The organism is Acutalibacter sp., from assembly GCF_056800975.1.
This window is the reverse complement of sequence record NZ_JBQISV010000004.1, coordinates 1-57,138: the sequence shown is the minus strand read 5'-3', so window position 1 is coordinate 57,138 and position 57,138 is coordinate 1. Positions and strand designations below refer to the sequence as shown.

The window sequence follows — 57,138 nt, the reverse complement described above, 5'->3', positions numbered from 1 at the left end:
GATGTCGGTGGGGAGCTCTCTCTGGAGAGATGCCCCAGCCTTTCCTGTAATTTTTACCTTAATCATTTGATGCACCTTCTTTCAGAAAATAAAAAAGCCGACCGCTTGTTTTGGAGATTGCGCCCCAGCGACCGGCTATGTAAAAAATGCAAAAAGCCAGCAGAATTTCTCCCGCTGGCCAGCTTGTATTGAAATCAATTGTTCATTATATTTTCTTATCATCTGTCGCAGGATTATCGATCAGCGCCCCATCCTCGCTAAATCGAGACCCGTGGCAAGGGCAGTCCCAGCTATGCTCAGCGGCGTTGTACTTCAGCGCACAGCCCATATGGGGGCAGCGGGGGACAGTAGGGGTCAGCAGGCTGATCACAGATTCCCACGCATTGACCGCCAGCTGTGGGCGGAGAATCCTCCGGGAGGGTTGAAATACAGGAGCGTATGTGCTTTTCCTGCCTAACACCAGGTCTGTCAACAGAATGGCGGAAACCATGGAAGAGGTCATGCCCCATTTGTTGAAACCGGTGGCAACATAGAGGCCGGGCGTGCCTTTGGCATACTGCCCAATATAGGGCATACCGTCCAGGCTCATACAGTCCTGAGTGGCCCACTTAGCCGCAATTCGAGTCTGAGGATAATTTTTCCGGGCAAATTTCTCTAAACCTTTCCAACCTCCGGGCTTGCCGGTACGATGGTTGCCGCCGCCCAACAGCAGAAGCCCCTGATAGTTCCGGAAAGACAGGCCCCCCTCCTGCTCGTCCACATACATCCCGCCTGCATCCGGCGCGCCCTCCAGGGCCAGCACATAGGAGCGCTGCTGGTACAGCTTCATAAAATATCCGCCGTGCTTATTGAGAATGGGGAAATGGGTGGCTATGATGATCTTCTTTGCGGAGATGACCCCACCCGTGGTGACCGCCTTGCCGGGCAGAATTTCCAAAACTTTGGTATGCTCAAAAATCCGCAGGCTCTGGGCGGTTGCGCCCAGAAATTTCAGAGGGTGGAACTGTGCCTGACGGGGGAAACGTACTGCACCTGCTATCGGGAAAGGGAGGGGCAGTTCTGTTTCAACCGTGGCCGGGAATCCCAGGCGTTCCAGTGCGGCGGCCTCCCGCTCTATCTTACGCCGGTCGTTCCGGGAATAGACAAAGGAATCCTTTTCCTCAAAATCACAGTCGATCTCCCGGCAGAGCTCCCGGAACCGCTCCACCGCCTCCAGGTTCGCCTGCAGGTAGAGCTTGGCAGTTTCGGCGTCAAATTCACGGATTAGTTTGTCATAGATCAAACCGTGCTGGGAGGTTATCTTCGCCGTAGTGTTTTTTGTGATGCCGCCGCCAATGCGGTCGGCTTCCACCAAAGCGTAATCTATCCCGGCCCGGGCCAGCCCATGGGCGCACAGCACGCCCGCCATCCCTCCGCCGATAATAAGCACATCGGTATGCAGGTCTCTGTCCAAAGGGGCAAACCGGGGCAGCTCTGTTGTTTTTGTCCAGATGGAATCCATCTCATCACCTCGATGGATTTAGGATGGGCAGTCCCATAAAAATTATGTGCTTATTCCTATGGGGCAATCTTATTTTGTGCGCACACAGAGCTTGTCTGCCAAGCTTGACGGTAAATCTTTACCTTGCGCTTTGAGCGAATATCTCTCATGTGAGAGTTCACTTCCTGCCGGAAAGCCAAAAGGCCAAATTTTCATCCGCGTTTTCGCACTTTCGAAATCCAGCCTTTTGAGATGCAAAAAACCGCGTGGTTACGCGGTTTTTTGCCCAAATATTTTTTTGGTTTTATTAGGATGGCACCCCCTGGGGGAATCGAACCCTCAACCCGCCCTTAGGAGGGGCGTATTATATCCATTTAACTAAGGAGGCATAATAAAAATTTTCAGTTGTAAATAGGGCTAAAAAGGGATAACATGAAGTTCTCTTAGGAGGGGCGTATTATATCCATTTAACTAAGGAGGCATAAAATATTGGGTTGTCTTTAGACAGGGAAAGAATTTGCAGCAAAAGAAAACAGACTAGGCCGGTCACACGGCCCTGTCTGTTTATTTTATACCAATCCGGCTGTTTTGTCAATCGTTTTCTGCAATGGCTTTATAGATTTGCTCTACCGTCTGGTCCAGGCTCTGCTCCTGGGTCAGAATGGTCTCGGCAATCATGGGCAGGTAGTCCTTTTCCTGCCACCAGCGGCGCATTTCTGTCTCGCTGAAGTCGTTTCGGTTGGGCTTGGTGCTGTGGCGGCGCAGGGTCTCCTCAAAGGGCAGGTCGTAGTAATAGGCGAATATGTTGGGGCCGTACTCATCTACCGCGGTGTGGAACAGAGGCGCGTAATCTTTTGCCGGCAGGATGCCTTCCAGGATAGAGACCGTTGAATGCCGCCGTCCATATTTCAGCAGCTCGATCATCAGCGGAAGGGATTTCTCCACTCCCTCCCGGCTCCACACATGGAGCACCTGCAGCCGGATCATGTCGTGGGAGATGAGCATGGTGTTGGGCCCGAATTTTTTCTGTAGGGCAATTCCCGCAGAGGTCTTTCCGCTGCCAGAATTGCCCCGGAGAATGATCAGCTTTGGCATGGCGTCTTCCTTTCTCGACTGGGCGGTACCTTTTTCTCCCGGGTCAGTCCTCGGCCCAGCCCCGGCAGCGTTGGACTGCCTTGTGCCAGCGGGCCATGTCCTGGGCGCGGCGTTCCTCCGGGTACTGGGGGGCAAACACCTGGTCCTCCCGCCACAGGGCGGTGAGAGCCTGGGGGCTATCCCACAGGCCCACAGTGAGCCCGGCCATCATGGCGGACCCCAAAGCAGTGGTTTCCAGGCACTGGGGGCGCAGCACCGGCGTACCCAGAATATCCGCCTGATATTGCATGAGAAACCGGCTGCGGGAGGCTCCGCCGTCTACCCGCAGCTCCTTTACTGGTACGCCGGAACCGGCCTCCATGGCCTTTACCAGGTCGCAGCTCTCCAAGGCAATGCTTTCCAGCACAGCCCGGCACAGGTGGGCCCGTTTGGCCCCCCGGGTTACCCCCAGCAGGGCCCCTCGGGCGTACATGTCCCAATAGGGGGCTCCCAGGCCCGTAAAGGCGGGTACAAAGCTGACACCGCCGGCGTCCTCCACAGTTTCGGCCAGCTGGTCGGCCTCCTGGGGGGTCTTGATCAGCTCCAGCTCGTCCCGCAGCCACTGAATGGCTGAGCCCGCGTTAAAGGCGCTGCCCTCCAGGGCGTAGACAGTGCGGCCTTGGAGCTTCCAGGCAACCGTAGTCAGCAGATTGGGGGAGTTTACCGGCTCGCCGCCAGTGTTCATCAGCACAAAGCAACCGGTGCCATAGGTGTTTTTGGCCATGCCCTTGTCAAAGCAGCACTGGCCGAACAGGGCGGCGTGCTGGTCTCCGGCCATGCCCGCAATGGGAATCTCCCTGCCCAGCACATCCGCGCCGCAGCAGCCCACCACCTGGCCGCATTCCACCACCTCCGGCAGGGCGCTGCGGGGGACGCCCAGCTCCTGGAGAAGTCTCTCGTCCCAGCACTGGCGGCGGATGTCGAACAGCATAGTGCGGGAGGCGTTGGACACGTCGGTGACAAAGGCACGGCCCTGGGTGAGGGAGTAGCAGAGCCAGCAGTCAATGGTGCCAAAGCGCAGGCGGCCCTTTGCGGCCAGCTCTCTGGCGGCGGGGACATGCTCCATGATCCACTGCATTTTGGTGCCGGAGAAATAGGGGTCGATGAGCAGGCCGGTGGTCTCCTTTATGTAGCCGCTTAGGCCCGCTGCATGCAGACGCTCGCACTGGGGAGCGGTGCGGCGGCACTGCCAGACAATAGCGTTGCAGATGGGGATGCCCGTGTCCCCGTCCCAGGCCACAGTGGTCTCCCGCTGGTTGGTAATGCTGATGGCCGCAATGTCCGCTGCCGTTACCCCGGCGTTGGCCACTGCCTGGCGCATGGCGTAGAGGGTGGTCTGTAAAATCTGCACTGCGTCGTGCTCTACATAGCCGGGCTGAGGGTAAATCTGCCGGAATTCCTTCTGCCCCATGCCTGCCACGCCCCCCAGGGCGTCAAACAGCACAGCCCGGGAGCTGGTGGTGCCCTGGTCAATGGAGAGGATGTATTTGCCGATTGTCATGGTATCACCGCCTTAATCTTTCTAGTGCGCAGGCCTTTTCAAAGGCCTGGCTCAGGAATTCCTTTATGGTGAGATGTTCATAGCCCCAGTTCATAGGCTCCAGCGACGTGGGGCCGGCGTAGCCTGTGGCGGCAATTTTTTCCATTACCGCCGGCCAGTCAATATGCCCGTCAAAGGGGAGCTGATGCTGGCCCCGGGCCCCGCCGTTGTCGTGAAGATGCAGGGCCATCAGCCTGCTTCCGTATTTTTCCAGCAGATCACCGGCGTGGGGGTCATTGGCATGGTGGCAGCTGTCGTAGCAGAAGCCCACTGTCTCACAGTCTGCCTCCTCTAAGACCCTTGCCAGGTTTTGGGTGTTGAAGATATTTTCCATGGCCACCCGCACCTGATGCTTCTCCGCCAGCTCCACAATGCTTTTTACCCGGTCCATACCCAGGCTGCCCAGCGGGTATGCGTCCCCAGGCAAATGCACCACCATAACAGGCACCTGATGGTGTGCGCAGTCCATGACGCAATTTCGGTAAAGCTCCGCCACCGCCTCGCCTGCCTGGCCGTCGCAGGACAGATCATTCTGCCACTGCACAGGGGTATGGATATTTTCTACCACAAGCCCCGCGTTCCGGGCCCGCCGCACATCCTGCTGGTAGCCGGGGCCCCGGCCAAAGCCGTCGCTCCACCAGAGCATCACCGAGTCAAAGCCCGCGGCTTTGATCAGGCGATAGCGTTGCTGCCAGTCCAGCGCATAGCCGAAAGCATTGTAGACGCCGGGCATTCGCTCACCCCCTCTTGAGACGCTCCATGGCCTCCGCCGTCTTCTCCGCGTCCCCAAAGGCAGAGAGCCGCATGCAGCCCGCGCCGTTTTTGCCAAAGCCCTCGCCGGGGGTGCCTACAATCTCCTTCTCGCCCAGCAGATAGTCGAAATACTCCCAGCTGCCCATGCCGTTGGGACACTGGAACCACACATAGGGGGAGTTTTCGCCCCCGGTGTACCACAGGCCCATGTCCTTCATGGCCTGGACCATTACCTGGGCGTTGCGCTTGTAGTAGGCAATGTTCTCCTGAATCTGCCGCTGGCCCTCAGGACTGAACACCGCCTCCGCCGCCCGCTGGGTGACATAGCTGACGCCGTTGAACTTGCTGCCCTGGCGGCGCTCCCACAGCTGGGCCGCCTGCACGCCGTCTACCTGCAGCTGGGGCTTGATCACCGTATAGCCGCAGCGCATGCCTGTAAAGCCCGCGGTTTTGGAGAGGGAGCCGAACTCAATGGCGCACTTCTCCGCCCCGGGGATGGAGAAGATGCTTCGGGGCAGGCCGGGGCTGACGAAGCACTCGTAGGCCGCGTCAAACAGAATGACCGCCTTCTGTTCCAGGGCATAGTCCACCCAGGCGGTGAGCTGCTCTTTGTTATATACCGCGCCGGTGGGGTTGTTGGGAGAGCACAGGTAGATGATGTCTACCGGATGGCCCTTCTGGGGCATGGGCAGAAAGCCGTTCTCCTTGTTGGCGTCAGCGTAGACAATTTTGCGGCCGGACATGATGTTGGTGTCCACATACACCGGGTACACCGGGTCTGGCACCAGAATGGTGTTGGCATTGTCAAAAATGTCCACAATATTGCCCACGTCGCTTTTGGCCCCGTCGCCCACATAGACCTCTTCGGGCTGCACGTCTACCCCAAAGCTGCCGTAATAGCCCGCAATGGCCTCCCGCAAAAAGGGGTAGCCGCTGCTGTCCGGGGAGTAGCCCCGGAAGGTCTCCTTTTTACCCATCTCGTCAGCGGCCCTGTGCATGGCCTCCACCACCACAGGGGCCAGGGGCAAGGTCACATCCCCAATGCCCATGCGGATGAGCTGGTTGTCCGGGTGGGCGGCAGTGTAGGCGTTTACCTTTTTGGCGATTGTGACGAACAGATAGCTCTGCTCCAAATTCTGAAAATTGGCGTTCAGTTTCATGGGGTCCATCTCCCTTACTGTTTTTCTGGTTTTTCTACCGTGACATACGGCGCAATGGCCGCAAACCTCTCCTGACTGATTCCCTTGACCTCCATCAGCTCCTTTGCCAGCACAAACCCGCCGTACCGCTCCCGGTAGCGGATGATCCGGTCTGCAATGGCCGGGCCTACTCCGGGCAGGGTGCGCAGCTCCTCCGCTGTGGCGGCGTTCAGGTCCAGCAGCCTGTCCGGCGGCTCAAAGGACGGCGCCGGGCTGGGGCCCTGGAGCACGGCCTTCCAGTCCACCGGGGAGGGGGGCTCCTGGTTGTGGTAAAATCCCTGCAGGGACAGGTAGGCGACAGGCTGGCCTGCCTGCTGCCCGAAAAGGAGAATGGAGAGAAGGATCAGGGCAAGCAGAGGGGGAAAGATGCTTTTTCTTACCGGCTTGTCCCCTCGGGAGGGGGACGTGTTTTCAGCCCTCGGCCTTTTCACCGGCATAGGCGGCGGCCGCGCCCACAAAGCCCTTGAACAGGGGGTGGGGCCGGTTGGGACGGGACTTGAACTCTGGGTGGAACTGCCCGGCCACAAAGAAACGCTTTTCGGGCAGCTCCACGGTCTCCACAATGCGCCCGTCCGGCGAGGCGCCGCTGATCTTCATGCCGTTCTCCTCCACCAGGCTCCGGTACTCGTTGTTGAACTCATACCGGTGCCGGTGGCGCTCATGGATAAGCTCCTGGCCGTAGCACTCCGCCATTCTGGTGCCGGGGACAATCTGGCAGGGGTAGCTGCCCAGGCGCAGGGTGCCGCCCTTGTTGATGTCTGCGTTCTGGTCGGGCATGAAGTCGATCACCTTGTGCAGGCCGTATTCGTCAAATTCTCCCGAGTTGGCATCGGCAATGCCGCAGACATTCCGGCAGAACTCAATGACCGCCACCTGCATGCCCAGGCAGATGCCCAGATAGGGGATGTCCCTCTCGCGGGCAAACCTTGCCGCCAGCACCATGCCCTCAATGCCCCGGCTGCCAAAGCCTCCGGGGATGATGACCCCGTGGCAGTCACCCAGCCGGGCCACGATGTTCTCCTCGTCCAGGGTCTCCGAGTCCACCCAGTCAATATCTACCCTGGCGCTGTGCTCATAGCCTGCGTGGGCCAGGGCCTCCATCACCGAGAGATAGGCGTCGTGAAGCTTGACATATTTGCCCACCAGGGCAATGCGCACGTTTTTCTTCCGGCCGCGGATCTTGTCCACCATGCGCAGCCACTCGGTCATATCCGGCTCAGGGGCGGAAAGATGCAGTTCCCGGCAGACAATGTCGGAGAATCTGGATTTTTCCAGCATGATGGGGGCCTCATACAGCACGGGAATGGTGAGGTTCTCAATAACGCAGTCGGGCCGCACATTGCAGAACAGGGCGATTTTGTGGAAGATGCTGGGGTCGTCAATGGCCACATCCGTGCGCAGCACAATAATGTCCGGCTTGATGCCCATGCTCTGCAGTTCCTTCACCGAGTGCTGGGTGGGCTTGGACTTGTGCTCGCCGGAGCTTTTCAGGTAGGGCACCAGAGTGACGTGGATGAACAGGGAATTGCCCGGCCCCACCTCCTGGCTCACCTGGCGGATGGCCTCTAAAAAGGGCTGGCTCTCAATGTCGCCGGCTGTGCCGCCAATCTCGGTGATGACAATGTCCGCGTTGTTCTTGCTGCCTACACTGTAGATAAAGCTTTTGATCTCTGTGGTGATGTGGGGGATGACCTGAATGGTCTCCCCCAGATATTCTCCCCGGCGTTCCTTGTTCAGCACATTCCAGTACACCTTGCCGGTGGTCAGGTTGGAGAACTTGTTCAGGTCCTCGTCAATAAAGCGCTCGTAATGGCCCAGGTCCAGGTCCGTCTCCAGGCCGTCCTCGGTGACATATACCTCGCCGTGCTGATAGGGGCTCATGGTGCCCGGGTCCACGTTGATGTAGGGGTCCAGCTTCTGAGCCGCCACCTTCAGCCCCCGGGACTTGAGCAGCCGGCCCAGAGAGGCCGCGGTGATGCCCTTGCCCAGGCCGGAGACCACGCCGCCGGTTACAAAAATATACTTAGCCATGTGAATCCTCTTCCTCCTCCAGAATGATCTCTCCGTCAAATACCCGCACAGCCCCGCCGGTCATGGTGATGCCCTGGGGGGTGTAATTGATGACCAGCTCGCCGCCCCGCAGCCTTACGGTCACATCCTCTCCCGGGGTGCAGAAGCCGTTGAGGCAGGCCGCGGTAACAGCGGCGCAGGCCCCGGTGCCGCAGGCCATGGTCTCGCCGCTGCCCCGCTCCCACACCCGCATGACCAGGCAGTTCCGGTCAATTACCTGGATGAACTCTGTATTCACCCGGTCCGGGAACAAGGGGTCGTTTTCAATCCGGGGCCCCAGCTGTTCCAGGTCCAGGTTCATGGGGTCGCCGCCAAAAATGACGCAGTGGGGGTTGCCCATGGACACGCAGGTGATGGTGAACTCGCTGCCCGCCATGTGGACCCTGCGGCCCACCACGCTCTCTCCCGGCAGGCGGACCGGAATGCTGCCAGGGCTCAGCTCGGCCCGGCCCATGTCCACAGCCACCCGCACCGCGCGGCCGTTTTTCTCAGTGACAGCGCAGGTCTTTATGCCGCTTTTGGTCTCAATATGCAGCAGGGGCTTGCGGGCAATGCCCTCGTCATACAGATACTTGGCCACGCAGCGGATGGCATTGCCGCACATGGCCCCCTCGCTGCCGTCGGCGTTGAACATGCGCATTTTCCCGTCGGCACTGTCTGAGGGGCAGATGAGGATAATGCCGTCGCCGCCCACCCCCTTGTGCCGGTCCGACAGCCGGACGGCCAGGGCCTCCGGGTTGGCAATGGGCTGCTTGAAGCAGTCCAGATAGATGTAATCGTTACCGCAGCCGTGCATTTTGGTAAACTTCAAAATCTCTGGCATAGCTTTCTTTTTCCTTTCCGTTCTATTCTTTCCCACTGCTGGCAAAGGGATGCTCCTCGGTCTCGATCTCCTGTCCATATTGGTCGTAGGCCTTGATCGTGATATCCCCCGGGTCAAAGCTCTCCGGGCCGGGCTCCTCTCCGGCGGAGCACAGGCTCCAGATGGTAATCCCCAGCAAGACCGCCGCCGTTGCCGTCAAAACCGCCCCGCTGACGCGGCCCAGCCGCAGGTACAGGTCCGAGGGCTCGTCCGCCCGGCAGGACTTCCAACGCTCGAAAATTTCCCAGGAAACCGACGGCTTTACCAGGTTTACCACGCCGAAAGCGCCCAGACCCAGGCACAGCAGAATCAGAACCCCTTCCTCCATTTTCACACCTCCTCATCTTCTATCCAGCCAGGCCTGTCCCCCGGCCTGTACGCAGGGGGGCGTCTCGCGCCACCCTTGGCGTCAGAGCTTTACGGTGTTTCGTGAAGGGGAAGCCAGGCTGTTCAAACCAAGGGTAAGGCAGGGAGAACGGAGACGCGAAGCCTCCCGGCCACCTTCCAACGCAAAAGTTTTTGCGGTATGTTGCGAAGTAAAATCACGTTTTTTCAAACAGAGAGCAAAAACTTGGCGAGTTAAAACGCCTTGCGTTTTAATCTCGCGAACATTTCTCCGCGTCAATGGCCAGCACCAGCATTAAGGCGTAAAGGGCGTCGTCGGGAAAGGCCACGTCAATGGTATAGGTGTCCGTCCAGTTCCAGACCTCCTTGGAGACCCTGGCAATCAGGTCCCCCTGGGGGCCCAGCACCTGATAGTCCCATTCCAGCCAGTCGCCCTCTACATGCCAGCCGTTGCACTCGATGTTGTAGCGGGGCTTGAAAAAGCTCAGCTCCTTGCTGATGCACCCAATGTACTGCCCGCCCACATAAAGCTCGAACTTGGGCAGCCAGGTGAGCACCCGCTCCTGCACCATGCCCAGCTCCTGGCCATAGGGGTCGAAAATCTTCAGGCAGTGGCCCCAGCTGAGCTGGCCCCGCACTGTGTAGGCGGTACTGCCGTCCTCATAGTAGATGTCGTAACTGTCCAGCCACGAGAAAAAACGCTGTTTGAATAAAAGCTTCATCCTTTACCCCCAAATCATAAATGAAAATGTTCCCAGGCCTTTATAGCACAGCCGGTAATGCCCCGGCTTTTCCAGCACCTTCGCCGGCATCGCAAACCCCGCGTCAGACAGTCCGGCCATGCGGCCATATACGACCATGCGATCGACTTTCCACAGGAACTGCTCCCGATATACGGTATACCATGACCCGCGGTAATAGTAATCTATCCACCAGCCGGGGGCGGACGGCAGCCATATATCCTCTTTCGTCAGCAGCTTCATGTGCAGAAGAGACAGCTCCACGCCCACAAAGTCACTGGCCAATCTTTTTAGGTCCAGCGCGTCCAGCTCAAAGGGCCTCACCTGCTGAAACCACATGGCGGCCGTCTCCCGGCAGGCAGGCGGCTCCTCCGGGTCCTCCCAAAGAGGGAACCAGGCCTCCGGGTCCCAGCTTTGAAGGGGGGCGCAGGCGCTGAGGGTCAGGAGAAAAAGCAGGGCGCAGGCAAGCAGCCTTTTCATGTCTTCCGCTCCTTCCTCAAACCACAGGCTTTCTTCGACCGCAGGCGGTACTTAGAGGCTTTGTTGCCTACCCCTTGATCTCAAACGGGAACGCCCCGAAATTTCCATAGCACAGCCGGTATTTCCCCGGCTGATCCAGCACCCGGGCGGGCATAAAAAAGTTCACGTCCTGCGTGCCCGCCTTCAGTCCTCTGGCAACGGCCTGCTCCTGGCAGGAGTTTTTCAATACCGCCTCCCGGTACACCGTATGCCATGCACCGTCACAGTAATAGTCGATATACCAGCCGGGTATTGCTGACGGCCGCAGGGAAGCTTCCTCCAGCCACAGCTCCATGCACAGGGCGGACCAGTCCTCCTCCGGCCGGTCTCCCAGCAGATTGTCCCCCCAAAGCCTTTCGTCAACAGGCTCTACCTTCTTGAACTCCATAGAAACGCCCTCCTGATTTTCCGGCGTCTCTCCCGTCTCCTCCCAAATGGGGAACCAGGCCTCCGGGTCCCAGCTTTGAAGGGGGGCGCAGGCGCTGAAGGTCAGGACAAAAAGCAGGGCGCAGGCAAGCAGTTTTTTCATGGTTCTCGCTCCTTTCTCAAGTGACAGGTTTCTTTTTTCAGCGGACAGGGGTCTTAGAACCTGTATTCACAGGCGTTGAACGCCGGAGGGACGGGTCTTTTGCCGTCCTGCTGCGTTAAAAAATCTTGAAATACGGCAAGTATTCCTGCGATTTTTTGCCTTGCAGGGCGACAAAATCCCTCGCCCCTCCGGCATCCTCCGCCTATGAATACAGGTTCTTAGTTCACGCTTCCCGCTGCTGACGCGGACCCTTCCCCGGCCGTCAGGTCCACCGGCACGAACCACTGGTCCTGATGCTCCCAGAAAATGTCCAGGGCGTAGGCAGGAATCTGCGCCCAGAAGCCGAAGCCTTCCTCATTCCGCCAGCGCAGGCGTACCTGCAGGGGCGCGCCGTCCGGTTTGGTGTGGACCACGGCCATCTCATAGCCCTCGCGGCCCTTCACCGGAGAGAACTGGGGCATCTCATACTCGCTGGTGGGCTGGGGGTTGTTGGGAGTCCAGCCCAGGTCCTCCACCATCTCCTCTGGGGTACGAGAGCCTCCGGGTGCAGTAACGAAAGCTTTTTTGATGTATTCCTCATAGGTCAGATTCTTAGGGGGAATCCAATGGTCCGGCGTGGGCCAGTCCCCGTTGATGGGCTGGATGGTCATACAGAATTCCCAATTTTGGGCCGTATATCCCGCGGGGTTCCAAGGCCAGCAGTCCGTGTGTCTTTCAAGCTCCTGGAGGCTCATACCAGTCAGTTCTATGATCTCCTCCTCGGATTTCACCGGGGTGAAGTCGAATTGGAAGGCCCCTTTTCTGTAGGTACAGCAAGCCCACATGTCTTCTCCGCTGACCTCATCTACCGCCTGGTCGTTAAGCCACCATATCTTTCCCAGTTCGCTGCTCTCTTTCTGGACACGCTCCAAAACCATCTGGACGTTGTTGGACGACCCATGCCGCCATGTGGGCGGGGCCGAGGGCTCCTGGTCAAAGTCCTTATACGGGTCATCCACCGGCAGCACCGGTTCCGGGTCCGGCTTTGAGGCGGAACCGCAGGCCCCCAGCAGAAGCGTCAGGGCCAGAAGCAGCGCGCAGGCGATCTGTTTTTTCATGGCGCGGCTCCTTCCTGCTGAGAGGGCTCTCCGGTGTCTACCCGAATGAACCACTGGTCGAAATACTGGTAGAAGCGGTCCACCGCCCAACCGGGGACCACAGCCCAGCACCCATAGCCGTCCTCTGTCTTCCACTGGAAGCGGACCTGCAGGGGCTGGTCTGAGGGGGTGCGGGCTACCACAGCCATCTCCACCCCCGCAAGGCCCTCTACCGGCCGGAACACCGGGGGCTGGTACTGGCTGGCAGGCTGGGCGTTTTTGGGGCCGTACTGGCCCGCGCGGTACATTTCCATCAAATCATATTCCGATTCTTCGTCAGAAAAGCGTTTGCTCTTGGAGATCGTGTCCTGCAGATCATCCTCATAGGTCTCGTAGGCCCCGCCCTCCGGGGTGGCCCACAGGCCAAAGCCTTCCCCAGTCATGGGCTGCAGGGTCACATAAAAATGCCATTCGCTGGTCAGATTGCACCAGTTTTCCCAGGGCCAGGGGTCCATCCAGGACCATTGCAGCTCTTCGCCGGTCAGGCCGTAAAGCGGGGCCAGAGCCTCCGGCTCTCGGGGGTCCTGGAACATAAACGAGCACACGCCATTGTGGCAGACCCCGTCGGCAAAGACCTTTTGGCCGTACATCTCAGTGACAGGCGCGTCGTTGAACCACCAGACCTCCCCAAAGCCCTTGACCTCCTCCCGCAGAAGCGCACCGTTCCAGGAGTAAGCCATGACAGAGCTGAATTGAGACTCGCCCCTTTCGCTGTTGCTGGAACGGTAGTCCTCAGGGTCGGCGGTAAGGCCGTCTTCCGGCTCGGGCATGGGGGCCACGGTGGGGACAGGAGAGGACAAGGGAACGGAGGGATCGGCGCTGGCCTTAACCCACAGGGACGGCCCGTTTTCCAGGAGGCTGTCCAGTATATGCCCGGGGACCTCCGCCAGGAACCAGAACCCTTCCTCCTGCCAGTGCACCCGGGCGGACAGAATGTCCCCGTTGGGCAGGGATTCTACCACGGCCATCTCCATGCCGGGATGCCCTTCCGCCGGCTCCCACTGAGGGGGCTGGTAGTCTTCCAAGGGCTCCGGCACATAGCCCTCCGGCACAGGGGCCGGGGTTGCGGTGCTGCCGCGCCAGCGGGGCGTTATTTCTATGCCGCTTATGGGGCTGCCCTCCTCCGGCTCCGGGGGATTCCATTCAGGCAAAGCAGGGGGCTCCTCCTGGGGCCGGAGGGTGACAGTCAGGGTAAAATGCAGCATCAGCTCCCGCCAGTCCGCCCAGGGCCAGCGGGTCATTAGCCCCAGCCTCAGCTCCTCCTCCGAGATGCCGTACAGCAAGGGCAGCTCCTCGTCCGCTACATCCTCCTCCAGGTAGCGGGAAAAGGTAACCAGCCCCTCCCGGCACTCGCCAAAGGTCCACATGGGGAATCTCGCCTGAGTCAGCTCCACCACCGCTTCCTCGTCAATCCAGAAGAATTCCTCGGGCAAATCCTGCTCTGTCTCCCGCACCATCTCCAGAAGATCGTCAGGATTATTTGCAGCCACTTTGGATTCGACCATGCCGTATTCCCCTGTTCCGAAGAAAGTTTCGGACTCGCTTGAGGCGGAAGCGGCGGGATTGCTGGGCTCGCTTGAAACGGAAGGGACGCTTTCTGCCGGGGGTTCGGCCTCCTTACAGGCGGCAAGGTTGAGCAGAAACGCTGCGGCAAGGCAAAAAGCCTGGACGCGGGGCTTTCTTCGGGGGTTTTTCATAGGGGACACTCCTTTCTGATGGCCGTTCTTTCTATATACATCGACAGTCAGCAGAAGGAAGTTAAGTTTTTTTGGCAGGTTTGATAAAAGTATGGGAAGGCCGGTCGGGGTGAGAACGGCATATTGCCAAAACAGCCGTTATGGGTCAATGGCGGCGGGCAGGGTTACACCTCAACCTGGCCGTCATACACCTTCACAGCCTCGCCGGTCATGAGCACACGCTCGTCGGTGTAGTTGATCATCAGCTCGCCGCCGTTCAGAATCACCCGCACGTCCTCGCCCTTGGGACAGTAGCCGTTGAGAGTGGCGGCCACCACGGCCGCGCAGGTGCCGGTGCCGCAGGCCATGGTCTCGCCGCTGCCCCGCTCCCAGATGCGGGCCTTGAGGGTGTGGCTGTCAATGACCTCTACGAAGCCAACATTTACTTTTTCGGGGAACAGAGGGTCGTTTTCCAGCCTGGGGCCCAGCTCCTCCACCGGAGCCTTGTCCGCCGAGGGCACGAACACAGTGGCATGGGGATTGCCCATGGAGCAGCAGGTGACGGCGTACCGGCCGCCGGCAAGGTTCAGCTCCCGGCCCACCACCGGCCCGCCGGGCAGGCTGACAGGCACCTTTTCGGGGGCCAGCTCCGCCTGGCCCATGTTGACGGCAACCTTGCTCACCAGGCCGTTTTTGGTGATGACAGTGCACTCCCGCACACCGCTTTTGGTCTCGATGCGCAGCACGCTGCGGCCCACCCCGGCGGGCTGGCCCTTGGCAATGCCGTTGTCGTAAAGATATTTGGCCACGCAGCGGATGCCGTTGCCGCACATCATGCCCTCGCTGCCGTCCCGGTTGAACATGGTCATTTTGCCGTCGGCTATTTTAGAGGGGCTCATGAGGATGACCCCGTCGCTGCCCACGCCGTTGTGCCGGTCCGACAGGCTCACTGCCAGAGACTCCGGCGAGGCCACCCGGTTCTGGGGGTCAAAGCAGTTGATATAGATATAGTCGTTGCAGCAGGCGGACATTTTGGTGAAGGGGATTTTCAGCTTCCGGGCCTTCAGGTCGTTGATGTCCACAATCTCCGTGTTTTCAGGGGTATAGCGGCTCATCAGGGAGTCTGCCAGCGCGTTGGCGGTGTCAATGGCCGTGAGGCAGGGAATGCCCAGAAGGCTTGCCTTGCGGCGGATTTTCACGCTGTCCCGGGCAGGGTTGCGGCCCTTGGCCGAGGTGGAGATCACATAGTTGATATGCCCGCTTTCCAGCAGGGTGATGGTGTTCTGGTGGGGGTTCTCGTGAATCTTGTCCACCACAGTGACATTGAGCCCAGCCTTGAACAGCAGCAGAGCCGTGCCGCCGGTGGCAAACAGCTGAAAGCCCAGCCGGTCAAACTTTTTGGCGATTTCGCTGATCTCCCGCTTGTCCTGGTCCCGCACGGTGATGAACACGCCGCCGCCCTTGTGCATTTTGTGGCCCGAGGCAACCAGTCCCTTGTAGAGGGCTTCCTCCAGGCTGTTGCCAATGCCCAGCACCTCGCCGGTGGACTTCATCTCAGGGCCCAGATGGGTGTCTACGTCGGCCAGCTTCTCAAAGGAGAACACCGGCACCTTTACCGCCACATAGGGGGAGGGCTTGTAAAGGCCTGTGCCAAAGCCCAGGTCCCGGAGCTTATAGCCAAGGCTGGCCTTGGTGGCCAGGTCGCACATGGGCACCCCGGTGACCTTGCTGATATAGGGCACGGTCCGGCTGGCCCGGGGGTTCACCTCGATGACATAGATCTCCCCGTCCATAATGATATATTGCAGGTTGATGAGGCCGATGCCGTGAAGCTCCCGGCAGAGAATCTCTGTGGTAGCCACGATTTTGGCGCTCATGCCGTCGTCAATGTCAGAGGCTGGGTACACGGCAATGCTGTCGCCGGAGTGGATGCCTGTGCGCTCCACATGCTCCATAATGCCGGGGATGAGGATATCCTCCCCGTCGCAGATGGCGTCCACCTCGATCTCCATGCCGGAGAGATACTTGTCGATCAGCACGGTGTTGTCCTGCTTGTTGCCCAGGATGATCTCCATGTACTCCTCAATGTCCTCCGGGCAGGTGGCAATGATCATGTTCTGCCCGCCCAGCACATAAGAGGGCCGCATGAGCACCGGGTAGCCCAGCCGCTCCGCGGCGTCCAGGGCCTCGGCGGCAGTAGCCACGGTAGAGCCCTTGGGCCGCTTGATGCCCGCCCGTTCCAGCAGCTCGTCAAAGCGCTCCCGGTCCTCGGCCATGTCAATGGTGTCGGCGGAGGAGCCCAGAATGGGGATGTTGTTCTGAGCCAGGGTTTTGGTGAGCTTGATGGCTGTCTGTCCTCCAAAGGCCACCACTACCCCAATGGGCTTTTCCAGCTTGATAATGTCCATTACGTCCTCAGGGGAGAGGGGTTCAAAGTAAAGCCGGTCGCCGGTGTCAAAGTCTGTGGAGACAGTCTCGGGGTTGTTGTTGATGATGACCACCTGATACCCCAGCTGCTGCAGGGACATAACACAGTGGACGCTGGCGTAGTCGAACTCAATGCCCTGGCCAATGCGGATGGGCCCGGAGCCCAGCACGATCACAGTGGGCTTGTCCCCCTTGCTCTGGATGAAATCCAGGGCCTCGTCCTCTCCGCCGCTCTCCGGGGTGTCGTAGGAGGCGTAGAAGTAGGGGGTGTGGGCGGCAAATTCTCCGGCGCAGGTGTCCACCATTTTAAAGGTGGTCTGCCGCTCCCACTCCACCTGACAGCCGGAGAGCCGCTCGATGGTCCGGTCCGGGTAGCCCAGCTGCTTGCCCTGGGTGTACAGCTCTTTGGTAAGGCGCCCCTTGGCAAGCTCCCGCTCATAGTCCAGCAGCACCAGCAGCTTGGAGAGGAACCACTCGTCAATCATGGTCAGCTCATGGAGCTCCTCCACGGTGCGGCCCCGCTTCAGGAGCTCATACACCGCGAAGATACGCTCGTCGGTGGCGTGCTCCGCTATGCGCAGCAAAACGCCGTCCTCCTCATGGGCAAACTTGGGCAGGTTCAGGGTGTCAATGGTCTTGCCGTCGGAGGAGAGCTCGGCCCCCCGCACAGCCTTCATCAGGGCCATTTCAAAGGTGTCGGCAATGCTCATCACCTCGCCGGTGGCCTTCATCTGGGTGCCCAGGTCCCGCTTGGCGTAGACAAATTTGTCAAAGGGCCACTTGGGGAACTTTACCGCCACATAGTCGATAGAGGGCTCGAAGGCAGCGTAGGTCACCCCTGTGACCGCGTTTTTGATCTCGTCCAGCCGGTAGCCGATGGCGATTTTGGTGGCCACCTTGGCAATGGGGTAGCCTGTGGCCTTGGAGGCCAGGGCCGAGGAACGGCTCACCCGGGGGTTCACCTCAATCACCGCGTACTCAAAGCTCTCCGGGTGCAGGGCGAACTGGCAGTTGCAGCCCCCCTCTACCCCCAGCTCGTTGACAATGTCCAAAGCAGCGGTGCGCAGCAGCTGATACTCCTTGTCCGACAGGGTGACCGTGGGGGCGATGACAATGGAGTCGCCGGTGTGCACCCCAACCGGGTCCAGGTTTTCCATGGAGCAGATGGTGATGGCGTTGCCCGCGCCGTCCCGCATGACTTCAAACTCGATCTCCTTCCACCCGGCAATGCTCTTTTCCACCAGCACCTGGGTGATGGGGGACAGGGCCAGGCCGTTGGCGGTGACCTCCCGCAGCTGGGCCCGGTCCTCTACAATGCCGCCGCCGGTGCCCCCCAGGGTAAAGGCCGGGCGGATGATGACCGGGTAGCCGATTTCAGCGGCAAAGGACTCCGCGTCCTCCACCGTGGTGACCACCTTGCTGGGCACGCAGGGCTGGCCGATGCGCTCCATAGCGTCCTTAAAAAGCTGGCGGTCCTCAGCCTTGTCAATGGTCTCGGGGCCAGCCCCCAGCAGGCGCACCCCGTGCTTGGCCAAAAAGCCCTCCTTGGCCAGCTGCATGGAGAGGGTCAGTCCTGTCTGCCCCCCAAAGCCGGAGAGGATGCTGTCAGGCCTCTCCTTCTCAATAATGCGCTTGACGGTGGTGAGGGTCAGCGGCTCGATGTAAATGCGGTCGGCCATGGCCTGGTCTGTCATAATGGTGGCCGGGTTGGAGTTTACCAGCACAATCTCGATGCCGTCCTCCCGCAGAGCCCGGCAGGCCTGGGTGCCGGCGTAGTCGAACTCCGCCGCCTGGCCGATGACAATGGGTCCCGAGCCGATGACCAATACCTTTTTGATGTCCTTATTCAGTGGCATAGTATCCTCCTCCGCTTCACAGCGTCTTTTCCCGTTTATTGCCTACATAGGGCCCGTCCACGCACTGTCCCTGGCACAGGCGGAAGCCCTTTTTCTCGTAATATTCGTTTAGAGAGGCATTGTTGGCGGCGCAGTCCAGCCGCAGGGCGGTAAGCCCCCGCTCTCTTGCCAATTTCTCCGCCCAGCCCAGCAGCCGGCCCCCGGCGCCCTTATCACTTAAAGACGAAACCAGGTTGTGCACATACAGGGCCCGGGCGGCGGCGCTGTCCTCCCACTGCCCGTCCTCTTGCCGGAGTACCGCCGCGCTGGCAATGGCCCCGTTCCGCCTAAGCAGGTACAGCCGGCCGGCCCTTGCCTCTTCCCGGTAGTATTCCTCCGGGTAGACCTCTGGGTAGCGGTTGACATTCCACTGGCGGATGCCCACCCGGTCCATCCAGGCGGTACGCTCTTTCACCAGGGCCATCACCCTGGCGGCGTCCTCGGGCTTGGCCTGAGTAAAGGCTTCGTCCATGAGCCTCTCTCCGCCAGAACCGCCCCAGGCGTACAGGTCCTCCCGCACAGCGCCCGAAGGGGTGTCATAGGGCATGGGCCCAAAGCCCTCTCTTGCCAGGGCGCAGCGGATCAGCGCTTTTGTAAGCCCGGGCACGTCCTCCCGGCCCAGGGCTTCCTCTGTGTCCATCCAGACCACCAGGTCGTTCTCGTCCTGGTCCGGCGCTGCCTCGCCACAGACGTATTCTGCCCCAAAGGCCGCGTACCAGTCCTTCTCTCCAAAGCGCACCGCCAGCAGCCGGCCCGGCTCTACGGTAACGCCGGTCTCCTCCAGCAGTTCCCGGCGCACCGCGTCCTGGGGGCTCTCGCCGTGCTCGATATAGCCGCCCGGCACAATCAGCAGCCCCTTGCCGCCCCCATAGGTGTGGCGGCAGAGCAGCACCTTGCCGTCTCTGATCACCACGCCTGTGACAGAGCGGCTCCAGTCTGTGTTTCCCCGCTCCATGGGCTAGTCCCCCAACAGGGCGAAAAACTCGTCGAACAGAAACTCTGTGTCCAGGGGCCCGCCGCAGGCCTCGGGATGGAACTGGGTGGTAAAGGCGGGCAGGCTGGTGTAGCGCAGGCCCTCGCAGGTGCCGTCGTTCACGTTGACATACCGCTCCTGGCCCACGGCGGGGTCCATACTGTCGCCCACCACTGCATAGCCGTGGTTCTGGGAGGTGATATACACCCGGCCGGTCTCCAAATCCTTGACCGGCTGGTTCTCCCCCCGGTGGCCATATTTCAGCTTTTGGGTTCTGGCCCCATGGGCCAGAGCCATCAACTGGTGCCCCAGGCAGATGCCGAACATGGGCTTTTTCAGCCCGGCAATCTCCTTCAGGTTGGCAATAAGCTCCGTGTTCTCCGCCGGGTCGCCGGGGCCGTTGGAGAGCATAACGCCGTCCACGTTCATGGCGGCGATCTCCTCTGCGGTAGTGGTGCAAGGGCACACGGTCACCTGGGCGCCCCGGTCTGTCAGCTCCCGCCAGATGTTCTTTTTCAGGCCGTAGTCCATAAGAGCCAGCCGCTTTTTGGGGTTCTCGGGGCCTACCACATATTTTTCTTTGGTGGACACAGCCCGCACCGCGCCCTGGGCCCTGTAGGCGGAAAGGGCCGCCAGGTCCACCGAGGCGGGGTCGTCGGTGATCACCCCGTTCATCACGCCCTTTTCCCGGATGATCTTGGTGACTGTGCGGGTGTCGATGCCCTCCAGGGCCACCAAGCCCCGGTCTTGAAAAAAGGCGTCAAGACTGCCTTCCGAACGGAAATTGGAAGGCGCTTGGCACCAATGCTTTACAATATAGCCCCCAGGGCCCACCATGTCGCTCTCAAAGTCAGCGGGGATCACGCCGTAATTGCCAATCAGCGGGAAGGTCTGCACCACGATCTGCCCCCAAAAGCTGGGGTCTGAGAGGGTCTCAAGATAGCCGCTCATGCCGGTGGTAAAAACCACCTCGGCCATCCGCTCGCCCCGGGCGCCAAAGCGCCGGCCCTGAAAGGTTCTGCCGTTTTCCAGCACCAGCCAGGCTGTGGCCGGGGTGTTTTCCTTGTGCTCCATGTGCCATCCATCCTTTCCATTCGTTGCGGGTTTGCCAGAACAGTCCTTAATCCTATATATTTTACTAGAAACCGGCTCTGAGTGCAAGAGAAAAATGAAATTAGGTGGGATTGCCCAAGGACTTTAGTTGACATGCCGGTGAATTTCGTGTATACTGAAAACACAGATATTTAATAGGAAGATGGCGGCGCGGCGTGTGGCTGCTTGCTGTCCTGCCTCTGAAACCGGTATCTTGGAAAGGAGCTGTCAACATGAAAAAAACTGTGAGCCGTCTGCTGGCCTTTGCTTTGGCCCTGTGCCTTGCCCTGGGCGGTCTTGGTCAGAACGCCTTGGCTCAGGAGGAATTCTACCCGCCCACCCAGGATATGCCTTTTACTGACATTCCCAACTGGTCCTGGTTCTATCCCTACCTGGAAGAGGCTTTGAAGCTGGGCGTCTTTTCCGGCACGTCGGCCACCACCTTTGGGGCACAGCGGGCGCTCACCCGGGCGGAGGCTGTGACGGCCCTGGCCCGGGTTCATGAGGCCATTACCGGCGAGCCGGTGGCCGCTACCCCCCAGACCCCCTTTGCCGACGTGCCGGCATCCAGCTGGTGCGCGGAATATGTGAGCTGGGCCTATGAGAGCGGCCTGGCCTCCGGTACAGGGGACGGGAGGTTTCTCCCTGGCCGGCCGGTCACCTATGCGGAGCTGGTGGTCATGTTCCACCGCTATCTCCAACTGATCGACCGGGAGAGCCTGTATGACCCGGTCCCCGCCCCGGGTGGCTCCGCGGACTGGTACTGGTTCCCCGGCTGGGCTATGCCCCATATGAACGCTATCTCCGGGTATGACATTTTCAGCTCTGTCTATGTGGAGGAGCCTATGGATCATATCCTCCGCTACGAGGCCACTAGGTGGTATGTCCGTCTGTACGAAAAGGCTGTCTTCCCAGTGGACAAGGAGACCCCCCGGCAGAAATTCCTGTACGACTACCATAAGCCGGGTGAGGACAACGGTTGGCCGGTCCTGGAAAATGAGGATCAGTACACGATTCTTACCAGCTATTCGGAGTACAGCCAGTACATGATGGACCGCCAGAACGGGGCGGAGGAGTTCCAGAAGGTGAAGCAGGCGGCTCCCTTGGAGATCGACCAGGCGTTGTTTGAGGACTACGACCTGCTGGCCGCAGACCTGCGCTGGTATGGCGCGGGAACGCTGGACTATGAGCTTGGCGGCGTTGACATGGAGGATGGAGAGGCAAAGCTTACGGCGGTAGAGAAGGCCTTCACAGCAAACGGGAGCTGCGGCAGGGCTGTGCTGTTCTTAACCCCGGCGCCCAAAGGCACGGTTCAGGCCAGCGTCACCTATCTCTGTTGGACAGAGGAGGTATACCCGGAGTGAGGCTTTCCTAGGGCGTGTTCAGCTTATGTGAACACGCCCTAGGCGGATCTCTGGTTGCAAATCTCTTTTGTTTGTGGTATGATATCTTTAAATTATTACCACATTTCGGGAGGGAATTATGAGAAAAACACAATTCAACTACGGTTGGACCATTCGCAGCGGCATGGAGGGCCCCTTTGACGCCATCTTTGCCCCCAGTAACGAGGCCCGGCCTGTCACCCTGCCCCACGACGCCATGATTGAGGAGGAACGGGACCCTGGCAGCCCCAGCGGCACCCAGTACGGCTTTTACCCCGCAAAATGCTATACCTATCTCAAGACCTTCCCGGCCCCTGCGGAATGGGAGCAGGAGACCGTCATGGTAGAATTTGAGGGCGTTATGCGCCGGGCGATGGTGTACCTCAACGGTCATTTCATCGGGGGGAACGCCTACGGCTACACCGGCTTTACGGTCTGCCTGGACCCTTACCTGCAATATGGGCGGGAGAACACCCTGAAGGTGCTGGCCCTTAACGACGAGCGTTCCTCCCGGTGGTATCCCGGGTCGGGCATTTACCGGGACGTGTGGCTGCTGCAAGGGGGCAAAACCTGGTTTGTGCCGGGGAAGCAGCGGGTCACTACAGTCTCTTTGGAGGAGGGCTATGCGGTGCTGCGCCTGGAGGGAAAGCTGGCCCACAACCGGCTTCAGCCCCAGCGTCTTACTCTGGAGGCCAAGCTCTTTGACCCGGACGGCAGGCTGGCGGCGGAGACGGTTTTGCAGACGGCTGTGGCCAGGGAGGGGGAGAACCGCTGGCACACCCAGCTCACCCTGGACGCCCCTGTCCTCTGGTCGCCGGAGGCCCCGGCCCTTTACACCTGCCGGCTGACCCTGCGGGACGGCAGCGCCATTGTGGACCAGTGGGAGGACCGCGCCGGCATCCGCACCCTGGCTCTGGACGCCCGGCAGGGGTTGCGGGTCAACGGAGTGGAGACCAAGCTGCGGGGGGCCTGCATCCACCACGACAACGGCGTGATCGGCGCGGCCAGCTTTCTGGACGCGGAACGCTTCCGCATGAGGAACCTGAAAGCGGCGGGCTTCAACGCCATCCGCAGCGCCCATCACCCGGCAGGGCCCGCATTGCTGAAGGCCTGCGACGAGGTGGGCATTCTGGTGATGGACGAGCTGTCGGACATGTGGAACGTGCCCATGAACACCGGCGACTTTGGGCTGGACTTTCAGAACAGCTGGGAGGCGGCGCTGGAACAGATGGTGGACAAGGACTACAACCACCCCTGTGTGGTAATGTACAGCACCGGCAATGAGATTCCTGAGATTGGCCGGGTCTCCGGCTGGGAGCTGAACCAGCGCATCGCGGAGGAGCTGCGCAGGCAGGACCCCACCCGGTACAGCACCTTTGGGCTCAACGGCCTTTTGGCTGTGGCGGACGTGCCGGACATTGGCGAGATGATGAAGCACGAGCCGCCGGCAGAGCCCCAGGCGGAGAGCGCCGGGGCCGAGGAGCTGAACCAGCTGATGGGCAGCGCGGGCCAGCAGGATATGGACGCCTTCTCGGTGATGGACATTCTGACAGACCGGGTGGAGCCCGCTGCCTCTGCTGTGGACGTGGTGGGGTACAATTATCTGACGGCCCGGCACGAGCTGGAGCATCAGAACCACCCGGATCGGGTGGTGGTGGGCAGCGAGACCTATCCGCCGGAAATCGCCCGGCTGTGGGAGATTGTGGAACGCTGCCACCATGTGATCGGCGACTTCACCTGGACCGGCTATGACTATCTGGGAGAGGCCGGTATCGGCATTCCCCATTATAACAGCGAGTTCACCAGGATTCAGGGGGGCTGGCCGGACCGGCTGGCCTACTGCGGAGACATTGACCTGAACGCCAGCCGCAGGCCCGTGAGCTTTTTGCGGGAGCTGGCCTTTGGCCTGGGCAAGGGGCCCTGTCTGGCAGTGGAGCGGGCGGACCGGCATGGCATGTCCTTTGACTATAACGGCTGGAAATACGCAGACTGTCTGGCCTCCTGGACCTTCCCGGGGTATGAGGGCAAGCCGGTGTGGGTGCGGGTGCTGGCCCGGTGCGGCGAGGTGGAGCTGCTTTTGAACGGGCAGTCTCTGGGCCGCAAAAAGGCCGGGGAGCTGGAACGCCTTACCACTCTGTTCCAGGTGGAATACCAGCCGGGCCAGCTCACTGCCATAGCCTATGAGAATGGCGTGGAGGTGGGCCGGGACACCCTGACCACCGCCGGCCCTGCCGCTGCCCTGCGGCTGACAGCGGACCGGGAGACGATTTCCGCCGGAGGGCAGGGCTTGGCGTTTATCACCGCCGACCTGACCGACGCTGCCGGAAACTGGAACCGCTGGGAGCAAAAGGAGGTCGCTGTGGAGGTAGAGGGGCCGGGGGTTCTGCTGGGCTTTGGCTCGGCCGCCCCCAGTACCGAGGGCAGCTATCAGTCCCCGGTCTGCTCCACCTGGGACGGCCGGGTCATGGCCGTGGTCCGCAGCCTGGACGTTACAGGGGAGGTTCGGGCCAGGTTCACCGCCCCGGGCTGCGAGAGCGCAGAGATAGTGATTACCACCGAGTGAGACGCGGGCACAAGTACATACAATAAGGGCCTGTGGACAGAAGCGTCGGCCTCTGCGCACAGGCCCGTAGGGTATGCCTGAACATTTGACTTTTGAAGCCTGTCGCCCAACTGCTGGGCGGCAGGCTTCTTCTATGAATGTTAGAAATCTGAGACTGGTGGGGAGCGGTTAGCTTTGCCCGCGACAGGTTTTGGGAGCGCCGAAAGAACAATTCTGGTTGAGTGAGAGGCAGGCATAAGTCCATGAAACAAGAGCCGTGGACAGAAGCGTCGGCCTCTGTACGCAGGCCTCATAGGGTATACCTATTTGAATGCAGAGGCCTGCCGTCCAGCAGTTGGACGGCAGGCCCTTTTTTTGCGTTGTCTGGAATGTCAGCGTTTGGCGGCGGTTGGACCGGACTCTGCTGTCATGCAGCTCAAAATTTCTTCCAGGGCCTTCAGGGGGGACTGGCCGTGGAGCCTGACGCTGAGATAGGGGCGGCTCCCGGCGCTGAGCATTACCCGGCCGTTCATGCGCTTTACCAGGGCCCCCACCTGCTCCGTGTCCAGCTCGGCCATATAGAGCAGCAGGCTGTCCCCCTGCTGCTTGACCTCGCTGACCCCCAGTTCGCCGGCAGTGTTGCGGAGAAGGGCAATGTCGATCAGCCCCCTGACCGCCTCCGGCGGTTCACCAAACCGGTCGATCAGCTCATCCATTACATCCAGAGCGTCGGCCTCGTCCTGTACCTGGGCAATGCGGCGGTATACCTCCAGGCGCAGGTTGACGCTGTCGATATAGCTCTCGGGAATGTGGGCCTCCACCTGCATATCCACCAGACAGCTCTCGTCGGCGGCCTTTTTCAAGGGCTCGCCCTTCATCAGGCTGACCGCCTCGTTGAGAAGCCTCACATACATGTCGTAGCCCACGGCCTCCATGTGGCCGTGCTGCTCGCCCCCCAGCACATTGCCCGCGCCCCTGATTTCCAGGTCCCGCATGGCGATTTTGAAGCCGGAGCCGAACTCGGTGAACTCCCGGATAGCGGAGAGCCGCTTCTGGGCAATCTCCTGCAGGGACTTGTTGGGGGTGTAGGTAAGGTAGGCGTAGGCCCGGCGGTTGCTGCGGCCCACCCGGCCTCGGAGCTGGTGCAGCTGGCTGAGGCCCATGCGGTCGGCGTTTTCGATAATCAGGGTGTTGGCGCTGGGCACGTCCACGCCGGTCTCGATGATGGTGGTGCACACCAAAATGTCGATCTCGTGGTCCAGCAGCTGCCGCCACACCTCGCTGAGCTCCTCCTCCTCCATTTTCCCATGCCCAAAGCCCACCCGGGCCTCGGGAATGTCGTGCTGCAGCTGGGCGGCGGTGCGGGAGATGGAGGCGGTGTCGTTGTGCAGGTAGTACACCTGCCCGCCCCGGCGCAGCTCCCGGCGGATGGCGTCATAGACGACCCCCTTGTCGTGCTCCATCACATAGGTCTGCACCGGGTGGCGGTCCTGGGGGGCCTCCTCAATTACAGACATGTCCCGGATGCCGGAGAGGGCCATGTTCAGGGTGCGGGGGATGGGGGTGGCGGAAAGGGTGAGCACGTCTGCCTTGCTGCACAGGGTTTTCAGCCGCTCTTTCTGGGCCACGCCAAAGCGCTGCTCCTCGTCGATGATCACCAGCCCCAGGTCCTTGAAGCGCACGTCCTTGGACACCAGACGGTGGGTGCCTACAATGATGTCCACGCCCCCCCGCTTCACCTTGCGGAGAATGGCCTCCTGCTGCTTGGGCGTACGGAAGCGGGACAGCAGCTCGATATCAATGGGGAAGCCCTCCATCCTTTTCATAATGGTTTGAAAATGCTGCCACGCCAGAATCGTGGTGGGCACCAGAATGGCGCACTGCTTGCCCCCTGTCACACACTTGAAGGCGGCCCGCAGGGCCACCTCAGTTTTGCCAAAGCCCACGTCTCCACACAGCAGCCGGTCCATGGGCACAGGACGCTCCATGTCGTCCTTGATCTCGCTGATGCAGCGCAGCTGGTCGTCGGTCTCGTCAAACTCAAACCGGGCCTCAAAGTCCCGCTGCCACTCCCCATCCTCCGGAAAGGGGTAGCCCTCCTGCTGCATCCGCTGGGCGTAGAGCTGGATGAGCTCCTTGGCAATGTCCTTTACCGCTGCCCGGACCTTCTGCTTTTTCTGCTGCCAGTCGGCCCCGCCCAGGCGGCTCAGGTGCACGCCGGAGTCCTCCCGGGGGCCGATGTATTTGGACACCAGGTCCAGCTGGGTGACAGGCACATACAGGGTGTCGTTTTTGGCGTAGCGCACCTTGATATAATCCTTTGTGACCCCGTTCATTTCCAGCTTGTGAATGCCGTCGAACACCCCGATGCCGTGGCTGATGTGCACCACATAGTCCCCGGGAGAGAGCTCGGACAGGCTGGAAATCTCCTTGGCGTTCTTGTCCTTTTTGGACTTGCGGGGCTTCTGCTGCACCAGCCGCCCCCGGGTGATGAGGGCAAAGCCCGCGCTGGGCCAGTCAAAGCCTGCGGACAGAGAGCCCTCTGTGACTGTAACCGTGCCCTTTTGAGCGGTGGAGGGGTCGGGCACATAGGCGGCGGGCAGACCGGCGCTTTTCAGGTCGTCGGCCAGGGGACGCCCCGCCCGCTCGGTGCCTGAGAGTACCACACAGGCCCGCCCCTGGTGCACCAGGGCGGAGAGGTCGTCCTCTAAAAGCTGCACCCCGCCCCCCCAGGCGGGAAATTGCCGGACAGTGAGATTCACCAGGGTTTTGGTGGGGACCTCATAGGTGCCCCGGGCGAACACGTCCATATAGACGCCGGGGACCCGCTCCGACTGGCTGAGGGCATACTCCCAGGTCTCGCTGTAGCAGTCCAGCCCCTTGCACAGCAGGCCCTCCTCCAGGTATGAGGCCAGGTCCTGGCTCCACTGGGCCAAAGCGGTGCGCACCCGCTCCTTCAGTTTGGCGCCCTCAGAGAACACCAGCAGCCCGTCCTCTGCCGGGAAATAGTCGAACAGGGTGGCGGGCTTTTCATAGACCAGGGGGATGAATTTGTCCATGGAGCCAATGTGCAGCCCGTCCTGGAGCTTCTGGGCCTCGGCGGCCAGCACCTCCCGGGCCTTAGGGGCCCGCTTGCCCCGCAGGGCCTTGCCCAGAGCCTCTATTTTCTTTACCAGCCCGGGGAGGTTCTCTGGAATGATCTCTACACAGGGGGCCAGGGTGACAGCGTCCAGAGGGTCGGTGCGCCGCTGGGTGGCCGGGTCGAAGCTGCTGATGGAGTCGATCTCGTCCCCCCAGAACTCCACCCGTACCGGCTGGGCGGCGCTGGGGGAGAAGAAGTCTACAATGCCTCCCCGGCGGCTGAACTGGCCAGGGCCCTCGATTTGGTCCTCCCGGGTGTAGCCGCAGCTGACCAACGCCCCCAGCAGACTGTCGATGGCCATAGCCTGCCCGGCCTCCAAGGTAAATAACCGGCGCTTCAGGTCCTGGGGGCCAATGGTGAACTGCAGGGCCGCGTCAATACAGGCAACAATGCAGTCGCACTGGCCCCCCAGCAGCTTGGTGAGGGCCTCCAGCCGCAGCCGCTCATACTCCCGGGAGGACACAGCCGCGTCCCGAAAGCTCAGGTCCCGCATGGGGTACTGGGCAGGGCGCAGGCCCAGCGCGGCCAGGTCCTCGCAGAAGCGTTGGCTCTCGGCCTCGTTGGCGGCGATGATCAGGGCCTTGCGGCCGGACTCTCTGGAAAGAGCGGCGGTGAGCACGCATTTGTGCACGCCAGAGACGCCGGCGACCACGGCAGGGGTCCCGGCGTTTTTCAGGGCTTGAGACAGCTCCCGGTACTCGGGGGAGCGGGAGAGGGCGGAGAAGATGGATTTCATGTTGACCTCACATAAACGGGATTACAGACGAAAGGCGTTCAAAATATGCGGGAAAGGGTAGATTTTGGGCTGAAATGGGGTAAAATCCAGCTGCTTGGTGCCGCGCCTGTCTGTTCGGTGGGAGCGGCCCTTGCTGGGGGCCTCGCTCTTTGCACACAGTTCGCCGGGGGGCCTTTTATAGCTTTTGCGATGGCGTACCGGCTTTCGCTTGTCGGACTGCAAGATGATAATAGTCTGATTGCCGGACTTCATCTGTGTGTCCTGACGCAAAATGAACTGCGCAGCACAGGCGCCATCTTTGTGTGGTGCTGCCTGAATGGTATGTGGCAGCGGTCGGTAGCACGAGCGGCTGATGGACGCGGGGAGGGCAAGTGAGCCAAAAAGTGGACCCCGGAGAGCAGCCGCCTCCGGAAGCTCGCTTAGAGATATCCATGAAGCCGGGCGGGTTTACAGGCACATGGCAGCACAAACGGCGGATCGCAAAGGCTATCCGCTTTTTTGACGGCGCGTCGGTCAATTATATTGGTTCATGGCCCGGTCAATGTCTCCGCGGACAATGAGCTCTGCGGCAGCGCAGGCATGGTCCAGGGCCTGGTCCAGCTCCTTTAAGTCCCCCTGGCTGAACCTGGACAGCACCCAGTCCGCCAGATCGTAGTCCGGGTGGGGCTTTTGGCCCACGCCCAGTTTGATACGGGGGAACTGGTCGGAGCCGGTGAGGTAGATGATGTTTTTCATCCCGTTGTGGCCTCCGTCGCTGCCCTTACGCCGCACCCGGAGGCGGCCGGGGGGGAGATTGATGTCGTCAAAGATGATCAGGGTCTTTTTCGGGGGCACCTTGTAAAAGGCCATGGCCTCCCGGACGGACTGGCCGCTCAGGTTCATAAAGGTGCCGGGCTTGAGCAGCAGCACAGAGCGGCCCCCCAGAGAGGCGGCGCCTGTGACCCCCTTGAACCGGACGCGGGCCACCTGGGCCCCCAGCCTATCGGCCAGCCGGTCCACGGCCAGAAAGCCTGCGTTGTGGCGGGTGCCCTCGTACTCGCGGCCAGGGTTGCCCAGCCCGGCGATGATGAATTCTACCGGACCGGGGGACGTTTGTTTTGAGAAGAACATGAGAGAGCTCCTTTCTGCGGGGACGGCAACAGAGCGGGAGGGAAGGACCCGCCCGCCTGGAATGGGATTTATTGTAGCATTTTTATGGGGAAAATGCAAGCCTGAAGTTTGTAAGAGGAGCGCCCCCCAATATTAAGCGTGTAAGCAAGGCTCTGGCGAGCGGTTTGAAAAGGTTCGTCCTCCTTTTCAAGGTGGCTAGGGGTAAAGCTCCTGAGCCGCCGGAGGCCGGTCCATTGTTACTTTGGTCACTTAAGGAGATCAGCGGGACTATGGGCGCGGGGCTGTAGGCGTCATAGAACAGAAAGGCGGCATGGACCTGGAGGGGAAGATCGGTCCCGGCCAGGCTGTGTTTTGCCGAAGGGAGTCTGCGCGGCAAAAGGGCTGGCTGCGGCGGGGGAGAGGCCGTGAAAGAGCACTCCCGCAAAAAAACGCAAAACAGGTAGACAAGCGGGCACTTTTGCGTTATAATAGAGAAGCGCGTTTTTCAGCCGCTAAAAAATATACCAATAATATGAAAGGCATGATGACCATGAAAAGCATGTTCAAGCGGGCTGCCGCCGGGGTTATGGCGCTGGCCATGTGCGCGGGGCTGGCCGGCTGCTACAGCGAGGACAAGACCTGGGCCGCTAAAATGGGGGATGATACCATGCCCATCGGCGGGTACATCTATTATCTCACCTCCGCCTACACCGACGGGGCTGCCAAGGTGGACAGCGGCAGCGAGGTGTTCAAGTCCCAGATTGACGGCCAGAGCGCCGAGAGCTGGGTGGAGGACCGGGCCCTGGACTATCTGCGCTCCTACTACTTTGTCACCCGGAAGTTTGACGAGCTGGGCCTCACCCTCTCTGAGGAGGACCAGGACGCCATCCAGTCCGCCACCAGCACCATGTGGAGCTACTACAAGACCCCCTTCGAGTCCATGGGCATAGCGGAGAGCTCTTTTGAGAAGGCCTACTCTGTCTACAACCAGAAGCTCTCCAAGCTGCTGTCTGCCATGTATGGCGAGGGCGGCGAGCTGGCGCTTGGCGAGGATGAGATGAAGCAGTATTATCTGGACGGCTACACCTACTATCAGTATTTCTCCATCCCCCTCACCAAAACTGACGATGAGGGCAACACAGTGGACATGGATGAGGACGAGAAGCTCACCGAAAAGCAGATGCTGGAGGACTGGGCCCAGGAGGTGACCAAGGGCAGCATTAGCTTTGACCAGGCCATGGACAATTATAAGAACTCCCACAACGGAGCCGAGCCCACCACCGGTGAGCCGCTGGCTGTGTCCAACGACTCTATGAGCGACCTGTTCAAGGATGCGATATTCCCCCTGAAGAACGATGGGGCCGCGGTGGTAGACGCCACCTCCCGGCTGTATCTGGTACAGAAGCTGGACATCAACGAGGACTTTAAGGCCTTGCTGGACGACGAGGACCGCACAAACACCCTGCTGCGCACCATGAAGGCCCAGGAGTTCCTGGACTACACCATGGAGCAGGGCAAGAGCCTGGGCGTGGAAGTGAACCAGAAGGCCATTGGCGCGGTGCGCACCACTGTGGTGGCCGACACCATGGGCTCCAACGGCACCTCCTCCACCAGCAGCGAGGACACGGACGCCAGCTCTCAGGAGAGCAGCCAGGAGGAGAGCCAGGACGAGAGCTCTGAGGCCGGCTCTGAAGAATAAACCCATACCGCTTCGCATAGAAATTACCGCTCCGGGCCTTTGGCCCCGGGCGGTTTTCTGTTATAGTGGGCAAGTCCTGGGGCAGGAGAAATTTCTGGAAAAAATGGAAATGGGAGCGGGGCCTTCTGGCGGGGAAGCGGCGGGGTATTCCGCAATAGAGACGGCGTTTCTGGGTTTTTGGCCGGGGCAGATATTTTTTCCTGTTTTCAGCTGATTTAGGTTTTGACTTTTAGTGCTAAAGGGGGTATAATATTCCTGTCGCAAGCTTGCAGGCTTGAGCCGGCTTTTGAGGACCGTCTTTGGCGGCCCCCTCATCCGGCCTGCCCATACAGCGGCGTCCGGCAGTTTTCTTATGCTACCCGTGCCGGGCAAGCATCATGGCTGGCTTAGACGGGGGCTTTCACTCGGCCCCTTTCAGGCTGGCTACAGGAGGTGAGAAAGTTTGGCGAAAGAGACCATGCAGGCCATCAGCGAGGCCGAGTCCAAGGCGCGTCAGGCAGTGCTGGACGCAAAGGCCGAGGCCCAGCGGCTGACTGAGGACGCCCAGGCTCAGGGCGAAAAGGCGATTCAGGCCGCCGTGAAGGAGGCCCGGAAAAAGGCCGACGTGCTGTGCGGCGTTGCCCGCGCCGACGCGGAAAAGCTGCGCAGCCAGGTCAGAGAGCAGACGCTCTCGCAGCAGGAAAGCCTGCGCCGCGGCGCCCAGGAAAACCGCGGCAAGGTCGTGGAAGAGATCCGCAGGATCGTTTTGGGTGAGACTACCTGACACAAGGAGGTTCGATGCAGATGGCGGTAGTGGAAATGAAGCGCATCCATGTGTACGCGCTGAAGAACAACCGCAAAAGGATTTTGGAAATGCTGCAGCGGAAAGCCGTTGTGGAGGTCAACACCCCGGAGGACGCGGGCCAGGAGGACGGCATGGGCCCCTTCTCCAAAACGGACACCGCTTCCGCGCGGCAGACGTTCGAGAAAAACGCACAGCTGATCACCAGCGCCGTGGAGGTGCTGGACAGCTACGCTCCCCCTCAGAAGTCCATGCTGGCTATGCTGGAGGGGCGCACGGGCATCAATGCCCATCAGTATGAGGAGACGGCGGCCGCCGCCCCCGAGCTGACCAAAACCGCCCAGCGCCTGAGCGCCCTGGGCAAACGCATTGCCGACCAGCAGGCGGAGATTGCCCGGCTGGAGGCCCAGATCGACGCCCTGAAGCCCTGGATGGGCCTGGATATCTCTATGCGCACCATTGGCACCCAGTCGTCCAGCGTGTTCATCGGCACCTTCCCTGAGGAGCTTACCGCAGGGGAGATCAAGACCCGCCTGGCCCAGGCCGCGCCTGAGGTGGAGGCTGTGGAGGTAGAGGTCGTCAGCACCCAGCCCCAGCAGACCTGCGCCTTTGTGGTTTGCCTGGCCCGGGTGGGCATCAAGCTGGAGGCCGCTCTGCGGGGCATGGGCTTTACCTACCCGGCAGCGCCCTCCAAAACCGCCCCCCCTGAGCGGGTGCAGGAGCTGAAGAACCGTATTCAGACCGCCCGGGAGGACATTGCCGCCAGCGAGAAGGAGATCGTTTCTTATGCCGGCAAGCGGCAGGCCCTGCTGTTCACCGCCGACTACTTCACCATGCGGGCGGACAAATATGAGGTGCTGGGAGAGCTTTGGCAGAGCCCTCATGTGTTCTGGCTGACCGGCTATGTGGAGGCCCGCCGGGCTCCGGCCCTTCAGCGGGAGTTGGAGGAAAAGTATAACGCCTTTGTAGAGGTTGAGACCCCCAGTGAGAAGGAAGACCTGCCCATCCGGCTGCAGAACGGCTTTTTCGGCGCGCCGGTGGAGGGGGTCATTGAGGGCTACAGTCTGCCCGGCAAGTGGGAGGTAGACCCCTCGAAGGTTATGTGCGTGTTCTACTATGTTCTGTTCGGCATGATGCTCTCTGATGCGGCCTATGGGTTTTTGATCGCCCTGGGCACGGGCATTGTGCTTTTGAAATTCAAAAACATAGAGGAAGGCCTGCGCAAAACCATGCGGATGTTCTTCTTCTGCGGACTGTCCACCATGTTCTGGGGTGTGCTGTTCGGCAGCTACTTCGGCGACGCGGTGGATGTGATTGCCCGCACCTTCTTTGGCTATGGGGCTGATATGCCCAGCCTGACCCCGCCCCTGTGGTTCGCGCCCCTTGAGGAGCCCATGCGGCTGATGCTGTTCAGCTTCCTTTTGGGCATCATCCATCTGTTCGCGGGGCTTGCCATGCAGATTTACCAGCTGTGCCGCCGGGGAAAATATCTGGACGCCCTGTATGACAGCGGCTTCTGGTATATGCTGGTAGGGGGGCTGATCATTGCTCTTATTTCCACCAGCATGTTCCAGGACATGATGAGCCTGCACCTGAGCATCCCCTCCATTGTCACCAACATTGCTCTGGCGCTGGCAGGCGTGGGCGCGGTGGGCATTATTGCCACCAGCGGCCGTGAGAGCCGGGGCGTCAAGCGCTTTTTGAAGGGCCTTTATGGGCTCTACGGCGTGTCCAGCTGGCTGTCGGACATTCTGTCCTACTCCCGGCTGCTGGCCTTGGGCCTTGCCACAGGCGTTATCGCCCAGGTGTTCAACATGCTGGGCACCATGGCCGGGGGCGGCCCTGTGGGCGTGGTGCTGTTTATTCTGGTGTTTGTCATCGGCCATGTTCTCAACCTGCTCATCAATTTGCTGGGCGCTTATGTACATACCAACCGTTTGCAGTATGTCGAGTTCTTCGGCAAATTTTATGAGGGCGGCGGGCGCAAATTTGAGCCCTTTGCCGCCAAAACAAAACATTTTAAGATTACGGAGGAATAAGAAATGTTTGATTGGACAACTATGGGCATCGTTTTCGCCCTGCTGGGCGCTGTGCTGGCCGCTCTTATGGGCGGCATTGGTTCCGCTATCGGCGTTGGCATGACCGGCCAGGCCGCTGCCGGCGTGGTCACCGAGGACCCCTCCAAGTTCGGTAAGGTTCTGATTCTGCAGCTGCTCCCCGGCACCCAGGGCATTTACGGCCTGCTCATCGGCTTCGTCACCCTCACCCAGATCGGCGTGCTGGGCGGCAGCTCTGACATCAGCCTCGCCAAGGGCCTGCTGTATCTGGCCGCCTGCCTGCCCATGGCTATTGTGGGCATGGTTTCTGCCAAGTGGCAGGCCAAGGCTGCGGTTTCTTCCATCAGCCTGGTTGCCAAAAAGCCCGACCAGTTCGGTAAGTCCATGATTTTCCCCGCCATGGTTGAGACCTACGCGGTTCTGGCCCTGCTCATCTCCATCCTCTCCATCACCAGCATTGGCAGCCTGTCCATTTAAAAAAAAGAGGGTCGTAAAAAACAGGAGAGGAGGCAAGACCCATGACCGGATTGGATTCCATTATCAGCCAGATCGCCGGCGACGGCCAGAAGGAGGCCGGTGAGATCCTTGCCCAGGCGCAGAAAAAGGCCGGCGACATTGCCGAAGCCGCCAAAACCCAGGGCGGCGAGAAGGTCCGCACGGTTTTGAAGGACGGCGAGCGCCGGGCCCAGGATATCCGCGACCGGGCCCAGTCTGCCGCGGAGCTGGAGCAGCGCAACCAGATGCTGCTTTTCAAGCAGGAGCTTATCCGCGAGGCTGTGGACGCGGCCCGGGAGTCTTTGGAGAACGCCCCGGACAAGGAGTATTTCGACGCCCTGCTCACCCTTTACAAGCGCCATGCCCAGGAGGGCCGGGGAGAGATGTTCCTGAATAAAAAGGATGTGGACCGCCTGCCCGACGACTTTTTGGCCCGTATGCGCAAGGCCGTGCCCGGGGCGGAGGTCACCATCTCCCCCAAGCCCCAGAATATTGAGAACGGCTTTCTGCTGGTCTATGGCGGTGTCGACATCAACTGCACCTTCCGGGCCATCTTCGAGGACGCTTCGGACCAGCTTCGGGACGCGGCCGGCAAGCTGCTGTTCCCGGTGGCCTGACCCCGCCCGGAGAAAGGAAGCATGCTGCTTATGACTGAAGAATACATCTACGCGGTGGCGCGGGTGCGCTCCCGGGAGCTGGGGCTTTTGAGCCGCCAGGACGTGGACCAGCTGATGGCCTGCCACAAGGTGGAGGAGTGCCTGCGGGTGCTCAGCGACAAGGGCTGGGCCGCGGCTGGAGACGTGACCCCCGAGGAGGTGCTGGCTGCGGAGGAGGAGAAGACCTGGGCCTTCATCCACGAGCTGACGGATGACCTGACCCCCTTCCAGGTGCTCCTTTTCCCCACCGATTATAACAATCTTAAGGCTGCCGTGAAAGCGGTGGTCACTGGCGTGGAGCCCCACCAGGTATTTCTGCCCGGGGGCGCCGTGGAGCCTGAGCTGATGCTGCGCTGTGTGCGGGAGGGTGATTTCTCCTCTCTGCCCGAGGCCATGGCCCAGGCGGCGGACAACGCCTATCATACCCTTTTGCAGACCGAGGACGGCCAGCTGTGCGATGTCATTCTGGACCGCGCCTGCTTGGAGGCTGTGCTGGCCTGCGGACGGGAAAGCAAGTCGGACATTCTGCGGGACTATGCGGAGCTCACCTGTGCGGTCAGCAACATTAAGGTGGCGGTGCGCGCCTGCAAAACCGGCAAGAACCGGGCCTTTTTGGAGGCCGCCCTGGCCCCCTGCGGCACCCTGGACGCGGACAGCCTGGCTGCCGCTGCCTGCAAAAGCCTGGAGGACCTGTACGCCTATCTGTCGGCGACCCCCTATGGGGAGGCGGCGGAGCGGCTGAAGGAGTCCTACTCGGCCTTTGAGAAGTGGTGCGACGACCGGGTGATGGACCTGGTGAAGGACCAGAAGATAAACCCCTTTACCGTTGGCCCCTTGTTCGCCTATGTCATCGCCCGGCGCAACGAGATCAGCACCGTGCGGATCATCCTCTCCGGCAAGCTCAACGAGCTGGACGACGGAATGGTCCGGGAAAGACTGAGGGAAATGTATGTATAAAATAGCCGTTTTGGGCGACCGTGACAGCATCTATGGCTTTGCGGCCCTGGGGCTGGAGGTCTTTCCGGTAAGCACCGGCGAGGAAGGCGCCAAAACCCTGCGCCGCCTCTCAGAGCAGGACTACGCGGTGATTTACATCACCGAGGCCCTGGCCGAAGAGATCCCTCAGGAGCTGGACCGCTGCCGGGAGAGCCTGCTGCCCGCCGTCATTACCATTCCAGGGGTCCACGGCAACACGGGCCTGGGCATCCGCATGGTCAAGCGTTCGGTAGAGCAGGCGGTGGGGTCCGACATTATTTTCAACGGCAACTGACGTTGGGGCGGTTGTTCTCCGTGTCGGGGAGGCTTCCGCAGGCTATGGAAGCTCGCCTTGGCAGTCCTGCCGTTATGGGCTGTAAAGCTTTTCCCTTGACATTTTCTGCTGGAAATGACCGCGATTCGACTATAAAACGTATCAAACGAGAAACGGGTGATTGGTAAACATGAGCAATGGTACCATCAAAAAAATAGCCGGACCTCTCGTTATCGCCAAGGGCATGCGCGACGCCAACATGTTCGACGTGGTGCGCGTCAGTGAGCGCCGCCTCATCGGCGAGATCATCGAGATTCACGGCGACGAAGCCTCCATTCAGGTCTACGAGGAGACCTCTGGCCTGGCGCCCGGCGAACCGGTGGAATCCACTGGCGCGCCCTTGAGCGTAGAGCTTGGGCCCGGCCTGATCCGCAGCATTTATGATGGCATCCAGCGCCCGCTGGACGACATCATGAAGATCTCCGGCAACAACCTGCAGCGCGGCGTGGAGGTCCCCTCTTTGAAGAGGGATTTGGAGTGGGACTTTGTGCCCACCGCCAAGGCCGGCGACGAAGTGACCGGCGGCGATATCATCGGCACTGTTCAGGAGACCGCTGCGGTCTCGCACAAAATTATGGTGCCCCCCGGAATCTCCGGCAAGCTGACGGAGATCAAAGCGGGAAAATATAAGGTGACCGACACCGTGGCCACTGTTGAGACCAAGGAGGGCCCCAAGCCGGTGGGCCTGATGCAGAAGTGGCCTGTCCGTCAGGGCCGCCCCTATAAGCAGAAAATGTCCCCCAACATGCCGCTGGTCACCGGCCAGCGGGTGGTAGACACCATGTTCCCCATTGCCAGGGGCGGCGTGGCGGCTGTGCCGGGCCCCTTTGGCAGCGGCAAAACCGTCATTCAGCACCAGCTGGCCAAGTGGGCTGAAGTGGACATTGTGGTCTACATTGGCTGTGGCGAGCGGGGCAACGAGATGACCGACGTTCTGAACGAGTTCCCCGAGCTGGTGGACCCTAAAACCGGCAAGTCCCTGATGGAGCGCACCGTTCTGATCGCCAACACCTCCGACATGCCTGTGGCGGCCCGGGAGGCTTCGGTCTACTCCGGCATCACCATTGCCGAATACTTCCGCGACATGGGCTACTCGGTGGCCCTGATGGCCGACTCCACCTCCCGCTGGGCCGAGGCCCTGCGCGAGATGTCCGGCCGGTTGGAGGAGATGCCCGGCGAGGAGGGCTACCCGGCATACCTGGGCAGCCGTATCGCTCAGTTCTACGAGCGTGCCGGTTCTGTCAAGGCGCTGTGCTCTGGCGACCGCGAGGGCTCTCTGTCCGTGATCGGCGCGGTTTCCCCTTCCGGCGGCGACAACTCCGACCCTGTTGTTCAGGCCACCCTGCGTATTGTCAAGGTGTTCTGGGGCCTGGATTCCGCCCTGGCGCAGCAGCGTCACTTCCCGGCCATCAACTGGCTGACCAGCTACTCCCAGTACATGGATGATGTGGCAGACTGGTTCAACCAGAATGTAGCCGAGGATTGGATCGCGCAGCGTACTGAGCTGATGGGTCTGCTGCAGGACGAAGCCGAGCTGCAGGAGATTGTGCAGCTGGTGGGTATGGACGCCCTGAGCGCCCCCGAGCGGCTGAAGCTGGAAGCAGCCCGTTCCATCCGCGAGGACTTTTTGCACCAGAACTCCTTTGACGAGATCGACACCTACACCTCTTTGGAGAAGCAGCACGACATGATGCTGCTGATTACCGGCTACTATGAGAAGGCCCTTGCCGCCCTGAACGACGGCGTGGACATTCAGAAGCTCATTGACCTGCCTGTGCGCGAGCAGATCGGCCGCTTCAAGTACACTGAGCCGGACAAGGTGAAGGAGGCCTTCGGGCAGGTTATGGCACAGCTGGACAAGGAACTGAATGACGCCAAGCAGACAAAGGAGGAGTTCTAATGCCAAAGGAATACAGAACTATCCAGGAAGTGGCGGGCCCTCTGATGCTGGTGCGGGACGTGGAGAACGTTGCCTATGACGAGCTGGCCGAGATAGAGCTGGCAAACGGCGAGCGCCGCCGCTGCAAGGTGCTGGAGATTAACGAGGGCAATGCCCTGGTGCAGCTGTTCGAGAACTCTACCGGCATCAACCTCTCCAACTCTAAGGTGCGCTTTTTGGGCCACAGCATGGAGCTGGGAGTGAGCGAGGACATGCTGGGCCGGGTGTTCGACGGCCTGGGCCGCCCCATTGACAACGGCCCGGAGATTCTGCCCGACCGCCGGGTAGACGTGAACGGCTTGCCCATGAACCCCGCTGCCCGTAACTATCCCCAGGAGTTCATTCAGACCGGCGTTTCTGCCATTGACGGCCTGAACACCCTGGTGCGCGGCCAGAAGCTGCCCATCTTCTCTGCCTCTGGCCTGCCTCATGCTCAGCTGGCGGCTCAGATTGCCCGTCAGGCCAAGGTGCGGGGCACCAACGACCCCTTCGTGGTGGTGTTCGCCGCTATGGGCATCACCTTCGAGGAGTCCAACTTCTTTGTACAGAGCTTCCGGGAGACCGGGGCTATCGACCGTACCGTCATGTTTGTCAACCTGGCCAACGACCCCGCTGTCGAGCGTATTGCCACCCCCAAGATGGCTTTGACCGCTGCGGAGTATCTGGCCTTTGAGAAGAACATGCATGTGCTGGTCATCCTTACCGACATCACCAACTACGCCGACGCTCTGCGTGAGGTCTCCGCCGCCCGTAAGGAGGTGCCCGGCCGTCGTGGATACCCCGGCTACATGTATACCGACCTGGCCACTCTGTATGAGCGGGCGGGCCGTCAGAAGGGGAAGAACGGTTCTATCACCATGATTCCCATTCTCACCATGCCTGAGGGCGACAAGACCCACCCCATTCCCGACCTGACCGGCTACATCACCGAGGGCCAGATTATTCTGAGCCAGGAGCTGTACCGGAAGAATGTCACCCCGCCCATTGACGTGCTGCCCTCTCTGAGCCGTTTGAAGGACAAGGGCATTGGCGAGGGCCGTACCCGGTCTGACCACGCCGCTACCATGAACCAGCTGTTTGCCGCCTATGCCCGTGGCAAGGAGGCCAAGGAACTGATGGTGGTGCTGGGCGAGGCCGCCTTGACGGAGATCGACAAGCTGTACGCCAAGTTTGCCGACGCCTTTGAGAACGAGTATGTCTCTCAGGGCTACAGCGCCAATCGGGACATTGAGGACACCCTGGACATTGGCTGGAAGCTGCTGTCCATTCTGCCCCGTTCTGAGCTGAAGCGTATTAACGATAAGTTCCTGGATCAGTATTACGGAAAGGTGTGATGCACCTTGGCAAGCAAACAGATAACCCCCACCCGTATGGAGCTGACCCGGCTGAAGAAAAAGCTGGTCACTGCCACCCGGGGCCACAAGCTGCTGAAGGATAAGCGGGATGAGCTGATGCGCCAGTTCCTGGAAAAGGTCCGGGAGAACAAGGCCCTGCGGGAGCATGTGGAGGAGGGCATTGCCGCCGCCAACAAAAACTTTTTGCTGGCCCGGGCCGGGATGCAGGACCAGGTGCTGAACACCGCCATGCTGGCTCCCAAGCAGAGGGTCTCGGTAGAGAGCGGGGTGGAGAACGTGATGAGCGTCAACATCCCCACCTTCGACTTCAAGACCCGCAGCCCGGATAAGAACGATATTTTCTCCTACGGCTTTGCCTTTACATCCAGCGACCTGGACGGTGCGGTGCAGTCTCTTTCGGACGTCTTCCCGGACATGCTGAAGCTGGCTGAGATTGAAAAGGCCTGCCAGCTGATGGCGGTAGAGATTGAAAAGACCCGCCGCCGGGTTAACGCTTTGGAGCATGTAATGATTCCCGAGCTTCAGGCCAACATCAAGTATATCTCCATGAAGCTGGACGAGAACGAGCGCTCTACCCAGATCCGGCTGATGAAGGTTAAGGACATGGTGCTTAAGGACGCCCATAATTACGAGACCTTCTGAGAATCACAGAGAAAAAGGGCCCTCCCGGTTGGGAGGGCCTTTTCGTCTGCCATTTTATTCAGTTGTCTTAGTTCGCCTCTCCGGGGAGTCCGTATATCCACCGGGCGAACTCGTCCTCTGGGAAAGGGCTGGGCAGCGGGGCAGTAAACTCTATATTCACGCCTATATCCCAGCGTAGCGCAAAACAAAGGACGCCGGGCTCAGGGCTGCTAAAAAGCAGCGCGTTTTTCTCCACATCGCTGATATTCTCCCTGGGCTTCGCTTTCGGGAAGATGACAAAGCCGCTGTGCGTGGCGCAGCCAATAGCCGCAGGCACGAGCCGGGCAGACTCCGCCCGGAACCCGTTCAGAAGCTCCAAAAAGCGGCGAATCTCCTCCGGGTCCTCAATCCGCCGGCCTTCCTGGTTCAGACCTCCCTCGCGCAGGATGACAAAATCCACCGCTTCCGGGTCCAGGGGACAGGGAGGACCATCCAGCAGGTACAGCAGGTACAACACCTGGGCCAAGTCATTTTGAGTGACTGCGCCCTGAGGAAGAAAGTAGTCGTGCTCCTGGCCGTCGCTGAAATAGTAATAAGGGAGTATGTGGGTAGACATTGCCCAGTCCACCCCTTTTCTGGCGTAGGGGGCGATATCTGCCTCGTCGTCCAGCTGGTCCACTGTCATGCGCCAGACCTCCTCCTCCACTGGCTCCGGCTCTCCCCGCCAGCGGTGGAGAGTTCTGGCCAGCTCCTGGCGGGTAATGGGCCGTTCTGGTTCTCCAGACCAAAGAGCATGAGCGCGGTCCAGTCCCTGGCACAGGCCGGCGAGGGACGCCTGGGGACCCCGGTTAAGCCGGTAAAGCGCTTCGGCCACCTCCGCATGGGTCACAGGAGTAAAAGGGTCAAACTGCTCTGAAACGTTCTCAACCAGCTGCTGCCGGGCGCACCATTCGATACACGGCGCGTGGACAGTCTGCCGGTTTTCGGGCCGTATGCCCGGGCCCGGCGAGGTGGTGGGCGTAGGCTTGGCCTCTGTGGCCAGGGACAGAACAGGCAGCGCCGCTGCCAGCAGGAACGCCAGGATTGTGCTGGTGATTCGTTTCATGGTCTTCCCTCCTTCCCGCTGTTTGGATGTTGACAGGTCAGCCTCTGCTTTCATTATAGATGAAATATACCGAGAGGTCAACTGGGAACTCGGTGCAAAGGCAAAAAACTTTCCTCAAAGCAGACGATCTTGCAGCAAAATGTCCTCTGCCGGCACCCGCTCCCAGTCGAACACAGAGACCAGCTCTTGAGGGCGCAGAGGCTCCGGGCGGTCAATTTGGCCGGCAAGATAGGCCAGACGGCCCACCAGCTCCTCCGGAGTGAAGCGGGTGAGCAAGGCGTCCAGCCCCAGGTCGCCGTCCCGCTTGGAGAGCCGCCGCCCGTCTGCTGCCAGCAGCAGGGGAAGGTGGATGAATTCCGGTGGGGTGAGCCCCAGCCGCCGGTAGATTTGCAGCTGCTTGGGGGTGGAGGGGAGCAGGTCCCGCCCTCGTACCACTTGGGTGACTCCCATGGCTCCATCGTCTGCCGCCACTGCCAGCTGATAGGCGAACACCCCGTCGGACCGGCGGAGAATAAAATCTCCGCAGTCTTTGGACAGGCTGTAGTGCTGGGGGCCATAGTGTCTGTCCGTAAAGGCCTCCTCCCCGGCCACCGCCAGCCGCAGGGCCGGGGGGCGGTGTCGCTGCTTTTCCTCGACCTGCTCCGCTGTCAGGCCCTGGCACCGGCCAGAGTAGATATAGTCCCCGTCAGAGGCATGGGGGGCGTTGGCCGCGTGAAGCTCTGCCCGGCTGCAGAAGCAGGGGTATACCACATTCTGGGCTATCAGCCGTTCCAGACACTGTTGGTAGTATGCGCCCTGCTCCGACTGCCAGTAGGGACCCTCATCCCAGTCCAGTCCCAGCAGGCGCAGGTCGGCCATCAGCTTCTGGCCCTTGGCCCGGCTGGTGCGCTGAGGGTCCAGGTCCTCCATGCGCAGAATCATCCGCCCACCCTCAGCGCGGGCCGACAGCCAACTGAGCAGGCAGCTGAACAGGTTCCCCAGGTGCATCCGCCCGCTGGGGCTGGGGGCAAAGCGGCCCACAATCTGCTTTATACCCTCACCCACGACTGGCTTTGTCGCCCTCATACTGGTGCTCCTCGATTACCGGCAGGCCGGTGAGATACCGGCGGGCCATGTCCAGGGCCTGGCTGGCTGCGCAGTGCCGGTGCCAGTCCCGGGTTTTGGTGCGGCCAATGGGGGCGCGTTTGGCCACCCAGGTCTCCTTGCCGTCGCTAAGGGCAATGTAGATCAGCCCCACTGGCTTCTCAGAGGTGCCGCCCTCGGGCCCGGCAATGCCGGTGATGCCAATGCCCAAGTCGCTGCCACTCAGCCGGACAATGCCCTCGGCCATAGCCCGGGCGGTTTGGGGGCTCACCGCGCCGTGGGCCTCCAAGGTCTCATGGGGCACACCCAGCAGCTGCTCCTTGGCCTTATTGGCGTAGGTGACTGCCCCCATGTGGAACACCGCCGAGGACCCGGAGATATCCGTCAGACGCTTGGAGAGCAGCCCGCCGGTGCAGCTCTCGGCAGTGGCCAGGGTCTTGCCCTGCTCTGCCAGCAGCTTGACCACCAGCTCTTCCAGACTGTCCACGTCCACAGAGTAGACAAAATTTCCCAGCCGGTTTTTGATCTCATCAATCAGCGGCTGACACAGCCGGTCGGCCTCCTCATGGCTGTGGGCCTTGGCTGTCACCCGCAGATAGCACTCGCCCTCGTTGGCGTAGGGAGCCAGGGAGGGGTTCTCCCCGTCCATCAAATCGTCCATCATCTGGGCCACAGGGGCCTCACCCCGGCCATAAATGTGCACATTGTGAGACACAATGGTGAACTCCTGGCTCTGCTTGAGGTAGGGCACCGCGTAGTTGTGGAGCATGGGGGCCAGCTCGCTGGGGGGGCCGGGGAGCATGATGATCGTGCACCCGTTTTCGGCCTGAAAGGCGCAGCCGGGGGCTGTGCCGTTGTCATTTTGCAGCACATGACAGCCCTCAGGGAGCCAGGCCTGCTTGGCCTGATTTTCGCTGACATGCTCCTCGTTGAAGTAGTTCTCAATGCGCCGCAGGCTCTCCTCATGGAGCGTCAGCTTTTTCCCGGCAGCAGCGGCAGTGGTCTCCTTGGTCAGGTCGTCGGTGGTGGGGCCCAGGCCCCCGGTCATAATCAGCAGGCCGCTGCGGCGGATGGCAGTCTTCACAGCCTCTTTCAAACGTTGGGGATTGTCCCCCACTACCGAGGCGTGGAGCAGGTTAATGCCCAGCTCTGACAGGGCCCGGGCCACAATGGCCGCGTCGGTGTTGACCACTGCGCCCAAAAGCAGCTCGGTGCCAACGGATATGATTTCTGCATTCATAGAATCACCTTTCTCTCTTAATAATCATACTGCGTTCAAAAACTGTTCCACTTCCCGGTTGAACCGCTCCGGGTTTTTCCCGGCAATAAAGTGGTCGTCTATGCAATACTCTGTGCTGGTATACCAGTGCTTTACCCGGCCCATAGAGAGCCCAACCAGCACAGAGCCCTGAAACAGACCAAAGGCCAGCGAGTTGCTCTGCCCGGTCAAATCCTGAATGTAGGCGTTGAGCTGGGCTGGGTCCGACCAATCGTCGTTCCAGGGAGGCCCGGTAAAAACGCTGGCAAACAGCTCCCGGGCTATGGGAAGGTCTTCCTCAGCCAGTTGTCGGAACAGGCAGTTTGATGCACTCATTTTTCGCCTCACTTCTTCCAGTACGTCCACTTTTCCCCCGGCCCATAGCCGATTTTTGGGTAGAAGGGGTTCCCGCCGCCAGTCATATGGGTGGCGCCCAGGGGCTTCAGCCGCCGCCAGAGCTCAGACAGTGCTGCTGCGGCCAGGCCCTTGCGTCGGTACTCCGGCACCGTGCACAAGGGCTCCAAATAGGCCAGATGATTCTCTGGGACCCACCACATGCCCGCATAGCACACATAGTCTCCGGCTTCATTCATTACGGCAACGTGCTGCTCCGGGGTGGCATGGGGGGCATTCACCAGGGCGTAGCTGTACTCAAACTCTCCGTTCCAGGGTCCCTCTTCCGCCTCGTGGTCAAAGCCCTTCCAGCAGCACTCGCAGCACTTGGCCAGGTCCAAAAGGCCCGGCTCTGTAAAGCGGAAGCCCTCTGGCAGGGGATAATGGAGGGGCTTGGCGCAGTCATAAACATAGCTCTCATAGCCTGCGGCCTGGGAATAGCCCGCTGCTTTTGCTGCCTGAAGAATGGCGGTCTGGCTTCCGAATATCACCAGCTGGTGCTCTCCGTTGACAGGCATATGCTCTCCGGCGTAGGCCACCATCTCAGAGGCCAGGGCCTCATAGCCGGGCCGCAGGCTGAAATATACGTCTGTCACCGGGTTTTCGTGGAAGCAGAAGCCTACAATCTTCTCCCCGTCCAGCCACATCCGGCACCGGTGGAGGTAGGACTTGTCCATCCAATCCGAGCACAGGGCATACTCCCAGAAGGGCGCGGCCACGCCATTGCGCCAGTCCTTCTCATAAATGTCCAGCATGAATTGGTACACGGCCATGTGGTCGCTTAGAATGCTAAATGGTTTGGTGGTGATGCGGTTCATATGGTTCACGCTCCTTTTCTGTCAACGATCCGGGCAAAACTGCACAAAACAGTTGGTGGACCGCCCGGAAGGATTCTGGTATAATCTGCTTACATCAAACAAAGGAGGACACGAAAATGGGAATTGGAAACAGTCTTTATAACGCCAGAAAGCGTAAGGGCCTCTCTCAAGAGGCTGTGGCTGAAAAGCTGGGGGTCAGCCGTCAGACCATCTCGAAATGGGAGACAGGGGAGACTCTGCCGGACATCCGGCAGGCCAAGGGGCTGGCGGCGTTGTACGGCCTCTCTCTGGACGAGCTGATTGCCTTTGACGCGGACGTGCAGGAGGTGGAGGACGTGGTCCGGCGCACCACCCAGGAGACCAGCGATAAGGTGGACTGGGCAAAGCTTTGGGCAGAGAAATACCCGGTGCTCGCCCGCTACCAGAAAGAGCTGGACCCCGCCCCCTATGCCCGGTCCCTGGAGGAGCTGCTGAAGAGGCTGGCAGAGGAGGCCGGGTACTCCCGGCTGGATGCGTTTCTGGTATTGAAGGACATTCTTTCCAGCCTTTGGCAGCAGAGCTGATCTAACCCTGAGAGGCCCATGAAAATGTGCCTCTCTTTCTGTCTGCCGCTGGTACACAAGACTCAACGGAACTGGACCGGTAAGGGAAATAACGCGATACGTCCTATTTTTCCTTCCGTTCTATGGATGTTTTTTTCCTTTTTCGTTAATAGGCGCTGATATGGGTGGTCCTCACATTTTGGAGGGCCTCCGCCAGCAGGGTTTTTCCGTCGATTGCCTGTTCGCCCCGCTCCACCATCTCCAAGGTGGGCTTGGTGCGGGGGTGCCGGGGGGTGAAGATGGTGCAGCAGTCCTCATAGGGCTCAATGGAGGTGTCAAAGGTGTCAATACGCCGGGCCAGCTGTACAATCTCCGCCTTGTCGGCGCCGATGAGGGGCCGGAACACAGGCATCTCCGCCACAGCGTCCGTGCAAGCAATGGCCTGCAGGGTTTGGCTGGCCACCTGGCCCAAGCTCTCCCCGGTGATCAGGCACTGACAGCCCTCCTGCTCCGCCACCTGCTGGGCCGCCCGGAGCATGTACCGGCGCAGGATCACCGTGCCCAGGTCCTCGGGGCATCGGTCCCGGATCTCCTCCTGAAGATGGGTCAGCTCCACAGTCACCAGCTTGATGCGCCCGGCGTATTGGCTGACCTTGCGCAGCAGGCGGACTACCTTGTCATGGGCCAGCTCGCTGGTGTAGGGGGGGCTGGCAAAGTGCACGGCGGTAAGGGCCAGACCCCGTTTGGCCATGGTCCAGGCGGCTACCGGGCTGTCCAGACCACCGCTGATCAGCACCAGACCCCTGCCTCCCGCCCCCACGGGGATGCCTCCGGCCCCGGGCCGGGCGTTGGCGTGAACAAAGGCGGACTGCTCCCGCACCTCCACCCGCACCTCCACGTCCGGGTGGTGTACATCCACCCGCAGATGGGGGTAGCGTTCCAGAAGATACCCGCCCACCTGCGCCGAAATCTCCGGGGACTGATAGGGAAATTTCTTGTCGCTGCGCCGGCACTCCACCTTAAAGGACCGGGCTTCTTCCAGCTCCTCCCGCAGGTACTCTGCCGCCTGCTCCTGGATTTTGTCCAGGTCCTTTTCAGCGGCTCCGGCCCGGGTATAGCTTACCACGCCGAACACCCTGGCGCAGCGCTCCTCCGCCAGGTCCATGTCGGCGCCGTCTCCCAAGGGCTCCACATAAATGGTGGACTGCCGGGACGTGACGGTGAATTCCCCTGCGTCCCGGAGACGGCGTTTGATATTTTTGATCAGTACATCCTCAAAGCTCCGGCGGTTCAGCCCTTTCAGGGCAATCTCCCCCAGCTTGAGCAAAATGACCTCGCGCATATTTTCTCCTCCCGTTCCAACTGCCTCCTGCCGGGTTTTCTACATAGGGCATGGCGGGGCAGAATCTGATTGTTTTGATCTTCCCCTATAGTCCGCTGCTGTGAAGCAAGGCCGGGCAAGGGAGGGCACCTCTTGCCCGGCGCGGGCTTGACAAACCGGGAGAGTGTGGTATAATAAATGAAAAGAGGGACGCTGCTGCATGCGGTTGGCCCTCCGGACTAGTAGACAATGGTCATGCTAGCCGCTCGGGTCGCATCCGGGCGGCTAGCAAGCTTTTATGGGGAAGAAAAGCAAAACGATCAGCGCGATAAGTAAAAAAACCAGTGCGCGCACAATAGTCTTCCGCATTCAGCCTCCCCCCCCCCTTCAGGGGAGCCGCCAACCGCCTGTGATCTCCACCCTGTCAGCCGTCAGCATGGGCGGTGGAATCACCGCAACAACGTCCCAGCCTGGCCACAGCCAAGCTGGCTTTATTATATCAGCCTCCGGAAATTTTGTCAAAATCTTTTGCCTCTGCGCTCTACAAAATTTACCAGCTCCCGCAGGTTGTGAATCCGCCACTCCGATTCCTGCTGGCTCTCGTTCCGGTCAAGAAGAAAGGAGGCGAACCCCAGGGCCCGGGCTCCGTCGGCCTCGGGAGGACAGTCGTCCACATAGAGAGACTCCTCCGCAGCTACGCCCTGAGCTGCCAGAGCGGCCTGGTAAATTGCCGGGTCTGGCTTTCCCGCCCCCACCAGTGAGCTGGCCGTAAAGCTGGTGAAGTAGCGGTGCAGGCCGCAGCCCTCCAGGGTCAGCTCCAAGGAGGGCGGGCAGTCGCTGATGACCCCCATTTTGTAGCCCTTGTTCTTGAAGTATTCCAGCACGTCCACGGTCTCAGGATAGGGGTGCTTTTTCAAGTACCACAGCTTTTCCACCAGCAGGTCCGCCCGCTCGGCGGTTTTTTCGGTGATGCCCATGTCCTCGAACACATAGAGATACCACTGCCGGAAGAAAGCCAGCTCCTGGTCTACCGTGTGGTAGGGGGCAAAGGGGAAGCCCCCTGCCTGGACCTTCTGGAAAAACTTCATGAAGTAGTCGTAGGAATCATCAAACCTGCGGCCGCTCCATTGTTCCAGATTCTGGTTGCGGAACCGGGTCCACTCCGGGTCCCCCCGCACCAGGGTGCCGTCCCGGTCAAAAAATATGGCTTTGAACCTCATCCTCTCTCTCCTTTACCGCTCCTTTGCCAGACTGTCCAGCCCGGCCCGCAGGCCCTGGGCCAGCGCTGCCAGGTCCTCCTCTGTGGTGAAACGGGAAAGGCTCACCCGCAGGGCGGAGGCTGCCCGCTCTTTGGGCAGGCCCATGGCTGCCAGCACATGGCTGGGCGCACCCTTGCCGCAGGCGGACCCCGACGACACGGATATGCCCCTTTGGGCCAGAAAGTGCAGCATGGTCTCGGCCCGCACCCCCACGGCGGAGAGATTGAGAATATAGGGCAGGCCCTCCTCCGGCGAGTTGACCACGATCTCCGGAATGTCTCCCAGCAGCGTCAAAAGCGTTTCACGAAGGGCTTTCATGGGCGGCAGCAGTGCGCTGGGACGGGGGGACAGTTCTACCGCCTTGGCAAAGGCCCCAATCAGCGGCAGGCTCTCAGTGCCGGAGCGCAGGCCCCGCTCCTGCCCGCCGCCGAATACCCGGGGCAGAATTCGAGTCCCCCTTTTGACATACAACGCTCCCACACCCTTGGGTCCGTGAATTTTATGGGCGCTTACCGTGCACAGGTCCGCGCCCAGCTTTTGGGGGGTAAAGTCCATTTTGCAGAAGGCCTGGACGCAGTCTGTGTGCAGAAGGGCCGGGGCCCTGCCGCGTTTGATCAGCTGCGCCGCCTCCCGCACAGGCAGCAGCGCGCCGGTCTCGTTGTTCACCAGCATGAGGCTGACCAGAATGGTGCTTTCGTCAATGGCCGCTTCCAGGTCTTGGGGACGGACCCGCCCGGCCTCGTCCGGGGGGATGCAGACCACCTGAAAGCCTTGAGCTTCCAGCTCTTTTGCGGCCTGTAGCACCGAGTCGTGCTCCACAGCGGTGGTGACGATTTTGTTCCCCAAGCGGCGGCGGGCGGCAGCGGCCCCCAGCAGGGCCAGATTGTTGGCCTCGGTGCCGCCGCTGGTAAAGACAATTTCCTCCGGGGCCGCGCCCAGGCGGCGGGCCACTGTGGCCCGGGCAGCGTCCAGCTCCTTTTTGGCCCAAAAGCCCCGGCTGTGCAGGGAGGAGGGATTGCCCCAGCAGTCTGTCATCAGCCGCAGGGCCTCGGCCGCGGCCTCTGGCAGCACGGGTGTGGTGGCAGAGTTGTCCAGGTAGTGCTCCTTCGTCATATGCGCGGCTTCCTGTTCCCGGTTCATGTGGAATCATCCCGCCGCCGGTAGCCCGAGGCAGGGTCTACCTGGTTTTTCAGGGGCTCGCCGTGGAGGAACCGCCTCAGGTTCTCCGCGAAAATGGCCGCAATGCGCTCATGGGTCTCCCACAGGTGGTAGCCCCCGGACACATGGGGGGTCACCACTGCAGTGGGCAGCTGCCACAGCCGGTGACCGGGGGGCAGGGGCTCCGGGTCAGTAACGTCCAGCCCGGCCCCGCCCAGACGGCCGCTCTCCAAAGCGTCGCACAGGGCCTCAGTGTCTACTACATAGCCCCGGCCCACATTCAGCAGCACCGCGCCCTCCTTCATAAGGGCAATGCGCTCCCGGCTGAGCATCCCACGGGTGTGGGGAGTGCCGGGCAGGGTGACAGCCACCACGTCTGCCTGGGGGAGGAGGCTGTCCAGCTCCCCGGTGAGATGGAGCTCGTCCACAAACGCCGGCTTGGGGCCGGGGGTACGCCGCAGGCCAATGACATAGGCGCCCATGGCCTTGCACAGCCGGGCGAAGTCTCCCCCAATGTCTCCCAGGCCCATGACCAGCACCACGGACCCCAGCAGCGTGCGCACCTGGCCCTGGCTGGCCCAGTCCTCCCGGCGCTGGGCGTCACGGTAGAGCTCCAGCTTTTTGAAGACCATCAGCAGCATACCCAGCATGTGCTCGGAGATGGCCAGGCCGTAGGCCCCGGTGGCGTTGGTCAGGGCGGTTTCTGGCCTCAATACCCCAGGATGAAGGTAGGGCTCTACCCCGGCGGAGCTGGTCTGCATCCATTCCAGGCGGGGGGCCTTTTTCAGCCGCTCGGGGGCCACATTGCCCAGAATGGCCTCGGCCCAGGCCATGTCCTCCTCTGTGACAGGCTCTGCGGGCAGCAGCTGGGGGAAGGGCAGGGTCCCGCCCCGGCCTGAGGGCAGAGCTTCTCCCAGCCGGAAGCGGACCTGAGCCCCCTCCTGTTCCAGGGCGTCCCTCTGTTCTTGAGACAGAGGAATGGTGACCAGAATGTGTTTCTTTTCCACTTTGGTTCTCTCCTCTCTGTTACAACGCTTCGATTTCCTTCAGCCACAGAGCCCCGCTGGCGTCGCTGGGCATCCGCCAATCTCCCCGGGGGGACAGGCTCACCGTGCCCACCTTGGGGCCGTCCGGCAGACAGGAGCGTTTGAACTGCTGGGCGAAGAACCGCCGGTAGAATACCTTTAGCCAGGCCTTCACGGTCTCGCCGTCAAACTGGCCTGCAAAGCTCCGGCAGGCCATGCGGTAGATTTTTCCCGGCCCGAACCCATGCCGCAGCAGGTGGTACAGGAAAAAGTCGTGGAGCTCATAGGGGCCCACCAGCTCCTCGGTCTTCTGGGCAATCTCCCCGTCCTTGGGGGGCAGCAGCTCCGGGCTCACCGGGGTGTCCAGCACGTCGGACAGGGCCTCGCCCAGAGGACCGCCCAGACGCTGGGCTTCAAACCGCACCAGGTGGCGGACCAGGGTTTTGGGCACCCCGGCGTTGACGCCGTACATGGACATGTGGTCCCCGTTGTAGGTGGCCCAGCCCAGGGCCAGCTCAGAGAGGTCGCCGGTGCCAATGACAATACCCCCCCGCTGGTTGGCCAGGTCCATGGCAACCTGCATCCGCTCCCGGGCCTGGGCGTTTTCAAAGGTCACGTCATAGCAGGAGGGGTCCTGGCCGATGTCGTGAAAATGACTGAGCACGGTGTCTCCAATGGGGATTTCCCGGAAGCCCACGCCCAGCTCCCGGGCCATGACCTCCGCATTGCGGCGGGTGCGCTGGGTGGTGCCAAAGCAGGGCATGGAGACCGTGAGAATCCCCTGGCGGTCCAGCCCCAGAAGGTCAAAGGCCCGCACAGCCACCAGGGCGGCGAGGGTGGAATCCAGTCCCCCGGAGAAGGCAATGACCACGTTTTTGCAGCCAATATGCCTCAGCCGGGAGGCAAGCCCCTGGGCCTGCATGGTCAGAATCAGCTGGCAGCGCGCCTCTCTGGCGGCAGGCTCCTCTGGCACAAAGGGCTGGCGGGAGAAACCGCGCGCGGGCTGAAAGGCGTTCAGGGTCTCCTGGTCATAGGCAAAGGGGATGGAGACCACGCCGGCATCCGCCCGGTCCTGCCAGGTGTTGGCCCGGCGGCGTTCCTGGAGGATGCGCTCCAGGTCCAGCTCCGCCACTGTGAGGCCGGTGGTGAACAGGGCGCTCTCTGCCAGCACCGCGCCGTTTTCGGCAATCAGGTCATGGCCGGCAAACACCATGTCCCCGGTAGACTCCCCAGGGCCTGCGTCGGCATACACATAGCCGCCCATAATGTGGCCGGACCACATCTTTACCAGGTCCCGGCGGTAGGCGGACTTGCCGGCCACCTCGTCGCTGCAGGAGGGATTGAGGATCAGGGTCGCGCCGTTCTGAGCCAGGGAAGCGCTGGGGGGCTGGACGGCCCACAGGTCTTCACAGAGCTCTACTCCGATGGTCAGGCCCTCTACATTTTCGCAGGAGAACAGCAGGTCTCTGCCCAGCCAGGTCTCCTGGCCGCAGAAGGTGATTTTCTGGGGGGGCATGGCGGGCATGAAGTAGCGGGCTTCATAGAACTCTCCATAATTGGGAATGCAGGACTTGGCGGCAAGCCCCAGGAGCCGCCCCTTGTGAAACACTGCGGCGGTGTTGTACAGAGAACCTCTTGAGGCCACAGGCAGGCCTACTACACAGAGGATGTCCAGCCCGGCAGTGTCCGCCATCAGCTGGGCAAGACCCTGTTGGGCAGCGGCCTGAAGGGCCCGGTTGTGGAACAGGTCGCCGCAGGTGTAGGCAGTTAGGGCCAGCTCGGGCAGGCAGACGGCCCCGCAGCCCTGGCGGGCGGCCTCCTCAATCAGCGTCCGGATGCGCTGGACATTGGTTTCCACATCCGCCACCCGGGCCTGGGGCGTGGCGGCAGCGGCTCTGAAAAAGCCGTCTTTCATAATGAATCTCCTCCTGATATGATATTTTGACAAGCTGACAGACGGGTGGAAGCTCCGCCCTTGGTCTCTGGGCTTTGGGGGCGGGTGGGGTGGGCCGCTGCCGCTCACTTCGGCGGCCGGGCGAGCGGAGCGAGCAAAGAGCCGCGGTAGAGCCCACGCCAAGCGCTGTGTGAGGAATTTCTATCCTGGTCAACAGCGCACCAAAGGCCGTGCCCACATAGAATCAGAAGCTTGCAGCAGGGCGGATGTCAACCGGACAGCAAGCCGCTGCTTTCGTCGCAAAAAGGCCGCAGGGTTGCCTGCAGCCTTTTTGTCTTTTATCCTTCGGCTTCTCCGCCGCCGTCCTCATTGCCCTCGTCTCCGCCGCCGGGGTTCTCGTCCACAGGGGGCTCCGGAGTGGGGTCCTCCTCTACAGGAGGCTCAGGGGTGGGCTCGGGCACGGGAGTCTCCACCGGCGGAGCGGGAGGCTCTGGGGTGGGGTCAGCCGGCTTGGGTGTGGGCGCGGTAGTGGGAGCCGGAGAGGGGGAGGGAGAGGGTGTGGGCTCGGTGCTGCCGCTTTCGCTACTGGTGTCCACCTTCGAGGTATCTGTTCCAGGACCGACCAGGTAGATTTTGCCAGTGGACCGGTAATAGGAGCTGGGCAGGTCCTCGGTGCGAATCTGCTGGCCGTCTTTATAGAAGATCCGCCAGGCGCTGGCGTAGTAGCCGTTGTTGCCGGAGGTCTTGCGGACAAACTGCCCCTTGGCAAGACTTCCGTCTACCTGGAACTCCACCGAGTCACGGGGAGGCTCGCTGCCGGTCTGCTGAGAGCCCAGCTCAATATTGTCCCACTCCTCGGGGAAGCACCCGTAGAAGTTCACCGTCAGGGTCACGCCGTCCATCCAGGAGGCAATGTATACTGGGTTTTCCAGGCAGTTCTTAAACCGGAAATCAATGCTGCCATAGTCCACGGTGGCGTCCAGGCCAATGGGGCAATAGCCCGAGGGGCTGCTGTGGCAGTCCCGCTCCACAATCTCCATGCCCGCCATCAGCGCCGCATTGTAGATGGTGGTGGAGCCCTGGCAGATGCCGCCGCCGTATACCGACACACTCTGCCCGCCCACCAGGCCGCCGGCAGTCAGCCAGCCTCCTGCCGGGTCGGTGCTGTCGCCAATGGTGGTGTTGTAGGAGAAGACCTCGCCGGGCTTCAATATGGTGCCGTTGACCTTGGACAGGGCCAGGGCCATGTTGCTGTTGCCGTTGGAGGTGTTGTTGGAGACTGTGCTGTAGGTGGAGAGCTTCTTGAAGTTCTCCTGCAGGTACTGCTTGGTGATTTTTGGCTTGGTCTCCACAAAAGCAGCCTGAATAGCCCCGCCGTGCTTCTGGGCCAGCAGCTCCCGGACGCTGCGCAGGGTGGCGGCCATGTCTACCCGGCTGCCGGTCTGCTCGTCCTGAAAGGTGAACTCCCCGGTGTTTCCGTCAAAGCTGGCAATCTCCGCGTCCTTGGCCTGGGCGTAGCACTGCTGGGCAGCGTCGTCCAGCTTTTTGCGGCCAGCCTCAGACAGGTCTGTTACAAAGGGCAGCTCAAACTTGTCCGCCTTGCGGGAAGCCAGCATGTCCGGCACAACCAGGTCCAGAATGTCCTGGGTGTCAAAATCCTCCCCCCGCAGGGAAATGGTGTCATCCTTGAATTTCACGCTGATTTCCAGCGAGGCCATGCTCTCGTCCAGGGCGGCTCTGGCAATCTCCTGGGCTTCGCTGACGGTTTTGCCGCCGATATTTTTGCCGCCAATGGTGGCCCCCTCCGGGAAACGGCTGGGGTCGTCCGTATGGCTGACTGCTGTGCTGGACAGGCTGCTGCCGTCGTCCTCGCCGGACTTGCAGGCGCTCATGCCCAGGGCCAGCACCATCGCTGCCGCAGCCAGCGCCGCGGCGCGCTTCCATCTAATCTTATTCGTGATCTCCCACATGGATACTGATTCCTTCCTCCCGCCGGCTGCGGGTAAGCTGAATTTGAGCCAGTTTATCTAACATTATACATGCTCGCCGGTCAAATGTAAAGTCGTGAAAGCGGTTTATTTGGTTTCAATTTTGTTATTCTTTTTTAAACGGGTTTAGGGCTTGTTTGAAAATAGAGGAAATGACGGAATTTTGACCAGAAGGGGTCAGCTTCAAGGAGAAAACCGCAAGGAATACATGCGTATTACGAGGATTTTCGACGCAGAAGATGGCTGCTTCTGGGTAAAAAGACGGCGTTTTCGATTTTTCAAACAAGCCCTATACTTACAAAAAGCTTACGCTTTTTTTAAAACGCTGGTATACAGGGGCACGGCGTGTTATAATGTACATAAAGCGTACATTGTGAGTGATTCTCCCCTGCAAAAGGGCCAGACTTTCTTTTTGTGGGTGGATTGAACAGCGCAGACAAAGTACATTCAGGTTGATATTGAGGAGCGATACCCCATGAAAATTATGCTTTTGACCGCTGCCACCGGCGGCGGACATATCCGCGCGGCCAATGCCGTGGAGGAATACATCCGGGAGAACACCGGCTGGAACGTGCGCACGGTGGACTGCCTGAAGGCAGTGGGCCGTCTGCTGGACAAGACGGTGTGCGACAGCTATTTGTTTATGGCAAAAAAGGCCCCTATGCTGTTCGGGCGGCTCTATAAGCGCACCAACAAGCAGAATATGATCTCCCACCTGGTGCCCAAGCTCAGCGGGCTGTTCAGCAACATGCTCTACCCTGCTATTGAAAACTATGACCCGGATGTGATTATCACCACCCACCCCTTTGCCACAGAGATGGTGGCGGACCTGAAGGGCGACGGCCTGGTGAAGGCGCCGCTGATCTGCATCATCACCGATTATGGCGCCCACAGGGCCTATATTGCCCATGAGGTGGACAGCTATGTGGTGGCCAGCGACGACATGGTGCCTGAGCTGCGGGAGTTCGGCGTGCCTTTGGAGAAAATATGCCCCTTTGGCATTCCGGTGCACGGGGTGTTTTTTGACCCCCAGGACCAGAAGATGCTGCTGCGCCAGCTGAGCCTGGACCCGGAACTGCCCACCCTGCTGTTTATGGCGGGGAGCTTCGGCGTGTCCAACATTATCAAGCTGTACCGGGATCTGGCCGCGACCCAGGTGAAAATGCAGATCATCGTGATTACCGGGCGCAACCAGAAGCTGTTTGACGCCTTTGAGAAGGAGATCGAGGCGGCCCCGGCCATTCCCACCCGGCTGATTTATTTCACCGACGAGGTGGAGAAGTATATGCACGCCGCCGACCTGCTGGTCACCAAGCCCGGGGGGCTCACCGTGTCAGAGGCCCTGGCCTGCAACCTGCCCATGGCTGTGTTCGACGCCATCCCCGGCCAGGAGGAGGACAATGCCAGATTCCTGAAGACCCACGACATGTGTGTGCGCATTGAGAAGGGCAGCGACTTTGCCCAGGAGATCTCTCAGCTGTTGCAGGAGAAAAAACGCCTGCAGGCCATGCGAGAGAACTGCGCGGGCTTTGACAAGTCCCAGTCCATGCCCAACATGCTCAGCCTAATCAGCCAGCTTACCGCCCGGGAGGTCCGGGCATGAGCGCGGCGTTTACCCCCCAGGATTATCAGGACATTCTGGCGCAGTTGGCCGGGCTCTCAGATGAGCAGTATAAAAGCTTTCATCAGGGGCTTGTTCCCGGAGTCGTTCTGACCTATGGGGTGCGGGTCCCTCAGCTGCGGCAGATGGCCCGGGCTGTGATCAGGCAGGACCCGGTAGGGTTTCTGGCTGTCACCCGGCCCGGGTCATATGAAGAAAATATGATAAGAGGGCTCGTGATTGCCGGAATGAAGCTGCCCATGGAGGAGCGTCTGCCCCTGGTAGAGAGCTTTTTGCCCCTGATTGACAACTGGGCGGTGTGCGATATCTTCTGCGGGGGCTTTTCTCTGAAAAAACCGGAGGACCGGGCCCTGATGTGGGCGTTCCTTCAGCCGCTGTTCAGGGACAGCCGGGAGTATTATGCCCGGTTTGCCGCCGTTATGCTGCTAAGCTATTATGTTGACCCAGAGCATATTGCCCAGGACCTGGCCCTGCTGGAAGCAATGTCCCAGGAGCCGTATTATGTGCGCATGGCGGTGGCCTGGGCCCTGTCGGTGTGCTATGTGAAATTCCCCGGGGAGACTCTGCCCCTGCTGCAGCGGCAGAGTTTAGCCCCCTTTACCCAGAACAAGACCATCCAGAAGATCCGGGGGTCCCGCCGGGTGAGCCCGGAGGACAAGGCTATGCTGAACCGGTATAAGGTGCCCATGCCAAGGGGATGACTAGGGCTTGTTTGAAAAATCGGAAACGCCGTCTTTTTACCCAGAAGGGTCCCTTTCTGCGTCAAAAATCCTCGCCAATCGGAAGATTGCCTTGCGGTTTTTTCCTTGAAATGAACCCCTTCTGGGTAAAAATTCGTCATTCCCTCTATTTTCAAACAAGCCCTAGTTGACAGCAGTGAGCGAGGCCGTTGAGGCCAGAGGGCGCGGGTCCTTTGGGGCGGCAGGGCTTGGCCGGCCCCTGAGCATCCCGCCCAGGACCATCCCCATGACAAACACCAGCGCAGCCACCCAGGCCCAGACCAGCAGCCGGGCTCCCCAGTACATTCCTGCCTCCCACCAGGCCCTGTGCCGGGCCAAACGCAAGCTTTCCCTGTTCATATTGCAGCCTCCTTTTTGGTTGTTTGATGATTAGACGTGGGAGGTGGGGGAAAGGTAACAAATAATAAAAAATTTTCCCCTTCTTCGCGGGCCAAAACCGAAAGAAAATAACGCGCCAAAAGCGCGAAATAAAAGTTCTTGGAGATTCTTAAGACCCTTCTTTCAAGAAGGGTCTTAAGCCGCCGGAGGCGGTCTTGACCTTGAACTTGATCTCTGCCGGGGCTCCATCAAGGAACGCCGCCGTTGGCCTCGGTAGCGGGGAAAAGGTCGTGCGCGGTATTTCTGCACGGGCCAAATGCTCGCTAAAGACTGCCGCCGCAATCACAGAATCGCCATGACTCTCTTGGAGAGGGAGGCGTTTGAAGTCAACAAAAAACCGGCAGAGGCTCATCCGCCCCTGCCGGTCTCTTTTTTATGATGT

Annotated in this window: 47 protein-coding genes and 1 tRNA gene; 16 read left to right on the top strand and 32 right to left on the bottom strand. The window is 60.6% G+C overall.

Annotation, left to right across the window (positions count from 1 at the left end; genetic code table 11):
* A partial coding sequence (locus ACTO5E_RS01145) for a hypothetical protein (protein WP_482300831.1) occupies positions 1 to 192 on the top strand: 192 nt, incomplete at its 5' end.
* Positions 193 to 205: 13 nt separating this feature from the next.
* Here the strand turns inward: ACTO5E_RS01145 and ACTO5E_RS01140 are convergent.
* The 18 genes from ACTO5E_RS01140 to ACTO5E_RS01055 all read right to left on the bottom strand — a co-directional run bounded on the left by ACTO5E_RS01140 (position 206) and on the right by ACTO5E_RS01055 (position 20,352).
* On the bottom strand, positions 206 to 1,501 hold the full coding sequence (locus ACTO5E_RS01140; protein ID WP_482300830.1) for an FAD-dependent oxidoreductase: 1,296 nt from the start codon (positions 1,499 to 1,501) through the stop codon (positions 206 to 208).
* Between the two features lie 292 nt (positions 1,502 to 1,793).
* Positions 1,794 to 1,868: transfer RNA gene (locus ACTO5E_RS01135), tRNA-Arg, on the bottom strand.
* A gap of 203 nt (positions 1,869 to 2,071) precedes the next feature.
* A complete protein-coding gene (locus ACTO5E_RS01130) occupies positions 2,072 to 2,575 on the bottom strand; it encodes a P-loop NTPase family protein (protein WP_482300828.1) in 504 nt (167 codons plus the stop codon).
* A 43-nt stretch (positions 2,576 to 2,618) separates the two neighbouring features.
* A complete protein-coding gene (glpK, locus tag ACTO5E_RS01125; RefSeq protein WP_482300826.1) occupies positions 2,619 to 4,115 on the bottom strand; it encodes a glycerol kinase GlpK in 1,497 nt (498 codons plus the stop codon).
* Between the two features lie 4 nt (positions 4,116 to 4,119).
* Entirely contained in the window at positions 4,120 to 4,887 is a 768-nt protein-coding gene (locus ACTO5E_RS01120; protein ID WP_482300825.1) for a sugar phosphate isomerase/epimerase family protein, read from the bottom strand.
* Between the two features lie 4 nt (positions 4,888 to 4,891).
* Positions 4,892 to 6,067, bottom strand: coding sequence for an LL-diaminopimelate aminotransferase (locus ACTO5E_RS01115; RefSeq protein WP_482300823.1), 1,176 nt, complete (start codon positions 6,065 to 6,067; stop codon positions 4,892 to 4,894).
* Between the two features lie 14 nt (positions 6,068 to 6,081).
* Positions 6,082 to 6,543 carry a ComEA family DNA-binding protein gene (locus tag ACTO5E_RS01110; protein WP_482300822.1) on the bottom strand — a complete coding sequence of 154 codons (462 nt, stop codon included), beginning with the start codon at positions 6,541 to 6,543 and terminating at the stop codon, positions 6,082 to 6,084.
* On the bottom strand, positions 6,518 to 8,137 hold the full coding sequence (gene pyrG / locus ACTO5E_RS01105) for a CTP synthase (protein ID WP_482300820.1): 1,620 nt from the start codon (positions 8,135 to 8,137) through the stop codon (positions 6,518 to 6,520). The genes ACTO5E_RS01110 and pyrG overlap by 26 nt, the downstream gene beginning before the upstream one ends.
* Positions 8,130 to 8,999, bottom strand: a complete 870-nt coding sequence (gene dapF, locus ACTO5E_RS01100) for a diaminopimelate epimerase (protein WP_482300818.1) — start codon at positions 8,997 to 8,999, stop codon at positions 8,130 to 8,132. Before dapF ends, pyrG begins: the two co-directional genes overlap by 8 nt.
* 22 nt (positions 9,000 to 9,021) lie before the next feature.
* On the bottom strand, positions 9,022 to 9,366 hold the full coding sequence (locus tag ACTO5E_RS01095; protein WP_482300816.1) for a DUF6199 family natural product biosynthesis protein: 345 nt from the start codon (positions 9,364 to 9,366) through the stop codon (positions 9,022 to 9,024).
* Between the two features lie 268 nt (positions 9,367 to 9,634).
* On the bottom strand, positions 9,635 to 10,105 hold the full coding sequence (locus ACTO5E_RS01090; RefSeq protein ID WP_482300814.1) for an LURP-one-related/scramblase family protein: 471 nt from the start codon (positions 10,103 to 10,105) through the stop codon (positions 9,635 to 9,637).
* Positions 10,106 to 10,108: 3 nt separating this feature from the next.
* On the bottom strand, positions 10,109 to 10,603 hold the full coding sequence (locus tag ACTO5E_RS01085) for a hypothetical protein (RefSeq protein WP_482300813.1): 495 nt from the start codon (positions 10,601 to 10,603) through the stop codon (positions 10,109 to 10,111).
* Positions 10,604 to 10,670: 67 nt separating this feature from the next.
* A complete protein-coding gene (locus tag ACTO5E_RS01080) occupies positions 10,671 to 11,171 on the bottom strand; it encodes a hypothetical protein (protein ID WP_482300812.1) in 501 nt (166 codons plus the stop codon).
* 218 nt (positions 11,172 to 11,389) lie between these two features.
* Positions 11,390 to 12,268 carry a hypothetical protein gene (locus ACTO5E_RS01075; protein WP_482300810.1) on the bottom strand — a complete coding sequence of 293 codons (879 nt, stop codon included), beginning with the start codon at positions 12,266 to 12,268 and terminating at the stop codon, positions 11,390 to 11,392.
* The gene (locus tag ACTO5E_RS01070) at positions 12,265 to 13,812 is read right to left on the bottom strand and encodes a hypothetical protein (RefSeq protein ID WP_482300808.1); all 1,548 of its coding nucleotides are present in this window, start codon (positions 13,810 to 13,812) and stop codon (positions 12,265 to 12,267) included. Before ACTO5E_RS01070 ends, ACTO5E_RS01075 begins: the two co-directional genes overlap by 4 nt.
* 356 nt (positions 13,813 to 14,168) lie before the next feature.
* A complete protein-coding gene (carB, locus tag ACTO5E_RS01065; protein WP_482300807.1) occupies positions 14,169 to 18,266 on the bottom strand; it encodes a carbamoyl-phosphate synthase large subunit in 4,098 nt (1,365 codons plus the stop codon).
* Positions 18,267 to 18,282: 16 nt separating this feature from the next.
* Positions 18,283 to 19,260 carry a GNAT family N-acetyltransferase gene (locus ACTO5E_RS01060; RefSeq protein ID WP_482300805.1) on the bottom strand — a complete coding sequence of 326 codons (978 nt, stop codon included), beginning with the start codon at positions 19,258 to 19,260 and terminating at the stop codon, positions 18,283 to 18,285.
* A gap of 3 nt (positions 19,261 to 19,263) precedes the next feature.
* A complete protein-coding gene (locus ACTO5E_RS01055; protein ID WP_482300803.1) occupies positions 19,264 to 20,352 on the bottom strand; it encodes a carbamoyl phosphate synthase small subunit in 1,089 nt (362 codons plus the stop codon).
* Positions 20,353 to 20,603: 251 nt separating this feature from the next.
* Here ACTO5E_RS01055 and ACTO5E_RS01050 point away from each other — a divergent pair, with 251 nt between their 5' ends.
* Positions 20,604 to 21,734 (top strand): S-layer homology domain-containing protein, encoded by a 1,131-nt coding sequence (locus ACTO5E_RS01050; RefSeq protein WP_482300801.1) that lies wholly within the window; start codon positions 20,604 to 20,606, stop codon positions 21,732 to 21,734.
* A gap of 118 nt (positions 21,735 to 21,852) precedes the next feature.
* Positions 21,853 to 24,315 (top strand): DUF4982 domain-containing protein, encoded by a 2,463-nt coding sequence (locus ACTO5E_RS01045; RefSeq protein WP_482300800.1) that lies wholly within the window; start codon positions 21,853 to 21,855, stop codon positions 24,313 to 24,315.
* A gap of 371 nt (positions 24,316 to 24,686) precedes the next feature.
* Here the strand turns inward: ACTO5E_RS01045 and mfd are convergent, their stop codons facing one another.
* Complete coding sequence (mfd, locus tag ACTO5E_RS01040) at positions 24,687 to 28,172, bottom strand: transcription-repair coupling factor (protein ID WP_482300798.1); 3,486 nt, start codon at positions 28,170 to 28,172, stop codon at positions 24,687 to 24,689.
* Positions 28,173 to 28,685: 513 nt separating this feature from the next.
* Positions 28,686 to 29,282, bottom strand: coding sequence for an aminoacyl-tRNA hydrolase (gene pth / locus ACTO5E_RS01035; RefSeq protein WP_482300796.1), 597 nt, complete (start codon positions 29,280 to 29,282; stop codon positions 28,686 to 28,688).
* A 529-nt stretch (positions 29,283 to 29,811) separates the two neighbouring features.
* On the opposite strand from pth, the gene ACTO5E_RS01030 reads away from it, so the two are divergent.
* The 10 genes from ACTO5E_RS01030 to ACTO5E_RS00985 all read left to right on the top strand — a co-directional run bounded on the left by ACTO5E_RS01030 (position 29,812) and on the right by ACTO5E_RS00985 (position 40,194).
* A complete protein-coding gene (locus tag ACTO5E_RS01030; RefSeq protein WP_482300794.1) occupies positions 29,812 to 30,960 on the top strand; it encodes a hypothetical protein in 1,149 nt (382 codons plus the stop codon).
* Between the two features lie 442 nt (positions 30,961 to 31,402).
* Positions 31,403 to 31,723 (top strand): hypothetical protein, encoded by a 321-nt coding sequence (locus tag ACTO5E_RS01025; protein ID WP_482300792.1) that lies wholly within the window; start codon positions 31,403 to 31,405, stop codon positions 31,721 to 31,723.
* Positions 31,724 to 31,743: 20 nt separating this feature from the next.
* Positions 31,744 to 33,780: a V-type ATP synthase subunit I gene (locus tag ACTO5E_RS01020; RefSeq protein WP_482300790.1), complete on the top strand. Its 2,037-nt coding sequence runs from the start codon at positions 31,744 to 31,746 to the stop codon at positions 33,778 to 33,780.
* A gap of 3 nt (positions 33,781 to 33,783) precedes the next feature.
* A complete protein-coding gene (locus ACTO5E_RS01015; protein WP_482300789.1) occupies positions 33,784 to 34,275 on the top strand; it encodes a V-type ATP synthase subunit K in 492 nt (163 codons plus the stop codon).
* A gap of 41 nt (positions 34,276 to 34,316) precedes the next feature.
* Positions 34,317 to 34,910, top strand: a complete 594-nt coding sequence (locus ACTO5E_RS01010; RefSeq protein WP_482300788.1) for a V-type ATP synthase subunit E — start codon at positions 34,317 to 34,319, stop codon at positions 34,908 to 34,910.
* Between the two features lie 30 nt (positions 34,911 to 34,940).
* Positions 34,941 to 35,906, top strand: a complete 966-nt coding sequence (locus tag ACTO5E_RS01005) for a V-type ATPase subunit (protein WP_482300787.1) — start codon at positions 34,941 to 34,943, stop codon at positions 35,904 to 35,906.
* Positions 35,899 to 36,219 carry a V-type ATP synthase subunit F gene (locus tag ACTO5E_RS01000; RefSeq protein ID WP_482300786.1) on the top strand — a complete coding sequence of 107 codons (321 nt, stop codon included), beginning with the start codon at positions 35,899 to 35,901 and terminating at the stop codon, positions 36,217 to 36,219. The genes ACTO5E_RS01005 and ACTO5E_RS01000 overlap by 8 nt, the downstream gene beginning before the upstream one ends.
* Before the next feature lie 169 nt (positions 36,220 to 36,388).
* Positions 36,389 to 38,158, top strand: coding sequence for a V-type ATP synthase subunit A (locus ACTO5E_RS00995; RefSeq protein ID WP_482300785.1), 1,770 nt, complete (start codon positions 36,389 to 36,391; stop codon positions 38,156 to 38,158).
* The gene (locus ACTO5E_RS00990) at positions 38,158 to 39,531 is read left to right on the top strand and encodes a V-type ATP synthase subunit B (RefSeq protein ID WP_482300784.1); all 1,374 of its coding nucleotides are present in this window, start codon (positions 38,158 to 38,160) and stop codon (positions 39,529 to 39,531) included. Before ACTO5E_RS00995 ends, ACTO5E_RS00990 begins: the two co-directional genes overlap by 1 nt.
* Positions 39,532 to 39,537: 6 nt before the next feature.
* A complete protein-coding gene (locus ACTO5E_RS00985; RefSeq protein ID WP_482300783.1) occupies positions 39,538 to 40,194 on the top strand; it encodes a V-type ATP synthase subunit D in 657 nt (218 codons plus the stop codon).
* A 67-nt stretch (positions 40,195 to 40,261) separates the two neighbouring features.
* Here the strand turns inward: ACTO5E_RS00985 and ACTO5E_RS00980 are convergent, their stop codons facing one another.
* The 5 genes from ACTO5E_RS00980 to ACTO5E_RS00960 all read right to left on the bottom strand — a co-directional run bounded on the left by ACTO5E_RS00980 (position 40,262) and on the right by ACTO5E_RS00960 (position 44,830).
* Positions 40,262 to 41,278 carry a hypothetical protein gene (locus tag ACTO5E_RS00980; RefSeq protein ID WP_482300782.1) on the bottom strand — a complete coding sequence of 339 codons (1,017 nt, stop codon included), beginning with the start codon at positions 41,276 to 41,278 and terminating at the stop codon, positions 40,262 to 40,264.
* 114 nt (positions 41,279 to 41,392) lie between these two features.
* On the bottom strand, positions 41,393 to 42,343 hold the full coding sequence (gluQRS, locus tag ACTO5E_RS00975) for a tRNA glutamyl-Q(34) synthetase GluQRS (protein ID WP_482300781.1): 951 nt from the start codon (positions 42,341 to 42,343) through the stop codon (positions 41,393 to 41,395).
* Positions 42,315 to 43,601: a competence/damage-inducible protein A gene (locus ACTO5E_RS00970; protein ID WP_482300780.1), complete on the bottom strand. Its 1,287-nt coding sequence runs from the start codon at positions 43,599 to 43,601 to the stop codon at positions 42,315 to 42,317. The genes gluQRS and ACTO5E_RS00970 overlap by 29 nt, the downstream gene beginning before the upstream one ends.
* 24 nt (positions 43,602 to 43,625) lie before the next feature.
* Positions 43,626 to 43,955, bottom strand: a complete 330-nt coding sequence (locus tag ACTO5E_RS00965) for a hypothetical protein (RefSeq protein ID WP_482300779.1) — start codon at positions 43,953 to 43,955, stop codon at positions 43,626 to 43,628.
* 8 nt (positions 43,956 to 43,963) lie between these two features.
* On the bottom strand, positions 43,964 to 44,830 hold the full coding sequence (locus ACTO5E_RS00960) for a GNAT family N-acetyltransferase (protein ID WP_482300777.1): 867 nt from the start codon (positions 44,828 to 44,830) through the stop codon (positions 43,964 to 43,966).
* Between the two features lie 116 nt (positions 44,831 to 44,946).
* Here ACTO5E_RS00960 and ACTO5E_RS00955 point away from each other — a divergent pair, with 116 nt between their 5' ends.
* On the top strand, positions 44,947 to 45,393 hold the full coding sequence (locus tag ACTO5E_RS00955; protein WP_482300775.1) for a helix-turn-helix transcriptional regulator: 447 nt from the start codon (positions 44,947 to 44,949) through the stop codon (positions 45,391 to 45,393).
* A 145-nt stretch (positions 45,394 to 45,538) separates the two neighbouring features.
* Here ACTO5E_RS00955 and thiI read toward each other — a convergent pair whose 3' ends face one another.
* From thiI to ACTO5E_RS00925, 6 genes are all read right to left on the bottom strand, one after another.
* Positions 45,539 to 46,714: a tRNA uracil 4-sulfurtransferase ThiI gene (gene thiI, locus ACTO5E_RS00950; RefSeq protein WP_482300773.1), complete on the bottom strand. Its 1,176-nt coding sequence runs from the start codon at positions 46,712 to 46,714 to the stop codon at positions 45,539 to 45,541.
* A 497-nt stretch (positions 46,715 to 47,211) separates the two neighbouring features.
* A complete protein-coding gene (locus ACTO5E_RS00945) occupies positions 47,212 to 47,913 on the bottom strand; it encodes an HAD family hydrolase (protein WP_482300771.1) in 702 nt (233 codons plus the stop codon).
* A 12-nt stretch (positions 47,914 to 47,925) separates the two neighbouring features.
* Positions 47,926 to 49,092 carry a cysteine desulfurase family protein gene (locus ACTO5E_RS00940; RefSeq protein ID WP_482300769.1) on the bottom strand — a complete coding sequence of 389 codons (1,167 nt, stop codon included), beginning with the start codon at positions 49,090 to 49,092 and terminating at the stop codon, positions 47,926 to 47,928.
* Positions 49,089 to 50,117, bottom strand: coding sequence for a D-2-hydroxyacid dehydrogenase (locus ACTO5E_RS00935; RefSeq protein ID WP_482300768.1), 1,029 nt, complete (start codon positions 50,115 to 50,117; stop codon positions 49,089 to 49,091). Before ACTO5E_RS00935 ends, ACTO5E_RS00940 begins: the two co-directional genes overlap by 4 nt.
* 19 nt (positions 50,118 to 50,136) lie before the next feature.
* Positions 50,137 to 52,050 carry an NAD(+) synthase gene (locus tag ACTO5E_RS00930; RefSeq protein WP_482300766.1) on the bottom strand — a complete coding sequence of 638 codons (1,914 nt, stop codon included), beginning with the start codon at positions 52,048 to 52,050 and terminating at the stop codon, positions 50,137 to 50,139.
* 317 nt (positions 52,051 to 52,367) lie between these two features.
* The gene (locus ACTO5E_RS00925) at positions 52,368 to 53,999 is read right to left on the bottom strand and encodes a VanW family protein (protein ID WP_482300764.1); all 1,632 of its coding nucleotides are present in this window, start codon (positions 53,997 to 53,999) and stop codon (positions 52,368 to 52,370) included.
* Between the two features lie 493 nt (positions 54,000 to 54,492).
* Between ACTO5E_RS00925 and ACTO5E_RS00920 the strand changes: the two genes are divergently transcribed.
* Entirely contained in the window at positions 54,493 to 55,620 is a 1,128-nt protein-coding gene (locus ACTO5E_RS00920; protein ID WP_482300763.1) for an MGDG synthase family glycosyltransferase, read from the top strand.
* Positions 55,617 to 56,339: a DNA alkylation repair protein gene (locus tag ACTO5E_RS00915; RefSeq protein WP_482300761.1), complete on the top strand. Its 723-nt coding sequence runs from the start codon at positions 55,617 to 55,619 to the stop codon at positions 56,337 to 56,339. The genes ACTO5E_RS00920 and ACTO5E_RS00915 overlap by 4 nt, the downstream gene beginning before the upstream one ends.
* Before the next feature lie 162 nt (positions 56,340 to 56,501).
* Here the strand turns inward: ACTO5E_RS00915 and ACTO5E_RS00910 are convergent, their stop codons facing one another.
* Positions 56,502 to 56,717: a hypothetical protein gene (locus ACTO5E_RS00910; protein WP_482300759.1), complete on the bottom strand. Its 216-nt coding sequence runs from the start codon at positions 56,715 to 56,717 to the stop codon at positions 56,502 to 56,504.
* Positions 56,718 to 57,138: the final 421 nt, after the last annotated feature.

What these genes read in the sequence shown, in the direction of transcription:
- ACTO5E_RS01140 (WP_482300830.1), bottom strand. Translation starts at nt 1,501, where the DNA reads ATGGATTCCATCTGGACAAAAACAACAGAGCTGCCCCGGTTTGCCCCT.
- ACTO5E_RS01130 (WP_482300828.1), bottom strand. Translation starts at nt 2,575, where the DNA reads ATGCCAAAGCTGATCATTCTCCGGGGCAATTCTGGCAGCGGAAAGACC.
- glpK (WP_482300826.1), bottom strand. Translation starts at nt 4,115, where the DNA reads ATGACAATCGGCAAATACATCCTCTCCATTGACCAGGGCACCACCAGC.
- ACTO5E_RS01120 (WP_482300825.1), bottom strand. Translation starts at nt 4,887, where the DNA reads ATGCCCGGCGTCTACAATGCTTTCGGCTATGCGCTGGACTGGCAGCAA.
- ACTO5E_RS01115 (WP_482300823.1), bottom strand. Translation starts at nt 6,067, where the DNA reads ATGAAACTGAACGCCAATTTTCAGAATTTGGAGCAGAGCTATCTGTTC.
- ACTO5E_RS01110 (WP_482300822.1), bottom strand. Translation starts at nt 6,543, where the DNA reads ATGCCGGTGAAAAGGCCGAGGGCTGAAAACACGTCCCCCTCCCGAGGG.
- pyrG (WP_482300820.1), bottom strand. Translation starts at nt 8,137, where the DNA reads ATGGCTAAGTATATTTTTGTAACCGGCGGCGTGGTCTCCGGCCTGGGC.
- dapF (WP_482300818.1), bottom strand. Translation starts at nt 8,999, where the DNA reads ATGCCAGAGATTTTGAAGTTTACCAAAATGCACGGCTGCGGTAACGAT.
- ACTO5E_RS01095 (WP_482300816.1), bottom strand. Translation starts at nt 9,366, where the DNA reads ATGGAGGAAGGGGTTCTGATTCTGCTGTGCCTGGGTCTGGGCGCTTTC.
- ACTO5E_RS01090 (WP_482300814.1), bottom strand. Translation starts at nt 10,105, where the DNA reads ATGAAGCTTTTATTCAAACAGCGTTTTTTCTCGTGGCTGGACAGTTAC.
- ACTO5E_RS01085 (WP_482300813.1), bottom strand. Translation starts at nt 10,603, where the DNA reads ATGAAAAGGCTGCTTGCCTGCGCCCTGCTTTTTCTCCTGACCCTCAGC.
- ACTO5E_RS01080 (WP_482300812.1), bottom strand. Translation starts at nt 11,171, where the DNA reads ATGAAAAAACTGCTTGCCTGCGCCCTGCTTTTTGTCCTGACCTTCAGC.
- ACTO5E_RS01075 (WP_482300810.1), bottom strand. Translation starts at nt 12,268, where the DNA reads ATGAAAAAACAGATCGCCTGCGCGCTGCTTCTGGCCCTGACGCTTCTG.
- ACTO5E_RS01070 (WP_482300808.1), bottom strand. Translation starts at nt 13,812, where the DNA reads ATGGTCGAATCCAAAGTGGCTGCAAATAATCCTGACGATCTTCTGGAG.
- carB (WP_482300807.1), bottom strand. Translation starts at nt 18,266, where the DNA reads ATGCCACTGAATAAGGACATCAAAAAGGTATTGGTCATCGGCTCGGGA.
- ACTO5E_RS01060 (WP_482300805.1), bottom strand. Translation starts at nt 19,260, where the DNA reads ATGGAGCGGGGAAACACAGACTGGAGCCGCTCTGTCACAGGCGTGGTG.
- ACTO5E_RS01055 (WP_482300803.1), bottom strand. Translation starts at nt 20,352, where the DNA reads ATGGAGCACAAGGAAAACACCCCGGCCACAGCCTGGCTGGTGCTGGAA.
- ACTO5E_RS01050 (WP_482300801.1), top strand. Translation starts at nt 20,604, where the DNA reads ATGAAAAAAACTGTGAGCCGTCTGCTGGCCTTTGCTTTGGCCCTGTGC.
- ACTO5E_RS01045 (WP_482300800.1), top strand. Translation starts at nt 21,853, where the DNA reads ATGAGAAAAACACAATTCAACTACGGTTGGACCATTCGCAGCGGCATG.
- mfd (WP_482300798.1), bottom strand. Translation starts at nt 28,172, where the DNA reads ATGAAATCCATCTTCTCCGCCCTCTCCCGCTCCCCCGAGTACCGGGAG.
- pth (WP_482300796.1), bottom strand. Translation starts at nt 29,282, where the DNA reads ATGTTCTTCTCAAAACAAACGTCCCCCGGTCCGGTAGAATTCATCATC.
- ACTO5E_RS01030 (WP_482300794.1), top strand. Translation starts at nt 29,812, where the DNA reads ATGAAAAGCATGTTCAAGCGGGCTGCCGCCGGGGTTATGGCGCTGGCC.
- ACTO5E_RS01020 (WP_482300790.1), top strand. Translation starts at nt 31,744, where the DNA reads ATGGCGGTAGTGGAAATGAAGCGCATCCATGTGTACGCGCTGAAGAAC.
- ACTO5E_RS01015 (WP_482300789.1), top strand. Translation starts at nt 33,784, where the DNA reads ATGTTTGATTGGACAACTATGGGCATCGTTTTCGCCCTGCTGGGCGCT.
- ACTO5E_RS01010 (WP_482300788.1), top strand. Translation starts at nt 34,317, where the DNA reads ATGACCGGATTGGATTCCATTATCAGCCAGATCGCCGGCGACGGCCAG.
- ACTO5E_RS01005 (WP_482300787.1), top strand. Translation starts at nt 34,941, where the DNA reads ATGACTGAAGAATACATCTACGCGGTGGCGCGGGTGCGCTCCCGGGAG.
- ACTO5E_RS01000 (WP_482300786.1), top strand. Translation starts at nt 35,899, where the DNA reads ATGTATAAAATAGCCGTTTTGGGCGACCGTGACAGCATCTATGGCTTT.
- ACTO5E_RS00995 (WP_482300785.1), top strand. Translation starts at nt 36,389, where the DNA reads ATGAGCAATGGTACCATCAAAAAAATAGCCGGACCTCTCGTTATCGCC.
- ACTO5E_RS00990 (WP_482300784.1), top strand. Translation starts at nt 38,158, where the DNA reads ATGCCAAAGGAATACAGAACTATCCAGGAAGTGGCGGGCCCTCTGATG.
- ACTO5E_RS00980 (WP_482300782.1), bottom strand. Translation starts at nt 41,278, where the DNA reads ATGAAACGAATCACCAGCACAATCCTGGCGTTCCTGCTGGCAGCGGCG.
- gluQRS (WP_482300781.1), bottom strand. Translation starts at nt 42,343, where the DNA reads ATGAGGGCGACAAAGCCAGTCGTGGGTGAGGGTATAAAGCAGATTGTG.
- ACTO5E_RS00970 (WP_482300780.1), bottom strand. Translation starts at nt 43,601, where the DNA reads ATGAATGCAGAAATCATATCCGTTGGCACCGAGCTGCTTTTGGGCGCA.
- ACTO5E_RS00965 (WP_482300779.1), bottom strand. Translation starts at nt 43,955, where the DNA reads ATGAGTGCATCAAACTGCCTGTTCCGACAACTGGCTGAGGAAGACCTT.
- ACTO5E_RS00960 (WP_482300777.1), bottom strand. Translation starts at nt 44,830, where the DNA reads ATGAACCGCATCACCACCAAACCATTTAGCATTCTAAGCGACCACATG.
- ACTO5E_RS00955 (WP_482300775.1), top strand. Translation starts at nt 44,947, where the DNA reads ATGGGAATTGGAAACAGTCTTTATAACGCCAGAAAGCGTAAGGGCCTC.
- thiI (WP_482300773.1), bottom strand. Translation starts at nt 46,714, where the DNA reads ATGCGCGAGGTCATTTTGCTCAAGCTGGGGGAGATTGCCCTGAAAGGG.
- ACTO5E_RS00945 (WP_482300771.1), bottom strand. Translation starts at nt 47,913, where the DNA reads ATGAGGTTCAAAGCCATATTTTTTGACCGGGACGGCACCCTGGTGCGG.
- ACTO5E_RS00940 (WP_482300769.1), bottom strand. Translation starts at nt 49,092, where the DNA reads ATGAACCGGGAACAGGAAGCCGCGCATATGACGAAGGAGCACTACCTG.
- ACTO5E_RS00930 (WP_482300766.1), bottom strand. Translation starts at nt 52,050, where the DNA reads ATGAAAGACGGCTTTTTCAGAGCCGCTGCCGCCACGCCCCAGGCCCGG.
- ACTO5E_RS00925 (WP_482300764.1), bottom strand. Translation starts at nt 53,999, where the DNA reads ATGTGGGAGATCACGAATAAGATTAGATGGAAGCGCGCCGCGGCGCTG.
- ACTO5E_RS00920 (WP_482300763.1), top strand. Translation starts at nt 54,493, where the DNA reads ATGAAAATTATGCTTTTGACCGCTGCCACCGGCGGCGGACATATCCGC.
- ACTO5E_RS00915 (WP_482300761.1), top strand. Translation starts at nt 55,617, where the DNA reads ATGAGCGCGGCGTTTACCCCCCAGGATTATCAGGACATTCTGGCGCAG.
- ACTO5E_RS00910 (WP_482300759.1), bottom strand. Translation starts at nt 56,717, where the DNA reads ATGAACAGGGAAAGCTTGCGTTTGGCCCGGCACAGGGCCTGGTGGGAG.